Genomic DNA, 57,671 nt, shown 5'->3' with positions numbered 1-57,671 from the left:
GCCGGCCGATGGCGCCGGTGCTCTTGAGCTGGATGCCCTGCGGATGGCTGAGCGGAATGCCGGATTCGATCTGCTCGGCGCCTGCGCCCTCGATCAGCTCGTTGAGGAAACGGCTGACCTGGCGCGCGTTGCGGCTGACTTCGGACATGCCCTTCTTGGCATTGTCCAGTTCCTCGATCACCTGCATCGGCAGGAACACGTCGTGTTCCTCGAACTTGAACAGCGCGGTCGGATCGTGCATCAGCACGTTGGTATCCAGCACGTAGATGCGCTTGCCTCGGGTCATCATGGATTCCTGAAAGAGGAGCAGGGACGCGCCATCGCTGCCTGCGGGGCAGGGCGATGCGGGGTGCGGGAAACGGCGGTGATCACTGCTGGGCGGCGGCCTGCAGCGCGTCGAGCACGGCCTGGGCGTGGCCGGGAACCTTGACCTTGCGCCAGCTGCGGACCAGCTGGCCGGTCGGCGAGAGCAGGAAGGTGCTGCGCTCGATGCCCAGCACCTGGCGGCCGTACATGTTCTTTTCCTTGATCACGTCGAAGGCGCGGCACAGCGCCTCGTCGGCATCGCTGACCAGGGCGAAGCGAAAGCCCTGCTTGGCGCAGAAGTTGTCGTGCGACTTCACCGAGTCGCGCGACACGCCGAGCACGGTGGCGCCGGCCTGTTCGAACTGCGGCAGCAGTGCGTTGAACTCGACGCCTTCGGTGGTGCAGCCGGGCGTGCTGTCCTTCGGGTAGAAATACAGCACCAGCCAGCGGCCGGCGTAATCGCCGAGCGTGGCGCTGGCGCCGCCGGACAGCGCCAGCGGCAAGGCCAGCGTGCTGCGGTCCAGGGTGTCGCCGTCCTTCATGGGGTGTCCTCCGCGTGCATCGCCATCATCTGCGTTCGATTGCGTCGGTGTCCAGCGCGGCGCACTCAGAACTTCATCGGGTCCATGATCGCGTCCAGGTTGAGGTGGTCGCAGAATTCGAGGAAGTCGTCGCGCAGGGCGGCGATGTGCATGTTCGCCGGCACCCCGATCGTCACCTGCGCCGAGAACATCTCCGCGCCGGTCTGCATGGCGCGGTAGCGCGTGCTCTGCAGGTTCTCGATGGTGATGCCCTGGCGGTCGAAGAAGTCGGCCAACTGGAACAGGATGCCGGGTTTGTCGGCGGCGATGACTTCGACGATGTACGGCAGCAGATTGGACTGCGCCTGCTTGGCGCCGGTGCGGTACCACACCAGCTTCATGCCTTCCTCGCGGTCGAGGCGGGTGAGCATGGCTTCGAGCTTGGCCACCGAATCCCACGAGCCGGTCGCCAGCGCGGTCACCGACACGTCGCGGCCGACCGTGGCCAGGCGCGCATCGACGAGATTGCAGCCGCTGTCGGCGATGCGACGCGTCACCGGCAACAAGGGCGACTCCGGATGCGTCGTGTAGGCGTTGATCAGGAGGTGGTTTTCGGTCGGCGCGGGCCGGGGCGTGGTGTCGGTCAAAGGGGCTTCCGGCATTGCGTAAGGCTGAACGGCATCCGGGCGGTCGCCCGGCATGGTGTGCAGCATACTTGCCCGCGCTTTCGGGCCGCAAGTAACATGCGGGGCGACCCTGCCCCGCGTGCGGGGCCGACACGTCCGCGCAGCCTGCGCGGCCCTCTTCTCCCAGCGAGCACCCGGCATCTTGTCCCTCTCCGGCATCATCACCGCCCTGGCCACGCCCTTCCAGGGCAATGGCGACCTCGACCTCGACGCCTGGCAGCGGCTGCTCAAACGCCAGCTCGACGGCGGCGTGCAGGGGCTGGTGGTGGCGGGATCGACCGGCGAGGCGGCCACGCTGCTGGACGAGGAGTACGACCGGATCCTGCGCGAGGCGGTGCAGACGATCGGCGGGCGCGTACCGGTGCTGGCCGGGACCGGCCTGTCCGGCACCGCCAAGACCGTGGCGCTGACCCAGCGCGCCGCCGCCGGTGGCGCGCAGTACGCGCTGGTGGTGACGCCGCCGTACGTGCGCCCGACCCAGGCGGGGCTGATCGCGCATTACACCGCGGTCGCCGAACAGGGCGGCCTGCCGGTGGTGTTGTACAACGTGCCCGGCCGCACCGGCTGCGACCTGCTGCCGGAGACCGTGGCGCAACTGGCGCAGCATCCGAACATCGTCGGCATCAAGGAAGCCGTGAGCGACCCGCAGCGCATCGCCGCGCTGGCGGCCCTGCGCAGCGACCACTTCGCGGTGTTCAGCGGCGACGACGGCAGCGCTGCGCAGGCGATGCTGGCCGGCTTCGACGGGCTGATCTCGGTGGCCTCCAATGCCTTGCCGCGCGCCTACCGGCGGCTGTGCGACCTGGCACGCGCGCGCCAGGCCGAACCCGCGCAGGCCTGGGACGCGCGGCTGCAGCCGTTCCATGCGTTCTGCGGCATCGAATCCAACCCGATCCCGGTCAAGGCGCTGTTGCAGCGCGCCGGGATCGGCCATGGCCTGCGGCTGCCGCTGCTGCCGTTGTCCGCGGCGCACCACGCCACGGCCGACCGACTTGCCGCCGACGCTGCCGCGTTGGAAGACCTATCCAGCCGCGAAACGCTCGCGGCCTGACTCCAGGAGATTGATTGATGCGTGCTTCCGTTCCCTACGTCCGCGTGCTGTCGGCCGCCGTGCTGGCGACCACCCTGGTCGCGGCCACCAGCGGTTGCAGCTGGTTCCACAAGGGCAAGCCGCGCGGCGACTACGCGCTGGCGCCCGACATGCGTCCGCTGGAAGTGCCGCCGGATCTGACCTCGCCCGATACCTCGGCGGCGATGAAGGTGCCGGCGCTGGCCTCGGCGCAGCGTCCTGCGGCCCCGGCCGGCCAGGCCCCGGCGGCGTCGAACAGCGGCTTCGTGGTGCCGGGGACGCGCGACCAGGTGTTCGGCCAGGTCGGCGACGCGCTGGGCGGCATCGAAGGCGTCACCATCGCCAGCCGCGCGCAGCTGCTGGGCTCCTACGACGTGGCCTACGAAGGCAGCAACTTCCTGGTGCGCGTGGTGGCGGTGGATGCCGGCGTCTACGTCTCGGCGGTGGATCCGCGCGGCCTGCCGGCCACCGGCGAGGCGCCGGTCAAGCTGATCGCGGCGCTGAAGGCCAAGCTGGGTCACTGAGCCGGAGGCGGGTCCGGCGTGTGCGCCGGGCTGCCATGCGGTTAGCATGCGAAACGGGCGCCTTGTGCGCCCGTTTTGTTTTCCGTAGGAGCCAACTGCCACGCGGCCGAGATACATGACGCCCGCTAGGTATCCAACCTCAAGGCGTCGGGACTGAAGTCCCTCCCACAGTGCACCCAGCCAACGTGTCGCAAGTCCCGTGCGGGGCCGTTTCGCCGTGTGTGAGCTGCGCCTGCAGCAGCTGCTGCGGAAACCAGTCTTCTTGCGTGCCCTCGACGAACAACAGGCGACGTACGTGATCACGAGTAGTGTGCTCATTGGCAGCCATTGCAATGACGCAGGCGTGCGCTGCTGTCGCAGTCGCTTTTGATGTGGCTTTGGCTTTTGACTTACCGGGTTCCCTTCCGCAGCGGCGGCCGTCGCGGGGAAACACCCGGAGGGCGGCGTACATGGATGTACGCCGTCCGCGGCAGGGGCAGGATGCCCCTTCCGCGGATCCCCGTGATGGACGCGGACCGGAGCGCGTTAGCGCGGAGGGCGCGAGGCAGGGTGTGCTTTCTTTTGGTTACTTTTCTTTGCACAAGCAAAGAAAAGTGACTCGCCGCAAGGCGAAAGCTCTCGCTGTCGCTTGAGATTTGTAAATCAAACGCGAAGAACCTAGAAGTCAACTGTCCTACAGTTGCGAGCGCGGGATTCACGCAGCACGATGAGTGCAGTTACTTCTGCAGCAGCGGCAGCTTGTTCGGCTTGCCGTCCCACTCGGCGGCGTCGGGCAGCGGTTCCTGGCGCGTGGTGAGCACCGGCCAGGCCTTGGCCAGTTCCGCGTTGAGTGCGACGAAGCCTTCCTGGCCGGCCGGCACGTCGTCTTCGGGGTAGATGGCGTTGGCCGGGCATTCCGGCTCGCACAGGGTGCAGTCGATGCACTCGTCCGGATCGATCACCAGGAAGTTCGGGCCGGCGTGGAAGCAATCCACGGGGCACACTTCCACGCAGTCGGTGTATTTGCACTTGATGCAGTTTTCGGTGACGACGAAAGGCATGGCGGGATCCGGCGATTAACCCGGTAATTCTAATGCAAAGCGGCCGCCGCCGCCGTGTGTGCGGGGCAGCGGGGCAGGAGACGGGCGGCGCGCGCGGCTCAGCCGGCCAGGCCGCCGTGCTGCTGTGCCAGCCGATACAGGCCGCGCGCGGCCAGATCCTCGGGGTGGGTGCGCACGCGGCTGCCGAGCGCGGCCAGCGCATGTGCGTAGCGCGCCAGCAGGCCGCTGCCGCCGACCAGGTGCACCACCGGCGGCAAGACGGGGTGCGCGCGCAGTTCGTGGCCGATCAGCAGGCCGGACAGATACGACGGTGCCGCGGCGCCGCTCAGGCGTTCGAACAGGCCCAGGCTGCGCACGCCGAACAGATGGTGCAGCACCCCGCCGGGCTCGCCGCTGCGCTGCACGCCGGCGTCGAACGCGGCCGCGTCTAAGACGCCGTCGTCGGCGTCCATCAGCCGCGCCAGCAGGCTGTGCGTCCGCAGCAGCGCGTACAGTTCGCCTGTCATCATCGTCGCCAGCGAGGCGATGCGCCCGTCCTGCAGGGTCACCCACTTGCTGTGGGTGCCGGGCAGGCAGACGTGGTGGATCTCGGCCGTCGGCGGTTCCTGCGCGAGCAACGCGAGCAGGCCGATCAGCTGCGTCTCCTCGCCGCGCATCACGTCCGGCACGGCGTCGGCGTCGCTGGCCACGCCAGGTACGAACCACAGCGTGCGGCCGGGCAGCGCCGGATCCTGCAGCGGCCGCATCGCCGCGGCCAGGGCGGCGGCGTCGGCCGGGCAGGGCGCGTACGGCAGTTCGATCCAGCCGTTGCGGCTGCCGATCATTCCGCACAGGACGACGTCGCCGTCCCAGCCGTCTATCAGGGTGGCCAAGGTCGCGGCGAAGCGGCCCTGGCAGGCGGCGATGCCCTGGTCGCTGCGGCGCTGGTCGAGAATGCCGCCGTCGGCGTCGAGCCGATAGCCGCGCAGGCTGCTGGTTCCCCAATCGACGACGATCATGCGCTGGCGATGCGTCCTTCGGGCAGGCCGGCGATGCCGACCGCGGCCACGTACACGCCGCCGGCCTGCGGCGTGCGTGCCAGTTCGTCCTCGCTGTGATCCTGCCGCGAGGTGCTCAGGTACAGCGTGCCGCCATCGGCGCCGCCCAGGGCGGGGCAGGTGGGGTGCTTGACCGGCAGGGCGACACGGCGCTCGACGCTGCCGTCGGGGCGGTAGCGCACCACCTGCCAGGCGCGCCATTGCGCGTTCCACAGGTGGCCTTCGGCGTCGATGATGGCGCCGTCCGGCTCGGCGCCGGCATGGTCCAGTTCGGCGAACACGCGGCTGTTGGCGGTGTGCGCGCTGTCCGGGTCGTAGTCGCAGCACAGGATGCGCGGCTGCACCGAGTCGCAGTAGTACAGGGTGCGGCCTTCGGCGCTGAAGCAGATCGCGTTGGGAATGGCCACGCCCGGCAGCGGCAGGCGGCGCAGGCCGTGGCGCGCCGACCATTGGTAGAAGCTGCCGACCGGCGCCTGGTCCTCGCGCTCGCTCATGGTGCCGAACACGAAGTTGCCGTGGCGGTCGGCGCGGCCGTCGTTGCTGCGGGTGTCGTCGCGCTCCGGTTCCACGTCCGCCAGGTGCTGCAGCGGCAGCGCGCTGTCTGCCTCGGCGGCGGCATCCGGATCGGCCGCGTACACGCCCTTGGCTAGCGCCAGCAGCAGGCGGCCGTCGTCGAACAGGCCCAGGCAGCCGGGACGATCGGGCAGGTCCCAGTGTCGGCTGACATTGCTGGCCGGATCGTGGCGCCACAGGCGGCGGCCGCTGATGTCGACCCAGAACAGCACGCCGCGGCGCTCGCACCACAGCATGCCTTCGCCATGCGCGCAGCGGCTGTCCACCGCCAGCGTGGCGGTGTGGCGGGGCGGAAGAGAGGTGTTCATCGGCTCACCACTCGGCGATGCTGCCGTCGGCGTGACGCCAGATGGGGTTGTGCCAGTCGGGTGGGTTGGCGTTGGCATGGCGCAGGCGCTCCTCGTCGATCTCCACGCCGAGGCCCGGTTTGGGCAATGCGGCGATGCTGCCGCCATTGTCGCAGGCGAAGTCGTCCTTGTTGAGCACGTAGTCGAGCAGGTCGGCGCCTTCGTTGTAGTGGATGCCGATGCTCTGTTCCTGCAGCACCGCGTTGTGCGAGACGAAATCCACCTGCAGGCAGGCGGCCAGCGCCACCGGGCCGAGCGGGCAGTGCGGCGCCAGGCCGACCTCGTAGGCCTCGGCCATGCTGGCGATCTTCAGGCATTCGGTGATGCCGCCGGCATGCGAGAGGTCCGGCTGCAGCAGCGACAGGCCGCCGGCCTGCAGTACCGGCTTGAAGTCGAAGCGCGAGAACATGCGCTCGCCTGCCGCCAGCGGGATGGGCGTGGATGCGGCCAGCCGCGGGTAGTACTCGGCCTGCTCGGGCAGCACCGGTTCCTCGACGAACAGCGGCTTGAACGGCTCCAGTTCGCGCAGCAGCACGCGCGCCATCGGTGCGGCGACGCGGCCGTGGAAGTCGATGCCGAAGTCGATGGCGGTGCCGAACGCCTCGCGGATCTGCGCCACCTTGGCCACCGCGGCATCCACCGCGCGCGGGCCGTCGATCAGCTTCATTTCCTCGGTGCCGTTGAACTTGAAGGTGTCGAAGCCGAGGTCGCGGTAGCCCTGGATCTGCGCGATGGTCGCCGCCGGGCGGTCGCCGCCGACCCAGCGGTAGGTCTTCATGCGGTCGCGCACGCGCCCGCCGAGCAGTTCGTACACCGGCACGCCCAGCGCCTTGCCCTTGATGTCCCACAGCGCCTGGTCAATGCCGGCGATGGCGCTCATCAGGATCGGGCCGCCGCGGTAGAAGCCGCCGCGGTAGAGCATCTGCCAGATGTCGTTGATCCGCGCCGGGTCCTTGCCGATCAGGCTGTCGCCGAGTTCGCGCACCGCGGCCTCGACGCTGCGCGCACGGCCTTCGATGACCGGCTCGCCCCAGCCGGTGATGCCCTCGTCGGTCTCGATCTTCAGGAACAGCCAGCGCGGCGCGGCGTGGTAGGTGGTGAGGCGGACGATCTTCATGCGCGGTCCAGATAGGCGTGGCGGAAGGCGGCGGCGTGCGCCTGGGTCTGTGCGAGCGACTGGCCGGGGCGGTACAGCTCGCCGCCGATGCCGGCGCCGATCGCGCCCGCGCCGAGGTAGTCGTGCAGGGTCTCGGTGTTGACGCCGCCGACCACGAACAGCGGCACCTGCGCCGGCAGCACCGCGCGCAGGGCGCGCACGTGGCCGGGGCCGTAGGTGGCGGCGGGGAACAGCTTGAGCATCTGCGCGCCGGCATCCAGCGCGTCGAACGCCTCGGTGGCGGTGGCGAAGCCGGCCACCACCTGCAGGCCGCGCGCCACCGCGTGGCGGATCACCGGTGGGCGCGTGTTGGGGGTGACGATGAAGCGCGCGCCCAGATCGGCCAGGGCGTCGACGTCGCCGATCTGCAGCACGGTGCCGCCGCCGATCCAGCAGCGCTGTCCGAACGCCTGCGCGGCCGGGCCGATGCTGTCGGCCCAGCGCGGCGAGTTGAGCGGGATCTCGATCGCATCGTAGCCGGCATCGGCCAGCGCCCCGACGTGCGCCAGCGCGTCCTCGGGGGTGAGACCGCGCAGGATCGCGATCAGCGGGAGTCGGAACGGGGAAGCGGCGGACATCGGGATACCTGGCGGAAACGACGGTGACGGAAGCGCCGGGCCAGTGCGGCGCAGCGGCGGGACCGGACGGCGGGGCCGCTGCAGTCCGCGCCATGCGTCGGCGCGCTGGCTCCACCCGACAGCCTCCGCTGCCGGCGGGCCGGTGCCCGACGACGACGGCGCCAGCGGGGGCGCGATGGGCCGTAGCCTGCGCGCGTGAGCTATGCTCTGCAAATGAAATTTTAGGCATATTCTATTCCGCCGCTGAATACGCGGCTCCGCTCCCCCAGGACGCCTGCCCACGATGAATGCCTCTGCCAATCCCTGGTTCAATGCCGCGCGCCTGAAGACCCGGCATCTGTTGCTGCTGCTGCAGTTGCACGAGCACCGTTCGGTGCTGCGCGCGGCCGAGGCGGCCAGCATGACCCAGCCGGCGGCGTCCAAGCTGCTGGCGGAAATGGAGGACCTACTGGGGGTGAAGCTGTTCGAGCGCCACGCGCGCGGGGTTGAGCCGACCTGGTACGGGCAGGTGTTGATCCGCCGCGCGCGTGCGGCGATGTCGGAGATCGGCCGCGCCCAGGAAGAAATCGCCGCACTGTGCGAAGGGCGCATGGGCCAGGTCTCGATCGGCACCGTGGTCAATCCGGGCACCAACCTGGTGCCGCAGGCCATCGCCGAGGTCAAGCGCGAGTTCCCCGGCATCCTGGTGCGGGTGGAGATGGACTACAGCCGGCCGCTGGTGGCCAAGCTGCTCGATGGTCAGCTCGACATCGTGATCGGCCGCATCCTCGGCCCCTACGGCGCCGAGGCGCTGGAATTCGAGCCGCTGGCCGACGAGCCGCACTCGGTTATCGCGCGCGCCGGCCACCCGTTGTCCACCCGCGCCGACCTGCGCCATGCCGACCTGGCCCGCTACGGCTGGGTGCTGCCGCCGGCCGACAGCGTGCTGCGCGCGCGCCTGGACGCGATGTTCCTGGAGCATGCGGTGCCGGCGCCGCAGAACGTCATCGAGACCTCGTCGCTGCCGGTGATGACCAGCCTGCTGCGCGGCAGCGACCTGCTGGCCGCGCTGCCGGCCGAGGCGGTGGCGCCGTATGTACAGGCCAAGCTGCTGACGGTGTTGCCGATCACGCTGGGCGTGCGCATGGAATCGTTCGGCATCGTGCGCCGTCGCGACTATCTGTTGCCGCCTGGCGCCGAACGCGTGTTGCTGGCTCTGCGCAATGCCGCCAAGCGGCTGTATCCCGAACGGGCGGCAAGCGTTTGAAGGCCGCCGCGGGCGCTGCGATATCACAAGCGGACGATTTCGTAGACATGCCGTGGTGCGCATCCCGCTAGTCTGGAATCGCATAGATTGACGGGAATTTTTCATTTGTTTCACGCCAAGTGCATTCCTAGTCTCGGCCGATCGCGGTAGCGACCGGCCTGCCACTCTGCGCAGCGGCGCCATCCGATACGGCAGCGGCTGAGACCGACGCCGTCACAACTCGCAGGACGGCGCCCTGGTGCGACCGTCGCCCGTGTCTGTGTGCATGTCTCCTGGGAGGGAAACAGCATGGCATCGCAGCATTCTTGTGGTCCGGCTCTGCCGACCGCAGCGTCACGTCGTCCCCGTGTTTTGCCGCATTCGCTCATCGCGCTGAGCATCGGCCTGCTGCTCAGCGCACAGGCATTGGCGCAGGAGGCGGACTCTGCGCGCGCGCAGCCTGCCGCGCGCAAGAAGGGCGACCCGGTGACCCAGCTCGATGCGGTCGAGGTCAAGGGCGTGCGCGGCAGCCTGATCAAGTCGCAGTCGATCAAGCACGATGCCGAGCAGATCGTCGATTCGGTCAGCGCCGAGGACATCGGTGCATTGCCGGACCGCAGCGTCACCGAGACCCTGCAGCGGGTCAGCGGCGTGACCATCGATCACTTCATGGCGCGCAACGACCCGGACCACTTCTCGGCCGAAGGCAGTGGGGTGATGATCCGTGGAATGACCCAGGTGCGCGGCGAACTCAACGGTCGCGACAGCTTCAGCGCCGCCAGCGGACGCGGGCTCAGCTTCGAGGACGTGCCGGCCGAACTGATGGCCGGCGTGGACGTGTACAAGAACCCCTCGGCGGAGATCATCGAAGGCGGCCTCGGCGGCACGGTCAACCTGCGCACGCGCATGCCGTTCGACCAGCCGGGCCGCGTGATCGGCTTCACCGCCGACGTCAACTACGGCGACCTGAGCAAGACCTACAAGCCGTCGGGCTCGTTCCTGTTCAGCGATCGCTGGAACACCGGCCTGGGCGAAATGGGCTTCATGCTCGATGTGGCGCACTCGGAATTGGCCACGCGCAGCGACGGCATCCAGGTGGAACCGTTCGTGCGCCGCACCGATCCCGCGTTGCTGGCTGGCACCAGCTTCGACAAGGTCTACGTGCCCGGAGGTGTCAACTGGCGGCAGCTGGAGTTCGAACGCAAGCGCAAGGGCGTGGCGGCCGCCTTCCAGTGGCGGCCCAGCGACGCCACCGACCTCTACGTGCAATACCTGCGCTCGTCTTACGACATGAACTGGCAGGAGCGCGCGGCGTTCTTCAACGACGACACCAACGCCATCGCGCCGGCACCCGGTACCACCTTCACCTACGACGACGCAGGCCGTTTCGTCAGCGGGTCGCCGGCGTCCAGTTCCTGGCGCGGCAACGTCACCGGCAACGACGGCGTGCGCTTCTACACCGACAACCGCTACGCCCGGCAGAGCACCACCACCTCCGATCTGTCCGGCGGCTTCACCCATCGTTTGACCGACCGGCTGACCGTGCGCGGCGACATGCAACTGGTGCAGTCGCAGAGCGACACCCTGGATTTCACCCTGTTCAGTTCGATCTATCTGCCGGGCCTGACCTTCGACCTCAGCGGCACGTATCCCGCAGTGACCCTGGCCGACCCGAGCTACACCGCCGACCCCTCCAACTACTTCTGGAGCGCGGCGATGGATCACCTTGCCAAGAACCGCGGCCGCGAACTGGCCACGCGCTTCGACCTGGAGTACAGCTACGACGACAACCCGTGGCTGCGCACCTTCCGTGCCGGCATCCGCGCCACCGACCGCACCCAGACCAACAAGAATTCCGGCTACAACTGGGGCGTGATCAGCGACAACTGGGCGACCATCCCCGGCACCGCCACCGGCCTGGCCGACCTGGCCAGCTACATGACCGCGTCCTCGTCGCTGTATTCCTTTTCGAACCTGCTGCGCGGCAAGGTGCGCGTGCCCAACAACCTGTACTTCCCGCGCAACAGCGCGGTCAAGGACTACACCGGCACGTCGGCGCTGATCGAGCAGATCGTCGCGCTGCGCGGGTATGGCTGGGCGCCGGACCAGTACCAGTTGCAGGACACCAACCGCCAGTTCGAACGCACCAAGGCCGCGTACATGGTGATGTACTTCGGCAACGACACCGCGCTGGGCGTGCCGGTGGACGGCAACATCGGCGTGCGCGTGGTGCAGACCAGGACCGAGGCCTCGGGCTACGGCCAGTATCCGGACCTGTCCGCCACCTCGGCCTCGGACGCGCTCAAGGCCCAGTATTACGGACAGTACTTCCCGAACGACGCGCGCGGCAGCTACACCGACGTGCTGCCGAGCCTGAACCTGCGCTTCAAGTTCTCCGATGCGCTGCAACTGCGCCTTGCCGCGTCCAAGGCGATGGCGCGGCCGGACTACACCCAGTTGCAGCCGTATCTGCTGCTGACGGCCACCGTCAACGACGACGGCTCGCTGAAGGACTGGACCGGCTCCGCCGGCAACCCCAACCTCAAGCCGATGAAGGCCGACCAGTACGACGCCGCGCTGGAGTGGTACTTCGACAGCAGCGACATGATGTACGTGACGCTGTTCTACAAGAGCGTCAAGGACTACTTCTCCAACCAGACCGTCACCGAGAACTATGGCGGCCAGGATTTCCTGGTGACGCGTCCGTACAACATGGACAAGGGCCGCATCCGCGGCTTCGAGTACGGCTACACGCAGTTCTTCGATTCGCTGCCGGGCTGGATGAGCGGCTTCGGCGTCAATGCCAACTTCACCTTCGTCGACAGCAGCGGCGGCGTGAACACGGCCACCGATCCCTACACCAAGACCACCGTGACCGGCGTGGCGCTGCCGCTGGAAGGCCTGTCGCGGCGCAGCTACAACCTCGCCGGCATCTACGAGAAGGGTCCGCTGTCGGTGCGCCTGGCTTACAACTGGCGTTCGCGCTATCTGCTGACCGCCAGCGACGTGTCGACCAAGCTGCCGACCTGGTCGGACGACTACGGCCAGCTCGACGGCTCGGTGTTCTACCGGTTCACGCCGCACCTGCAGTTGGGCGTGCAGGCCAACAACATCACCAATTCGCTCACCAAGGTGTTGATGGGGCCGACGTCCTACGACGGCGGCGAAGTCGACAATCATCTGTACACGCGCAGCTGGTTCGTCAACGATCGTCGCTACTCGCTGGTGCTGCGCGCCAACTGGTAGGCGCGCAGCCGTCTCCGGCGCGCGGTCCGCCTGCGGCGAGGTGGGTGGCTGCCGCCGGCTTTCCTCCCGACGCAGGAACTGCTCATGACAAGACCGCTGCATCCCACCGTTCGCCTGGCGCTGCTGGCGCTGGCGTTCGCGTCATGGCCGGCCGCGGCGGAACTGCAACTGCCGTTGCTGTTCGCCGACGGCGCCGTCCTGCAGCGCGATGCACCGATTCCGGTCTGGGGTTGGGCCACGCCTGGCGCACGCATCCAGGCGCGCCTGGACGGTGCCAGCGCCAGTGCGGTCGCGGGCCGCGATGGCCGCTGGCGACTGCAGTTGCCGGCGCATGCGGCCGGTGGCCCGTACGTGCTGGACGTGCAGGGCGACGGCAGCCAGCGCCGCATCGGCGATGTGCTGATCGGCGACGTGTGGCTGGCCAGCGGCCAGTCCAACATGGAGTGGCCGCTGGCGCAGGCGCGCGACGGCGCGCGCGAAGTGGCGGCAGCGACGGATCCGCAACTGCGTAACTTCAAGGTGCCCAAGGCCTGGTCGGCGCAGCCGCAGCCGCGGCTGCCCGGCGGCAGTTGGGTCGCGGCGACGCCCGCCACCGCCGGCGCGTTCTCGGCGGTGGCGTATTTCTTCGCGCGCGAGCTGCGCCAGCGCACCGGCGTGCCGATCGGCATCGTCGACAGCACCTGGGGCGGCAGTGCGATCGAGGCCTGGATGGACGCCGCCTCGCCGGGCGTGGACGCGGCGCAGGTACGTACGCGCATCGCGCAGATGCAGGCCAAGGACGCACAGGACCTCGGCGAGACCCGGCGGCGCCTGGCGCGCTGGCCACAGCCGACCACCGCGGATGCGGATGCCGGCTGGGCCGCTGCCGATCTGGACGACCGCGACTGGGACCGCCAGCCGCTGCCGGGGCTGTGGGAACAGCATGGCTACGTCGGCATGGACGGCGTCGCCTGGTATCGCAGCACTTTCACCCTCAGTGCAGCTGAAGCCAAGGCCGGCGCCGTCGTGGGCATCGGCCCGGCGGACGATGCCGACACCACCTACGTCAATGGCGTGGAGGTCGGCCATACCGAAGGGCGCTACACCGAGCCGCGCCGCTACCGCGTGCCGCCGGCAGCGCTGCGCGCCGGCGTCAACCACATCGCGATCCGCATCCTGGATACCGGCGGCTTCGGCGGCATTCCCGGCGATGCGGCGGCGTTCTTCGTGCAATCCGGTGGCGGCCAGCCGCGCTCGCTGGCCGGCGACTGGCAGTTCCGCCCGGCCAAGGTCACGCTGGCCGCCAACGACGACAAGAACCAGGTGCCGACGCTGCTGTACAACGCGATGATCCACCCCTTGCAGCCGTTCCCGGTCAAGGGCGTGATCTGGTACCAGGGCGAGAGCAACGCCTACCCGTATGGCGCGCTGCACTACCGCGAGCAGTTCGCGTCGCTGATCGGGCGCTGGCGGCAGGAGCGCGGACAGCCGCAGCTGCCGTTCCTGTGGGTGCAACTGGCCAACTGGAAGGCCGGCAACGACCAGGGCGACCTGAGTCCGTGGGCGCAACTGCGCGAATCGCAGACCAGGACGCTGGCGCTGCCGGCCACCGGGCAGGCGGTGACCATCGACATCGGCACGCCGGACAACATCCATCCCCCCAACAAGCAGGACGTGGGGCATCGCCTGGCGCTGGTCGCGCGCCACGTGGCCTACGGCGAAACCCTGGTCTACAGCGCGCCGGTGTTCGCGCGCGCCACGTTCGCCGATGGCCAGGCGCGGGTGATGTTCGACCTGATGGGCAGCACCCTGGCGGTGCGCGGCGGCGGTAGCGTGGTGCACGGCTTCGCCCTGGCCGGTGCCGATCGGCGCTTCCATCCGGCGCAGGCACGCATCGAGGGCGACCAGGTGGTGGTCCGCAGCGATGCGGTGCCGCAGCCGCAGGCGCTGCGCTACGCCTGGAGCGAAAACCCCGAGGACGTCAACCTGGTCAACCGCGAGCAGTTGCCGGTGGGCCCGTTCCGCAGCGACGACTGGTGAGGCTGGGCGCCGGCCACGTGCGGAGAATCGGATCGCCGTCGCGCGCGTTGCGCACCGCATGGCGGCTGCCTGTCCTGCTGTCGCTGCTGCTGAGCGGCTGCCAGGCCGCGCCGGATGCGCCGTCGGTTGGTGCGCACACGCCCGCTGCCGCGACATCGGCGCCGGCCCAGGCACCGATCCCGCGCCTGGTCAGCACCGACGGCCGTCACGCGCTGTTGGTCGATGGCGCACCGTTCCTGATCCTCGGCGCGCAGGTCAACAACTCCAGCAACTATCCGGCGGCGCTGGCGCGGGTGTGGCCGGCGATCCGCGCGCTGGGGCCGAACACGGTGCAGGTGCCGGTCGCCTGGGAGCAGGTGGAACCGGAAGAGGGCCGCTTCGATTTCTCCTTCGTCGACACGCTGCTGGCGCAGGCGCGCACGCAGCGGGTGCGGCTGGTGTTGCTGTGGTTCGGCACCTGGAAGAACAACGGCCCCAACTACGCGCCGCACTGGGTCAAGACCGACGATGCGCGCTTTCCGCGCGTGGTCACGCGCGACGGGCGACGCCTGGGTTCGCTGTCGCCGCTGGCGCCGGCTACGCTGCAGGCCGACCGCACCGCCTTCGTTGCCTTCATGCGGCATCTGCGCCAGGCCGATCCGCAGCGCACGGTGATCATGGTGCAGGCCGAGAACGAGCCGGGCACCTACGGCAGTGCGCGCGATTTCTCGCCGATAGCGCAGCGCGTGTTCGACGGCCCGGTGCCGCAGGCATTGCTGCAGCGGCTCGGCAAGTCGCCGGGCACCTGGGCGCAGGTGTTCGGCGCCGAGGCCGACGAGATCTTCCATGCCTGGCACATCGCGCACTTCATCGACCGCGTCGCCGAGGCCGGCAAGGCCGCGTATCCCTTGCCGATCTACGTCAATGCGGCGTTGCGCGGCCCGTTCAATCCGGGCCAGCCCGGGCAGTACGCCAGCGGCGGCCCCACCGACAATGTGCTGGACGTGTGGAAGGCGGCGGCCCCGCACATCGACCTGCTGGCGCCGGACATCTACATGCCCGAGTACCCGCTGTACACCACGGTGCTGCAGCGCTACGCACGCCCCGACAACGCGCTGTTCGTCGCCGAGACCGGCAACCGCCCCGAGTACGCGCGCTACCTGTATCCGGCGCTGGGCCACGACGGCATCGGCTGGTCGACCTTCGGCATCGACTACAGCGGCTACTCCAACGATCCGCTCGGTGCCAAGCGCGTGGATGCGCAGGCGCTGGCGCCGTTCGCGCTGGGCTATCGCGCGGTGGGCATGGGCATGCGCGGGTTCGCCCGCGCCGCGGCCGCCGGCAAGCTGCACGGCACCGCCGAGGCGCCGGGCCAGGCGGTGCAGGAACTGCCGCTCAACGCGCGCTGGAGCGCCACCGTCACCTACGGCGTGCCGCAGTTCTGGTTCCAGGGCGAGCCGCCCGGCAATCCCGCGCCGATCGGTGCGGCGCTGATCGCCGAACTCGGCCCAGACACCTTCCTGATCACCGCCCAGCACGCGCGGGTGACCCTGCATCCGGCCAGCGCGGCGACCGCGGACATGCTCTACGACCGTGTGGAGGAGGGTGAGTACGAGGGCGAGCAATGGCGCTTCCGACGCAACTGGAACGGCGACCAGACCGATTACGGGCTCAACTTCTCCGACGTGCCGCAATTGCTGCGCGTCACCCTGGCGACTTATTGACCATGCGGCGGCGCCAGACGCGCCGTGCCGTATGACTTTCCAAGGGAGTGAACATGCACCACGCCAACCGTTGCCTGCCGCCTTCGTTGCCATGCCTGTTGGCGCTGGCGTTGCTCGCGGTCGCCGCGTCCGCCGCCGCGCAGCAGGTGACCCGCGATGCCGAGGGCGTCACCGTGCATCCCAGCGCCAGGGGCGCGGCGCCGGTACGCCTGCAGGTGATCGACCGCGGCATCGTCCGGGTCAGCGCCGATCCCACCGGCGCGTTCCAGCGCACGCCCAGCCTGATGCGGGTGCCGGTGCAGGGCGACACCGGCTTTACGCTGGAGCAACACGGCGACACGGTGCAGCTCAAGACCGCGCGGATGACCGCGCAGGTGTCCACCGTCGATGGCCATGTCGGCTTCACCGATGCGCAGGGCACGCCGCTGCTGGCGGAAGTGGCGGGCGGGCGCAGCTTCGCGCCGTTGCAGGTCGAGGGCCGCCACTACCTGAGCGTGCGCCAGCGCTTCGTCTCGCCGCCCGACGAGGCCTTCTACGGGTTCGGCCAGCACCAGCAGGGCTGGATGAACCAGAAGGGCCACGACATCGAACTGCTGCAGAGCAATCTCGACATGGCGGTGCCGTACCTGGTGTCCAGCCGCAACTACGGCATTCTCTGGGACAACAACGCGATCACCCGCTTCGGCGATCCGCGCGGGCTGCAGACGCTGCCGGCGACGCTGCGCCTGTACGACGCGCACGGCAAGCGCGGTGCGCTGACCGCGCACTACGCGATCGACGGCAAGCCGGTGCTGGAGCGTCGCGAAGCCGACATCGACTATCAGTACATCAAGGACCTGGTGAAATTCCCCGCCGCGGCCAAGCCCGGCGACAAGCGCCGCATGCAGGTGCGCTGGGAAGGCCAGATCGAGGCCGAACGCGGCGGCACGCATACCTTCTCGCTGTATGCCAGTGAGTACGCCAGGCTATGGGTCGACGGCAAGCTGCTGGTCGACCGCTGGCGGCAGAACTGGAATCCCTGGCACCACGAGTTCGCGTTGCAGCTGCAGCCTGGCCAGCGGCATACGCTGAAGGTCGAGTGGGATCTGATCGACCCGAGCTACATCGCGCTGCTGCATCGCGACCCGCTGCCGGCGGCCGAAGCCGGCGACCTGTCGCTGTGGTCGGAAGCCGGGCAGATGATCGACTACTACGTCGTCGCCGGCGACAACGCCGACCAGGTCATCGCCGGCTACCGCACGCTGACCGGCAAGGCCGTGTTGCTGCCGAAGTGGGCCTACGGCTTCTGGCAGAGCCGCGAGCGCTACAAAACCCAGGACGAGCTGCTCGGCGTGCTGGCCGAGTACCGCCGGCGGCAGTTGCCGATCGACAACATCGTGCTCGACTGGTCGTACTGGCCGGAGAACGCCTGGGGCTCGCACGACTTCGACCGCGCGCGCTTCCCCGACCCGGACGGCATGGTCAAGGCGGTGCACGCCAGCCACGCGCAACTGATGATCTCGGTCTGGCCGAAGTTCTACCCGAGCACCGCCCACTACAAGGAACTGGACGCGGCCGGGCACATCTACCGGCGCAACGTCGAGGTGGGCGAACTGGACTGGATCGGCAAGGGCTACACCAACGCGTTCTACGACCCGTACGCGGCCGATGCGCAGGCGATCTACTGGCGGCAGATCGACGAGACGCTCAACCGCAAGGGCATCGATGCCTGGTGGCTGGATGCCGACGAGCCCGACGTGCATTCCAACCTGGACATCGCCGAGCGCAAGGCGCGCACCACGCCGACCGCGCTGGGGCCGTCCACCGAGTTCTTCAATGCCTATCCGTTGCCGCACACCCACGGCGTCTACGCCGGCGATCGCGCCGCCGATGGCAAGCGCGTGTTCATCCTCTCGCGCAAGGGCTACGCCGGTATCCAGCGCAACGCCGTGGCGGTGTGGAGCGGCGACATCGCCTCGCGCTGGGAGGACATGCGCGAGCAGATCTCCGCCGGCGTCAACCTGTCGATGTCGGGCCTGCCGAACTGGACCTTCGACATCGGCGGCTTCGCCGTGGAGAAGCGCTACGAACGCCAGGACCCGGCGCACCTGCCCGAGTGGCGCGAACTCAACACGCGCTGGTTCCAGTTCGGCGCCTTCGTGCCGCTGTTCCGCTCGCACGGCCAGTTTCCGTACCGCGAGATCTGGAACATCGCGCCGGAAGGCACGCCGTACTACGCCAGCATGGCCTACTACAGCCGTCTGCGCTACGCGCTGCTGCCCTACATCTACACGCTCGCCGGCGACACCTATCACCACGATGGGGTGATGATGCGCGGCCTGCCGATGGACTTCCCGCACGACCCCAAAGTCGCCGACATCGACGACGAGTACCTGTTCGGCCCGGCGTTCCTGGTGGCGCCGGTGACCCGCTTCGGCGCGACCTCGCGCAAGGTCTACCTGCCGGCGGGCACCGACTGGATCGACTTCAACAGCGGCGCGCGCCATGCCGGCGGCCAGACCATCGACGCCGCCGCGCCGCTGCAGCGCATGCCGCTGTTCGTGCGTGCCGGCGCCATCGTGCCGATGACCCAAGTGCAGCAGTACGTCGACCAGATCCCGGACGCACCGCTGACCGTGGTGGTCTATACCGGCGCCGACGGCCGCTTCTCGCTGTACGAGGACGACGGCACCGGCTACGGCTACGAGAAGGGCGAGTTCAGCCGTATCCCGCTGCAGTGGGACCAGGCCAGGGGAGTACTGCGCATCGGCGCGCGCGAGGGCCACTGGCCGGGCATGCAGGACCGGCGCAGCATCCATGTGCGCTTCGTCGATGGTCCACGCGACGATGCCGGCGCACTCGAACCCGCGGCCGACGCCAGCGTGGAGTACCGCGGCCAACCCCTGGAGGTGCCGCGCAAGGGAACCGGCCATGCCGTCGCGGCGCGGGCCGGATGAGCCTGGGATGGCGCGCGAGATGGTGCCAGCGTTGGTTGCCCCATGCTGGCGGTCGTGGCGTGCCGACTGGGTCGCGATGCAGCGAAATAGGCGCGCTACGCCCGTACCCTCATCCGCCCCTTCGGGGCACCTTCCCCCAATCGGAGAAGGGATGCGTGTTCACACGCGTGGGCGTGATCGTGACGGTGACAACGAAGCAGCCGCGGTGCGCTTAAGCCCCTCTCCCCCCGGGAGAGGGGTTGGGGTGAGGGTACGGAGCGCAGCGCTTCATCTGCTCCCTGGGGTACTTCCCCCGAAGCGGGCCATGGTCCATTGGGAGAAGGGATGCATCGAATGCACAACGGTGCAACATGCGCACGCCTTGCGCGCAGGTTTGATGCAGCGCATCAAGATGGTGCCGTGTGTAGACACATCCTGCGCAGAGGCGAGACCGCGCCAGTCGCCATCGTGTCGCGCATGCGACGGGCCGTCACTGCATGCAATGACATCCGTTGGCTCGATCCCTGTCCTGCTTCTGCATGCGTTGACCATGAATTGGCTGCAGGGCGGCAGGATCCATTGCGTGCGTACGCCATCGCCCGGGTCGCGCTGGCAGCGCGCAGCACTCAGCGTCATCATGCTTCGCTGCGTGATGCGTGCGGTGCGCACTACACTCGGCGACACGGCGAGTGGTCCCCGCACGCCGGCCTTTCTTCTGGAGCGATGATGGAACTGGGTGTGTGCACGATGTGGCGGGTAGGGCAATGAGTCTGTACATCGGCCTGGACGTAGGCACGCAGAGCGTCAAGCTGCTCGCCTACGATGCCGACAGCCGGCAGGTGGTGGCCACCCACGGCCACGCGCTGGACCTGATCAGCCGCGACGACGGCACCCGCGAGCAGCAGGCGCAGTGGTGGATCGATGGCATCGTCGCCTGCTTCGCCGCACTGAGCGCCGAACAGCGGGCGCAGGTGCGGGCCATCGCGGTGTCCGGGCAGCAGCACGGCTTCGTGCCGCTGGACGCGCAAGGCCAGGTCACCGCACCAGTGAAGCTGTGGTGCGATACCAGTACCCAGCGCGAGTGCGAGGAGATCATGGACGCGGTCGGCGGCGCGCAGCGCTGCGTGGAATTGGCCGGCAATCCGATCCTGGCCGGCTACACCGCCTCCAAGCTGCCGTGGACGCGCAAGCATCGTCCCGATGCCTATGCGGCGATGACGACGGTGCTGCTGCCGCACGACTACGTCAACTTCTGGCTCACCGGCGAGCGCTACGCCGAAGTCGGCGACGCGTCCGGCAGCGGCTGGCTGGACGTGCGCACCCGGCAATGGTCGACGCCGCTGCTGCAGGCGATCGATCCGCAGCGCGACCTGGCCGCGGCGCTGCCGCCGCTGGTGCCGACCGAAAGCAGCTTCCCCTTGTCCGCCGCCGCGGCGCAGACGCTGGGCTTGCCGCGCGAGGTCCGCGTGGCCACCGGCGGCGGCGACAACATGATGGCGGCGATCGGCACCGGCAACGTGGTGCCGGGACGCCTGAGCATGAGCCTTGGCACCTCCGGCACGCTGTTCGCCTACGCCGAGCGCCCGGTGGTGGACCCGGACGCACGCTGGGCCGCGTTCTGCTCCTCCAGCGGCGGCTGGTTGCCGCTGATCTGCACCATGAACTGCACGGTCGCCACCGAGACCATCGCGCGTCTGTTCGGCATCAAGACCGGGCAGGGCGAGGCCTTGCTCGCGGCCACGGCGCCCGGCGCCGACGGACTGGTGCTGCTGCCGTTCTTCAACGGCGAACGCACCCCGAACCTGCCGGCGGCGCGCGGTTGCCTGACCGGCATGGACCTGCACAACACCACGCCGGCGCATTTCTATCGCGCGGCGATGGAGGGCGCCAGCTACAGCCTGCGCAACGGCTTCGATGCCTTCGTCGATGCCGGGCTGCAGTTCGATGCGATCTCCCTCACCGGCGGCGGCAGCAACAGCGCCGGCTGGCGCCAGCTCATCGCCGACTTGTTCGGGCTGCCGGTGCACGTGCCGGCGCAACCCGAGGGCGCGGCGTTCGGTGCCGCGCTGCAGGCGCTGTGGGCCGACGGCTGGGCGCAGGGCGACCGCGCCAGCCTGGCCGAGGTGGTGCTACAGCACCAGCAGGACGATGCGACGCGCTCCGCGCAGCCGGATGCGCAGCGCGGCGCGCAGTACCAGGCGCACTACCAGAGCTTCCAGCGGCATCTGCAGGCCATCGGCCCGCTGTACGCCGCGTGATTCCCTTTCCCCCCGCAACGCACCAGGACTTCGTGATGAGCACTTCCGTCTACACCGGCGCCAAGGAGTTTTTCCCGGGCATCGGCCGCATCCCGTTCGAAGGCAAGGCCTCGGACAATCCGTTGGCGTTCAAGGTCTACGACGCCGGCAAGCGCATCGGCGACAAGACCATGGCCGAGCACCTGCGCTTCGCCGTGGCCTACTGGCACAGCTTCTGCGGCAACGGCGCCGATCCGTTCGGCCCCGGCACCCGCGCCTATCCCTGGGACGCCGGCCGCGATGCGCTGGGCCGCGCCGAGGCCAAGGCCGATGCCGCGTTCGAGTTCTTCACCAAGCTCGGCGTGCCGTACTACTGCTTCCACGACGTCGATCTGGCGCCGGACGCGGAGGACATCGGCCAGTACGAAAAGAACCTCAAGCACATGGTCGGCATCGCCAGGCAGCGCCAGGCCGACACCGGGGTCAAGCTGCTGTGGGGCACCGCCAACCTGTTCTCGCACCCGCGCTACATGAACGGTGCGGCGACCAACCCGGACTTCGACGTGGTCGCGCGCGCGGCGGTGCAGGTCAAGGCCGCGCTGGAAGCGACGGTGGAACTGGGCGGCGAGAACTACGTGTTCTGGGGCGGCCGCGAAGGCTACGCCTGCCTGCACAACACGCAGATGCGACGCGAGCAGGAGCATCTGGCGCGGTTCCTGACCCTGGCCCGCGACTATGGGCGCAGCATCGGCTTCAAGGGCAATTTCCTGATCGAGCCCAAGCCGATGGAGCCGATGAAGCACCAGTACGACTTCGACAGCGCCACCGTAGTCGGCTTCCTGCGCCAGCATGGGCTGGACCAGGATTTCAAGCTCAACATCGAGGCCAACCACGCCACCCTGTCCGGGCACAGCTTCGAACACGACCTGCAGGTGGCCAGCGACGCCGGCCTGCTCGGCAGCATCGACGCCAACCGCGGCAATCCGCAGAACGGCTGGGACACCGACCAGTTCCCGGTCGACCTGTACGACACCGTGGGCGCGATGCTGGTGGTGCTGCGGCAGGGCGGGCTGGCCCCGGGCGGACTCAACTTCGACGCCAAGGTGCGCCGCGAGTCGTCCGATCCGCAGGACCTGTTCATCGCCCACATCGGCGGCATGGACGCGTTCGCGCGCGGTCTCGAAGTCGCCCACGCGCTGCTTACCGCCTCGCCGCTGGAGCAGTGGCGCCGCGAGCGCTACGCCAGCTTCGACAGCGGCGCCGGCGCGGCCTTCGCCGCCGGCACGAGCACGCTCGCCGACCTCGTCACGCATGCCGCGCAGGCCGGCGAGCCGACCCAGCGCAGCGGCCGCCAGGAAGCCTACGAGAACCTGATCAACCAGTACCTGCTGCGCTGAACCGGTGTGCGGCGGCGGCCCGGTGCCGCCGCCGCGCATGCTCCTTCCCGCGCGCCGGCCGTCTCCCTCTTGCACGCCACCAGGTGAACCCATGTCCAGTGTTCCGATCGATCGCCACGCCGATGCCGGCGAGAACACCCGCCTCATCATCCTGATCAGCTGCGTCGCCACCATCGGCGGCTTCCTGTTCGGCTTCGACAGCGGCGTCATCAACGGTACCGTCGATGGCCTCAAGCAGACCTTCCAGTCCAGTTCCGCCGGCACTGGCTTCGAGGTCGCCTCGATGCTGCTGGGCTGCGCGATCGGCGCGTTCCTGGCCGGCTCGCTCGCCGACCGCTGGGGCCGGCGCACGGTGCTGATCGTCTCGGCGGCGCTGTTCCTGCTGTCGGCGCTGGGCGCCGGCGCGGCGCACAACTCGGCGGTGTTCGTGCTGGCGCGGATGATGGGCGGGTTCGCGGTGGGTGCGGCCAGCGTGATGTCGCCGGCCTACATCGCCGAGGTCGCCTCGGCGCGCTACCGCGGGCGCCTGGCCACGGTGCAGCAGATTGCGATCATCGGCGGGCTGTTCTGCGCCTTCCTCAGCAATTATCTGCTGGCCAAGGCGGCCGGCGCGTCCACCGAGGCGCTGTGGCTGGGGCAGCCGGCCTGGCGCTGGATGTTCTGGATGCAGGCGCTGCCGTCCACGGCGTTCCTGCTGCTGTTGCTGGCGATTCCGGAGAGCCCGCGCTTCCTGGTGGCGCGGGGCCGCCGCGAGCAGGCGCTGGCGGTGCTGACCCGGCTGTACGGCGCCAACACGGCGCAGACCAAGCTGACCGAAATCTCCGCCTCGCTGTCGGCCGACCAGCACACGCCGCGGCTGTCGGACCTGGTCAGCAAGGTCACCGGCAAGATCCGCCCGATCGTGTGGATCGGCATCGGCCTGGCCACCTTCCAGCAACTGGTCGGCATCAACGTGGTGTTCTACTACGGCGCGGTGCTGTGGCAGGCGGTGGGTTTCTCCGAGAGCGATGCGTTGTTGATCAACGTGCTGTCCGGTGCGTTGAGCATCGGTGCCTGCCTGATCACCGTGGTGTTGATCGACCGGGTCGGGCGCAAGCCGCTGTTGTGGATCGGCTCGGCCGGCATGGCGGTGTCGCTGGCGCTGGTCACCATCGCCTTCGCCAGCGCCTCGCTGGATGCGGCCGGCAAGCTGGCGCTGTCGCCGGGCATGGGCCGGCTGGCGTTGATCGCCGCCAACGTCTACGTGGTCTTCTTCAACATGTCCTGGGGCCCGGTGATGTGGGTGATGCTGGGCGAGATGTTCCCCAACCAGATCCGCGGCTCCGGCCTGGCGGTGGCCGGTGCGGCGCAGTGGATGTCCAACTTCGCCATCACCGTGACCTTCCCGGTCCTGCTCGGCAGCATCGGCCTGGCCGGCGCCTACGGCATCTACACCGTCGCCGCGTTCCTGTCGGTGTTCTTCGTGCTGCGCTATGTGTACGAGACCAAGGGCAAGGAATTGGAGCAGATGCAGGGCTGATGCCGATACGCACGCGCACGCGGCGCGCGTGCCATCGCTGGATCGGTGTGTCTGCAGCGAGCGGCCGAAGGCATTGCCGGATCGGCGAAGGCGCTGCGCGCGCCGTACCCTCACCCCAACCCCTCTCCCGGTGGGAGAGGGGCTTTGGCCTCTCCCTTCTCCCACCGGGACCATGCCCCCTTTTCGGGGGAAGGTGCCCCGCAGGGGCGGATGAGGGTCTGGGCGAATCCTTGTGAGCAGATCCGCGCAGCCCATAGGGATTCATTGATTCCTGAGGTGTGCGAAGGGCGGTCCCATCGGTGTGCGCTTGTTGTGTTACTTTATAACAATTGTCACTCCGCCTTGCTTGCCGTCCCTCGCTCCCTCGCCGCTCCCGTCGATCCGATGAACCTGCAGATCCCCTCGCCATTGCCCGATGTCGCCGCCGACGAACCTTCGCAGATCGCCGCTCCCCTGAACTGGGTGGGCATGGACGGCATCGCGCTGCCGATCTGTCTGGACATGGGCGAGGGCACGCCTGCGGCACCCGTGCCGGCGCAGGCCGCGCTCGCCGTCGACCTGCCGTCGGCGCAGGTCAAGGGCATTCATATGTCGCGGCTGTACCGCCTGCTCGACGAGTGCGCGCAGCAGCCGCTGTCGCCGTCGCGGCTGTCGCAGTTGCTGCGGGCGATGGTGCATAGCCACGCCGACTGCGCCTCGACTGCGGCGCGGGTGTCGCTGCGCCTGGAACTGCTGCGTCGCAGCCCGGCGCTGCGCAGCCCGGGGCTGGCCGGATGGCGGGCGTATCCGCTGCGGATCGACGCCGAGCTGCGTGGCGGCGTGGTCCGGCTCGGACTCGGCGTGGATCTGCTGTATTCCTCGACTTGCCCGTGTTCGGCGGCGCTGGCGCGGCAACTGCTCAGCGAGGCCTTCGTGCAGCAGCACCCGGAACAGGCCTCGCTATCGCGGGAGGCGGTGGCGGACTGGCTGCTCCGGCACGGCAGTCACGCCACCCCGCATAGCCAGCGCAGCGTGGCCTCGGTGCGGGTCGGCGTGTCGGCGCGGGCGGTGCGCTTCGACGCGGAGGGCGTGATCGCGCTGGCCGAGCAGGCCCTGGCCACGCCGGTGCAGGCGGCGGTGCGGCGCGCCGACGAACAGGCGTTCGCGCGCCGCAATGGCGAGAACCTGATGTACGTGGAAGATGCCGCGCGGCGCCTGCAGCAGGCGTTGGGTGCGCGCTACGCCGAGGTGCAGGTACAGGTGCGGCATCTGGAGAGCCTGCATGCGCACGATGCGGTGGCGGAGACCGCATCGGCGCCGGTGGCGGTCATGGCCGGGGAGGCCGCCCCTGACTTGGCGCAGGCCTGACCGCGACCTGCGGGTGGTCGGTACGTGCGCACTGATGCCGACCGGGTCGCGCACGTCGCCCGGGCTGCCCCGGCGTTCCAGGTAGGCTTGGCTCGGCGTGCTGGCGTCTGCAGCCGTCTGGCCGAGGGCGATCGACGCCCGTGCAACCAGGAGGGAGAAGCGTCGGGCCGTGGCCGGCGCCGAAACGCAAAAAACCCCGCCAAGGCGGGGTTTTTGCTGTGTCGCGCTGCAGGCGAGGCGAGGATGGCGCTCCCTAGGGGACTCGAACCCCTGTTTTAGCCTTGAGAGGGCCACGTCCTAACCACTAGACGAAGGGAGCGTTTGGTCGCGTCGATTGCAGCGCGCTAGTATATGGGTCTCGCCGCCCTTCGGCAATCCCGCAACCCGATACGGAAGCGCCATCATCAATCCGCCAGTTCCATCGCCATTCACCCTGCGCGCGATCCCGCGCGACCAGCACCCCATCTCGCGCAAGGACATCAGCCCCAACGCCCTGCGCGTGCTGTACCGGCTGCGCGAGGCCGGCTTCGGCGCCTACCTGGTCGGCGGCGCGGTCCGCGATCTGCTGGTCCAGGTCCAGCCCAAGGACTTCGACGTCGCCACCGACGCCACCCCCGAGCAGGTCAAGCAGCTGTTCCGCAACTGCCGCCTGATCGGCCGCCGCTTCCGCCTGGCGCACGTGGTCTACGGCCGCGAGATCATCGAGGTCGCCACCTTCCGCGCCAATGTCGACGACGGCAGCGGCGACCGCGAGGTGGACAACGGCCGCCTGGTCCGCGACAACGTCTACGGCAGCATCGAGGACGATGCGGTGCGCCGCGACTTCACCTGCAACGCCTTGTACTACGCCATCGAGGACTTCTCGGTGCGCGACTATGTCGGCGGCTTCGAGGATGTGCAGGCGCGGCTGATGAAGCTGATCGGCGACCCCGAGCAGCGCTACCGCGAAGACCCGGTGCGCATGCTGCGTGCGGTGCGCCTGGCGGCCAAGCTCGATTTCGAGATCGAGGCCGGCACCGCCGAGCCGATCCCGCGGCTGGCCGGGCTGCTGGCCGAGGCCGCGCCGGCGCGGCTGTTCGAGGAAGTGCTCAAGCTGTTCCTGTCCGGCCATGGCGTGGCCAGCTTCGAGGGCCTGGAGCGGCACGGTCTGCTCGCCGCGCTGTTCCCGGAGAGCGCGGCGGCGCTGCGCTCCAACCGCAGCGGCGCGCTGCGGCGGATGCTGATCGAGGGCCTGCGCAACACCGACAACCGCGTCGCCAACGACGAGCCGGTGTCGCCGGCGTTCCTGTTCGCGCTGCTGCTGTGGCCGGCCTACTGCCGCGCACTGATGACCCTGCAGAAACAGGGCATGCAGATGGAGGAGGCGCAACGCCGCGCCGCCGACCGGGTGACCTTGCACCAACTGAGCACCGTGGCGCTGCCGCGGCGTTTCTCGCTGCCGATGCAGGAGATCTGGCTGCTGCAGTCGCGCTTCACCTCGCGCCAGCGCAAGCGGGTAGTGCGCACGCTGTCGCATCCGCGCTTCCGCGCTGCGTTCGATTTCCTGATCGTGCGCCAGTCCGCGTCGGACGAGCATGCGGCCGACATCGCGTACTGGCGCGAACTGCAGCAGCAGCCCGGCTACGCGCCGCCGCCGCGCGGCTTCGATCCGGAGGTGGACTACGCCGGCGACGAGCTGGCGTTCGCGCCGCCGGCCGACAGCGAAGAGACCCCCAAGCGCCGCCGGCGCCGGCGCCGCCGCCCGGACGCCGCCACGCCCGTCGAGTGAGCGCCGCGACACCGGCGCCGGTCCAGGCCTGCATCGGCCTGGGCGGCAACCTTGGCGACGCCGCGGCGACCCTGCGCGCGGCCCTGGCCGCGCTCGACACCCTGCCGCAAACCCGCCTGCTGCGTGCCTCGCAGCTGTACCGCAGCCCGGCCTGGGGCCGCGAGGACCAGCCGGACTTCATCAACGCCGCGGCGCTGGTGAGCACCACGCTGCCGGCGCTGGACCTGCTGCAGGCGCTGCTGGACCTGGAACACCGCCACGGCCGCCAGCGCCTGCCCGGCGAGCGTTGGGGCCCGCGCACCCTGGACCTGGACCTGCTGCTGTATGCCGAGGCGGTGAGCGATCTGCCGGGGTTGCAGGTGCCGCACCCGTTCCTGCACCAGCGTGCGTTCGTGCTGCTGCCGCTGGCCGAGATCGCCGCCGACGCGGTCATTCCGGGCCATGGAACGGTGCGTGACGTACGCGACCGCATCGAAACCGGCGGGATCGTGCCAATCGGTAGATAATGCTCGGCTCATTACCGCAGCACATGAGCTTATGAGCAGTCACGCCGACAGCAAGCCCTGGACCGTTCCCGCCCTGGCCGAGGCCAAGCGCCGCCAGCAGAAGCTGGTGATGCTGACCGCCTACGATGCAGGCTTCGCGCGAACCTTCGACGCCAACGGCGTGGACCTGATCCTGATCGGCGATTCGCTGGGGATGGTGGTGCAGGGCCACGACTCGACCCTGCCGGTGAGCGTGGACGACATCGTCTACCACACCGCCGCGGTGGCGCGGGTGCTGCAGCGCGCGCTGCTGGTGGCCGACCTGCCGTTCCAGTCCGATGCCACCCCCGAGCGCGCCTTGGACGCGTCGACCCGGCTGCTGCAGGCTGGCGCTGAGATGGTCAAGCTCGAGGGCGCCGGCCACAAGCTGGAGGTGATCCGCTTCCTCAGCGAACGCGACATCCCGGTGTGCTCGCATCTGGGCCTGACCCCGCAGTCGGTGCTGACCTTCGGCGGCTACAAGATCCAGGGCCGCGAAGAGGCTGACGCGGCCAAACTGCTCGCCGACGCCAAGGCGGTCGCCGCGGCCGGCGCCGCGCTGCTGGTACTGGAATGCGTGCCGTCGCCGCTGGCCGCGCGCATCACCGCCGAGATCGACATCCCCACCATCGGCATCGGCGCCGGTCCGGACTGCGACGGCCAGGTGCTGGTGATGCACGACTTCCTCGGCCTGGACAGCGGCCACCGCCGCCCGCGCTTCGTCAAGGATTTCCTGGCCGAAGGCGGTTCCATCGCCGGTGCCGCCCGCGCCTACGCCGACGCGGTCCGCGCCGGCACCTTCCCCGACGCCGAACACGCCTACGCCAAATGATCGAGACCGTCACCGACCTGGCGCGACTGCGCGCCATCGTTTCCGGCTGGAAGCGGCAGGGCCTGCGCGTGGCCTTCGTGCCGACCATGGGCAACCTGCACGCCGGGCATTTCTCGCTGGTGATGCTGGCGCGGCAATACGCCGACCGCGTGGTCTCCAGCGTCTTCGTCAACCCGACCCAGTTCGGCCCGAACGAGGACTTCACCCGCTACCCGCGCACGCCCGAGGCCGACACCAGCGGCCTGGAAGGCGCCGGTTGCGACGTGCTGTGGCTGCCGACGGTGGAGAGCATGTATCCGCTGGGCGTGGAGCTGGCGCTGCGCATGCACACTCCGGGCGTCAGCGAGGTGCTGGAAGGCGACTGCCGGCCTGGCCATTTCGACGGCGTCTGCACCGTGGTCGCGCGCCTGTTCAACCAGGTGCAGCCGGACCTGGCCGCGTTCGGCAAGAAGGACTACCAGCAACTGGCGGTGATCCGGCAGATGGTGGCCGACCTGGCGTTCCCGATCGAGATCCTGGGCGGCGGCATCGTGCGCGAGGCTGACGGCCTGGCGATGAGCTCGCGCAACCAGTACCTGTCGGCGGAGGAGCGGCCGCGCGCGGCGCAGATCCACCGCACCCTGCGGGCGATGCGCGACGGTCACCTGGCCGGGCGCCCGCGCGCGGAGGTGGAGGCGGACGCGACCGCGCAGCTGCAGGCGGCCGGCTTCGAGGTCGACTACAGCGTGCTGCGCACGCCCGACTTGAGCGAGCCGCAGGACGGCACCGGTCCGCGCGTGGCGCTGATCGCCGCGCGCCTGGGCCGCACCCGCCTGATCGACAACCTGGAATTCTGAGCGCGGCAGGCCGCGGCACCGTCGTCGTAGCAGCGGCTTCAGCCGCGACCGGGCTTTCCCGCGATCGCCGGTCGCGGCTGAAGCCGCTCCTGCGACGGTTTGAGGCCGCCCCTCACCACCGCCACCTAACCCTCGGCTGCTAAACTGCGCGTCTTTCCTGACCGCAGTCCCGTGCCATGCAACTGAGCCTGTTGAAGACCAAGATCCACCGCGCCACCGTCACCCATTCCGAGCTGAACTACGAAGGCTCGATCGCCATCGACGGGCTGCTGCTGGACGCGACCGGCATCCGCGAATTCGAGCAGGTGCACATCTGGGACGTCACCAACGGCGCGCGCTTCAGCACCTACGCGATCCGTGCCGACGAGGGCAGCGGCATCATCTCGCTCAATGGCGGCGCCGCGCGCCACGTGCAGGTCGGCGACCTGATCATCATTGCCGCCTTCGCCGGCATGAGCGAAGAGGAAGCCGCGCGTTTCCAGCCGACCCTGGTCTACGTGGACGGCGCCAACAAGATCACCCACACCAACACCACCATCCCAAAGCAGGCCGCATGACACAGTCCACCGGTTTCGACGCACTGCATTCCCACGCCCAGCGCCTGCGCGGGGCGCGCCTTCCCGACCTGCTGGCGGCCGAACCCGGCCGTGCCGAGACGTTGGCGTTGCAGGTCGGACCGCTGTACTTCAATTTCGCGCGGCAGAAATACGACCGCGCCGCGCTCGACGCGCTGCTGGCGCTGGCTGCCGACCACGACCTGGCCGGCGCCTTCCAGCGCTTGTTCCGCGGCGAGACGGTCAACGTCACTGAAGGCCGCGCCGCGCTGCACACCGCGCTGCGCGGCAACCTCACCGACGCACCGGTGGCCAGCCAGGCCCACGCCAGCGCGCGCGAGGTGCAGCAGCGCATGCGCGCGCTGATCGACGCCCTGGCGCAGACCGAGGTCACCGACATCGTCAGCGTCGGCATCGGCGGCTCCGATCTCGGCCCGCGCCTGGTCGCCGACGCGCTGCGTCCGGTCACCGGCGCGCGCTTCCGCGTGCACTTCGTCTCCAACGTGGACGGCGCAGCGATGCAGCGCACCCTGGCCACGCTGGACCCGGCGCGTACCGCCGGCGTGCTGATCTCCAAGACCTTCGGCACCCAGGAAACCCTGCTCAACGGCCAGATCCTGCGCGACTGGCTGGGCGGCAGCGAGCGCCTGTACGCGGTCAGCGCCAACCCCGAGCGCGCCGCCAAGGCCTTCGACATCGCCGCCGGCCGCGTGCTGCCGATGTGGGACTGGGTGGGTGGCCGCTATTCGCTGTGGTCGGCGGTGGGCTTCCCGATCGCGCTGGCGATCGGCGCCGACGCCTTCGAGCAGCTGCTGGAAGGCGCCGCGCAGTTCGACGACCACGCCCTGAACGCGCCGCTGGAGCGCAACGTGGCCGTGCTGCATGGCCTGACCACGCTGTGGAACCGCAACCTGCTCGGCTACGCGACGCAGGCGGTGATGACCTACGACCAGCGCCTGGCGCTGCTGCCGGCCTACCTGCAGCAGCTGGTGATGGAGAGCCTGGGCAAGCGCGTGCGCCTGGACGGCAGCCCGGTCGAGGCCGACACCGTGCCGGTGTGGTGGGGCGGCGCCGGCACCGACGTGCAGCACAGCTTCTTCCAGGCGCTGCACCAGGGCACCAGCATCGTGCCGGCCGACTTCATCGGCTGCATCCGCAACGACGACCCGTACACCGTCAACCACCAGGCGCTGCTGGCCAACCTGCTGGCGCAGACCGAAGCGCTGGCGAACGGGCAGGGCAGTGACGATCCGGCCCGCGACTACCCGGGCGGCCGCCCGAGCACGCTGATCCTGCTCGACGCGCTGACCCCGCAGGCGCTGGGCGCGCTGATCGCGATGTACGAGCACAGCGTGTACGTGCAGTCGGTGGTCTGGGGCATCAACGCCTTCGACCAGTTCGGCGTGGAACTGGGCAAGCAGCTGGCGAGCCAGCTGCTGCCGGCGCTGCAGGGCCAGTCCACCGAGATCGCCGACCCGGTGACGCGCGCTGTGCTGGGGCGGTTGCAGGGCTGAGCGAACCAGCATCTGATCGCGCGAGCCTGGCTGGCTCGCGCGATCGGTCAGTGATGCTGGACGCTGCGCTCAGACGTCGTCCAGGCGCAATCCGACCGGGTCGCCAGTCAGATAGCCCACCGCGGCACCGTAGCGGTCCTTGTAGTTGGCTCGGACCAGTGGATCCAACTGCGCCTTGACCTTGTCGTGCAACGGGCTTTCCCAGTCGCCGGGATGCTGGAAGTTGCTCATCACGTAGGTCCAGCCGTGGATCTCGTCGACCGCGTGCAGGCCGGTGGATTCGGCCCCGGCCGGCACCGACAGCAGGCGCGACAGCTTGCCGGTGTCGACGTTGTAGGCCCATAGGAAGTTGTTCACGTGCATGGCGCTGTCCTCGCCGATGAACAGCGTGCGCAGGCGTTGCGAGAACTTGATGTTGTCCGGATTGGCGATGCGCTCCGGGTCGGCCAGATTGCCCAGCGCGTCGGCCGCTGGCAGGTCGCGGCCGGTCAGCGCGGGCGGCGCGCTCATCGACACCGGCACCCACTCGCTGCGGATCGGATGGCCGAGATGGTCGCGCTGGCCGCCGCGCAATGGCAGCGCATAGATCGCGCCGGCGGTCGGGCCTTCCACGCGGATGTCGCCGGAGCCATCGAGCATGCTGCCCTGGATGTAGGACATCGCCGAGTAGGCGATGCGGTCGCGCGTGTCGACCGTGGTGCCTTCCATCTTGGTGAAGCCCAGGCTGCCGCCGACCAGCGCGGCGTAGCGGTGGGTTTCCAGGAAGGCGGCGGCCTGTTCCATGCCCGGGCGCAGCCGCACCCAGTTGAAGCCGCCGCTGTAGGGAATGCGGGTGTAGCTGGGGTCGCCCGGATCGCGCGTGGCCACGTCCATGATGTCGCCGATGCGCAGCACGTCTGCCATCGCTTCGATCTCGTCGCTGCTGGCGTGGCCCAGGCGGATCCAGTCCAGGGTGGCCGCGCCGGGGCCGCTGGCCGAGCGCTGCCGCCACTTCGCCACGTACAGAGTGCCGCTGGACAGGTCGCACTCGCGGTCGGCGACAAACAGGAACAGGCCGCCGTTGCTGGCGTCGTCGCCCATCAGCACGGTGCGCCGGTCCGGCATCACCTGCACCAGTTCGTGCGAGATGCGGCCCAGGCAGTAGTGCTTGCGGATGCTGCCGCTGCCGTCGGCGTGCACGGTCACTTCCGGCAGGTGCCCGTAGTGATACGGATTGGCGCGCGTGGGATCGCCGTAGAGGTGTTCGCTGAAGCGCTGGAACTGGGTGTTGCCGGCGATGCTGGCGGCATCGGGTTCGTATTCCTCGCTGGACAGGTGCGTGTTCCAGGGCGAGAGGCTGGCGCCGCAGGTGGTCCACAGGCCGTGCACCGCCGAGGTGTCGACGTTGTGGTACTTGACCAGACGCAGGTGGCCGCTGCGCGGGTCCTGGTCCAGGGTCAGCACCGCGATCGGCGCCGGCAGCTGGCGATAGGTGCCGTTGCCGGCCAGATCGCGCGTGGTGTACTCGAACTGCACCACCGCGAACACCGTATTGCCGCGTACGCCGGGCACGTGCGCGTGCGGCAGGGTCAGCAGCGACGAGCCGTCGGGACAATCCGAGAAGAACGGCCGTTCGCTGCAGGGGACCGAGCGGTCCAGGATCGGCCGGTTGTGGATGTCGTAGTAGCCGCCGGCCAGCACGCTGCCGCCGGCGCCGTCGGGGACTTGGTCGCCGGTCAGGAAGAACGGGCGGTAGGCCAGGGCGTACCGCTGGCGGCTGCCATCGTGCAGGATCACATCGACGTGCGAGCGCACGCTGGTGGTGGCCATCGCCGCCGGCTCGGCCAGCGAAGGCGCCGCCATGCCGTCGAAGCTGACCGCGCGCACGCGCGGCCGTGGCGGGCGGCCTGGCCGCGGCGGAGGCGGCAGACGCGCGGCCGCGGGGTCGCTCGCCAACGCGGCAGCGGAAAGGCTGCCAAGCGGCAGCAGGGAGGTGCCGGCCAGCAGACGCAGGGCGCGGCGGCGACCGGAATCGGGGAGATGCGACATCGGGGGACTCTCCAGAACGGACGGGATACCGGTCACTCCCCCTCGTGCCGGCGCGGTCCAACCTAGGCGCGCTTGGTGACATTCGTTTGAAACCTGCGAGCGGTCGCGGCCGGCAGCCACTGCGCCAAATGCGGTGCCGCCCTTGCGCAGTGCGCATGTCGGACGATATTGCGGCGCAGCAAACGCGGCGGCTGCCGATGCCGCGGGGGAGCGCGGTCGACGACCCGGACGCAGCCCCGTACAAGCAAACCCGGTATTCCATCGCTATAGCGTCAGTCGATATCCGTGCGGCATCGAGGCATACCTCGCGCCGCGGTTGACAGGCTTGGGGCGATTCGGGAAGCGTAGGCGCCGGCCGCACCTCGGCGTGTGCGGTCCGGCCGCGACATGGCATGCGTTCGCCGTTCCTGGGAGGGAGTCTCTTGCACACACAGACCGCTGGCGCGCGCGCGCCGCTTCGCACGGCGCTGGCCGCTGCCGCTGCGCTTGGCCTGCTGGCGTTGGCCGCCGCCGTTCCCGGTCGCTCCGTGCCGGTCGCACCGGCGGCCGCGCCGCCGCCGCCGATCCACCCGGACCGGTGGCCGTCGCCGGCCTGGCCGCTGAAGGAGGATCCGGCGCTGGAAGCGCGCATCACCAAGCTGATGGCGCAGATGTCGGTGGAGCAGAAGGTCGGGCAGACCGTGCAGGGCGACATCGGCAGCATGACCCCGGAGGACGCGCGCAAGTACCACATCGGCTCGGTGCTGGCTGGCGGCAATTCCGATCCCGGCGGCAAGTACGACGCCAGCCCGGCGCAGTGGCTGGCGCTGGCCGATGCCTATTACACGGCGTCGATGCAGACCGACGGTGCCGGCCCGGCGATTCCGATCATCTTCGGCATCGACGCGGTGCACGGGCAGAGCAACATCGTCGGCGCCACCCTGTTCCCGCACAACATCGGCCTGGGCGCCACCCGCGACCCGGAGCTGATGCGCAAGATCGGCGAGATCACCGCCGCCGAGACGCGTACCACCGGCATGGAGTGGACCTTCGCCCCGACCGTGGCGGTGCCGCAGGACGACCGCTGGGGCCGCACTTACGAAGGCTATTCGGAGTCGCCCGAGGTGGTGGCCAGCTTCGCCGGCAAGGTGGTCGAGGGGCTGCAGGGCGTGCCCGGCACGCCGGGTTTCCTGGACGGGTCGCACGTGATCTCCTCGGTCAAGCACTTCCTCGGCGATGGTGGCACCACCGACGGCAAGGACCAGGGCGATACCCGTATCAGCGAGCAGCAGCTGCGCGACATCCACGGCGCCGGCTATCCGCCGGCGATCGCGGCGGGGGCGCAAACGGTGATGGCCTCGTTCAACAGCGTCAACGGGGTCAAGATGCACGGCAACACGGTCATGCTGACCGACGTGCTGAAGGGGCAGATGCATTTCGGCGGCTTCGTGGTTGGCGACTGGAACGGCCATGGCCAGGTGCCCGGCTGCCGCAACGACAATTGCCCGGCCGCGTTCAACGCCGGTGTGGACATGCTGATGGCCCCGGACAGCTGGAAGGGCGTGTACGAGAACGCGCTGAAGGCGGTGAAGTCGGGGCAGATCCCGATGGCGCGGCTGGACGATGCGGTGCGGCGCATCCTGCGGGTGAAGCTGCGCCTGGGCCTGTTCGAGGCCGGCAAGCCGTCGCAGCGTCCGCTCGGCGGCAAGTTCGAGCTGCTCGGCGCGCCCGAACACCGCGCGGTGGCGCGACAGGCGGTGCGCGAATCGCTGGTGCTGCTGAAGAACCAGGGCCAGCTGTTGCCGCTGAAGCCGCAGCTCAAGCTGCTGGTGGCAGGCGACGGCGCCAACGACATGGGCAAGCAGGCCGGCGGCTGGACCCTCAACTGGCAGGGCACCGGCACCAAGCGCGCCGACTACCCCAACGGCACCACCATCTGGGAGGGTCTGCAGCAGCAGGTTGGCGCCGCCGGCGGCAGTGCCGAGCTGGCGGTGGACGGCAAGTTCGCGACCAAGCCGGACGTGGCGGTGGTGGTGTTCGGCGAGCATCCCTACGCCGAGTTCCAGGGCGACATCGCCACGCTGCTGTACAAGCCCGGCGACGACAGCGACCTGGAACTCATCAAGTCGCTCAAAGCCCAGGGCATCCCGGTGGTGGCGGTATTCCTGAGCGGGCGGCCGCTGTGGGTGAACCGCGAGATCAACGCCGCCGACGCCTTCGTCGCGGCCTGGTTGCCGGGTTCGGAAGGCGCCGGCATCGCCGACGTGCTGCTGCGCAAGCCGGACGGCAGCGTGCAGTACGACTTCCACGGCAAGCTGAGCTTCTCCTGGCCGCGCACCGCGGTGCAGTTCGCCAACAACGTCGGGCAGAAGAACTACAGCCCGCAGTTCGCTTTCGGCTACGGCCTCACCTACGAGGACAAGGGCGATCTGAGCCGCTTGTCCGAGGTGTCGGGCGTGTCCGGCGCGCAGGCGGTGGGCGGGGTGTACCTGGACCGCGGCAAGCCGGCGGCGGGCATCAACCTGATCCTGTTCGGCGGCACGCAGGCCAATCTGCCGGCGGCGACCTTCCCGGCGGCACTGGCCGACGGATCGCTGAAGGTCACCGCGATCGACCACAAGGCGCAGGAGGATGCGCGCCGCTTCGTCTGGTCCGGCAGCGGCACGTCCGGCTTGGCGCTGGTGTTGCCCAAGCCGCTGGACGTCTCGCGCGAGAGCAATGGCGACGTGCAACTGATCCTGACGTTGAAGGTGGATGCGGCGCCCAGCGCCGCCGCGCGCATCGGCGTGGCCTGCGGCCACGACTGCGGCGCGCGGCTGGACCTCGGCAAGGCGCTGACCGCGCTGCCCAAGGGCGAGTGGCGCACGCTGGGCGTGCCGTTGAAGTGCTTCGCGGTGGTCGGCGCCGACCTGACCCGGCTCGAGCGCCTGCCCTTGATCGAGAGCGACGGCGCGCTGGATCTGTCGCTGTCGCGGATCGCGCTGGGCAGCAGCAACGACGCGCAGAGCGTGGTCGACTGCCCGCTGCATTGAGCGGCGACGAACGGTTTTCTTGAACGAGCGGCGCCGCCCACGCGGGCGGCGTCATGGACAACGGTGCGACAGGGCTGCGGCCCGTAGGAGAAGGCAGTGGGGTTGGCGACGTTGGATGTGGCGATCGTGGTGGTCTACCTGGCGGGCATCTTCCTGCTCGCGCAATGGGTCTCGCGGGAGAAGGCCGGGCACCGCAAGAGTGCCGAGGACTACTTCCTGGCCAGCAAGACCCTGCCGTGGTGGGCGATCGGCGCCTCGCTGATCGCGGCGAACATCTCCGCCGAGCAGATCATCGGCATGGCCGGTTCCGGTTACGCGATCGGTCTGGCGATCGCCTCCTATGAGTGGATGGCGGCGCTGACCCTGCTGATCGTCGGCAAGTTCTTCCTGCCGATCTTCCTGCGCAACGGCATCTACACCATGCCGCAGTTCCTGGAGCAGCGCTACGGCAAGTGGATCCGCACGCTGATGGCGGTGTTCTGGCTGCTGCTGTACGTGTTCGTCAACCTGACCTCGATCCTGTGGCTGGGCTCGATCGCGGTGAGCCAGGTCACCGGCATGGACCAGACCCTGGCGCTGGCGCTGATCGGCGTGTTCGCGCTGGTGTACCAGCTGTACGGCGGGCTGAAGGCGGTGGCGCTGACCGACATCGTCCAGGTCACCCTGCTGGTGCTGGGCGGCCTGCTGGTCGCCGGTCTGACCCTGTCGCGGATCGGCGACGGCGCCGGCGTGCTCGCCGGCTTCCGGCATCTGTGGAACGCGCACCCCGAGCACTTCCACATGATCCTGTCCAGGGACAACCCGTTTTACAAGGACCTGCCGGGCCTGAGCGTGCTGCTCGGCGGCCTGTGGGTGATGAACATCAGCTACTGGGGCTTCAACCAGTACATCATCCAGCGCGCGCTGGCGGCCAAGAACATCGGCGAGGCGCAGAAGGGCATGGTGTTCGCCGCGTTCCTGAAGCTGCTGATGCCGGTGGTGGTGGTGGTGCCGGGCATCGCCGCGGTGGTGCTGGCGCCGGACCTGGCCAAGCCCGACCAGGCCTATCCGACCATGATGCAACTGCTGCCCAGCGGCATCCTCGGCCTGGTGTTCGCCGCGCTGGTGGCGGCGATCGTGGCCTCGCTGGCCTCCAAGATCAATTCGGTGGCGACCATCTTCACCCTGGACTTCTACGCCAAGTTCCGCCCGCAGGCCGACCAGCCGCAGCTGGTGCGGGTCGGCCGCGTGGCCGCGGTGACCTCGGTGCTGATCGGCATCCTCACCGCGCGGCCGCTGCTGGGCAATTTCGACCAGGGCTTCCAGTTCATCCAGGAATTCACCGGCTTCTTCACCCCGGGCGTGGTGGTGATCTTCATGCTCGGCCTGTTCTGGAAGCGCGCCAACGAGGCCGGCGCGCTGACCGCGGCGATCGGCTCGGTGCTGCTGTCGTTCGCGCTCAAGAAACTGTGGCCGGAACTGCCGTTCATGGACCGCATCGGCCTGGTGTTCGTGCTGTCGCTGGTGGCGGCGGTGGTGGTGTCGCTGCTCACCCCGCTGGCGCCTGCGCGCGACCTGATCCGCACCGACGATGTGCGCTACGGCACCACGCTGGGCTTCAAGCTCGGCGCCGCCGTGGTAATCGCGATCCTGGTGGCGCTGTACGCCGTGTTCTGGTGAGCCACGGGCCGGCCGTGGCGTGGTGCGCTCAGACGTCGCCGCCCTGCCACGGCTCGGCCAGCCAGGCGTCGAGCGCCTCGGCCGGCATCGGCCGCGCGATCCAGTAGCCCTGGCCTTCGTCGCAGCCCCAGTCGCGCAGCATCCGGTACACGGTTGCGCTCTCGATGCCCTCGGCCACCACCTGCTGGCCGAAGTCGTGGCCGAGATGGATCATCGACGGCACCAGCATGCCGTCGCTGCGGCTGCCGGGCAGGGCGCGGATGAACGACTGGTCGATCTTCAGTGCGCTGGCCGGAATGTTCTTGAGATAGCCGAGGTTGCTGTAGCCGGTGCCGAAGTCGTCGATGGCGATCTTCACCCCGAGCGCGCTGATCTGCTGCAGTTGTTCGGCCACCCGCTGCGGATCGCGGATCATCGCGCTCTCGGTGAATTCGATCTCCAGTGCGCCGGGCGCCAGCGCATGCTGCTGCAGCAGCGCCTGCAGCCGGGCGATGAAGTCGGCCTGTTCCAGGTCCACCGCCGACACGTTCAGCGACACGCTGAAGGTATAGCCGCGCTGCTGCCACAGCGCCGCCTGGGCGATGCCGGTGCGCAGCACCCAGGCGGTGATGCGGCTCATCAGTGCGGTCTTTTCCGCCAGCGGGATGAAGTCGTTCGGCGCCACCGTCCCGAGCAAGGGATGCTGCCAGCGCAGCAGCGCTTCCACGCCCACGCATTCGCCGCTGCGCAGGCTCACCCGTGGCTGGTAGTGCAAGCTCAGCTGGCCGCGCGCCTCCAGTGCTTCGGGCAAGGCGGCCAGGATCCGGAAGGCATTGCGCTGGTTGGCGTCGTGGTTGCGCTCGTACAGGCTCCAGCGCTGCCCACGCTGGCGCGCCATGTCCACCGCAGTGGTCAGCGAGCGCACCGTGTGATTGGCGCTCAGCGCCCCGTCCAGACGCACCGCGCCCAGCGAGGGGCTGGCCGCATGCGGGATGCCCTGGTGGTCGATCGCCGCGGCGAAGGCGTCGCAGAGGTGCTCGCACCAGTACTCCAGATGCGCCGTGTCGCTGCCTTCCATGATGAACACGAAGGTGGTGGTGTCGATGCGGTACAGCGGCAGGTTGCCCAGCGCCTTGCGCAGGCGGTCGCGGGTGGCCAGCAGGTAGCCCTCGGCGTACTCCCAGCCCAGCGCCTTGACCATGTCGCGGAAATAGTCGATGCCGCACACGTCGATCGCCACCGCGGTGTCGTGGTGGTCGGCGGTCTGCAGCGACAGCCACATGGTCAGGTCGTCGTTGAAGCGGCTGCGGTTGGGCAGGCCGGTCAGCGCATCGACGAAGCCGCTGTTGCGCAGGGTGTCGATGCGCACCATCAGCAGGTCGCGCAGGTCCTGCAGGGTGCGGCGCGCCACCTCGTCGAACTCGTGGCGCGGCTCGCTGTCGATCACGCACAGCGTACCCAGGCTGGCGCCATCGGCCATCAGCAGCGGCGCGCCGGCGTAGAAGCGGATGAACGGCGGGCCGGTGACCAGCGGGTTGTCGCGGAAACGCGGATCCTGGCGGGCATCGGGCACCACCATCAGTTCCGGGCTGTGGATCGCATAGGCGCAGAACGCCTGGCTGCGCGGCGTCTGCGGAACCTCCAGGCCGACCCGGGACTTGAACCACTGGCGCTGTTCGTCGATCAGCGAGACCAGCGCGATCGGCACCCGCAGGTAGCGGGACGCCAACTGCGTGACCAGATCGAAGACCTGGTCGGCCGGCGTGTCCAGCAGACACAGCTGGCGCAGGGCGCTGAGCCGTTGCGGCTCGTCCAGCAAGGCGGGTGGGGGAGACTTCAGCATGCCGGGTTATCGGCCCGGTACCAGGGGACTTGAGCGCCAGCCGGACGGGCGGTTCAGGCCACCGCGCCGCGCCGCCCGCCTTAGCGCGGCGGGTCGCGCTGCGGGCTGGGCCGCTTGGCCAGCTTGCGCTGCAGCGAGCGGCGGTGCATGCCGAGCAGGCGCGCGGCCGCGGAGACGTTGCCGCCGGTCTCGTGCATGGCCTGCTGGATGTGCTCCCACTGCAGGCGGCTGAGCGGGGTCATCGCGTCCGGCACGTCGCTGCCGTCCTCGTCGTCCTCCTCCTCGGCCTCCAGGCCGATCGCACGCAGGATCATCGGCACCGTGGCCGGCTTGGGCAGGTAGTCGTCGGCGCCGAGCTTGATCGCCTCCACCGCGGTGGCGATGCTGGCGTAGCCGGTGACCAGCAGGATGCGCATGTCGGTGCGGATCGCGCGCAGCGGCTGGATCAGCGCCAGGCCGGATTCGTCGCCGAGCTTGAGGTCGATCAGCGCGTAGTCCGGCGGCGCCTCGGCGGCCAGCGCCAGTGCGGCGGCGGCGCTGTCGGCGGTGCGCGTCTCCAGGCCGCGGCGGGCGAGGGTGCGCTGCAGGGTGCGCAGGTACAGCGGATCGTCGTCGACCAGCAGGCCCAGCGGGGTGTCGGTGTTCATGCGGAGGTCTCCAGGGCGAGCAGCGGCAGGCGGAAGCCGACCCGGGCGCCGTGGTCCGGCGCCGGCTCGGTCCACAACTCGCCGCCCAGGCGTTCGATGGTCGCATGCGACAGCGCCAGGCCCACGCCCATGCTCTCGGGCTTGCCGCTGCGGAACAAGGTGGCCGGCAGGCCGACTTGGTTGGCGTCGAAGCCGCCGCCGTAGTCGCGCACCTCGCCGACCAGTTCGCTGCCGGTGACCCGCACATTCAGGTCCACCTGCGGGTGGCCGGCGCGTTCGCCGGCGTCGGCGGCGTTGTTCAGCAACACCTGCAGCAGATGGCCGATGGCGCTTTCCATCCGCAACTGCAGCGGCGCGTCGTCGTTGCGGCGCAGGCGCACGGTCGGCCGCACCAGTTGCCACTGGTGCAGTACCTGCGCCAGCGACACCGTCTGCCCGCCGGCGCGCTGCGCCGGTGCGGCCAGCGCCAGCACCCGTTCGCGGCACTGCACCAGCAGTTCGCGCAGGGTGTCCAGGTCCTCGCGCAGCTCCGGCTGGGTACTCTGTTCGGCGATGTCGTCGGTGAGCAGGGTCATCGTCGCCAGCGGCGTGTTCAGCTCGTGCGCCACCGACGCGGCATGGGTGGCCAGGGCGACGATGCCCTCGTTGCGGGTGAAGCGCTCGCGCAGCAGCGCCAGCTCGCGCTCGCGCTCGCGCATTGCCATCGCCAGGCGGGTGGAGAACACCAGCACCACCACCGTGGACAGCAGGAAGTTGGCGGCCATGCCCCAACGCTGCAGGTCCAGCGCCTGGTAGGGGCCGTGCGGCAACGGCAGGCCGAACAGCGCGCTGACCGCATAGCCGGCCACGCAGGCCAGCGCCACCGCCAGCGCCCAGCGCAGCGGCAGGGCCAGCACCGCCAGCGCGATCAGCACCAGGAACAGCGAGCCGAAGGCGTTGCTGATGCCGCCGCTCCAGCCGACCATCCAGGTCAGCACGGTCACGTCGACCAGGATGTGGCCGAAGGCGGTGGCCGGCGCGGCCGAGTCGGCATGGCGCAGGCGCAGCTGCGCGTACAGGTTGAACAGCGCCAGCACCGCCACGCCGGCCCACAACGGCGCCTGCGGCAGTGGCAACTGCAGCGGCCAGGTCGCCACCAGGATCGTCGCGGCCTGGCCGGCGGTGGCCAGCCAGCGCAGGCTGCACAGGGTGCGCAGGAAGGAGGCATCGGTCGAATCCATGCTGCGCATCGTATGCGCTGGACCCAGGGGCTGCCTGCGACAAACCGTCGCAGCGGTGCCGCCTGGCTGAATCGGCGGTGCCGGCGCGTGCGGCAGGAGCGGCCGCGCAGGCTAAAATGGGCGCATGTACGATGCCGTCAGCCGCCCCCCCCCCCCCGCCGATGCCGCGCCCTGGGCGCGCCGTCTCACCCAGCCGGTCCGCATCGGCGGCGTCACCATGGGCGGCGGCAAGCCGGTGGTGGTGCAGTCGATGACCAATACCGACACCGCCGACGTCGCCTCCTCGGTCAAGCAGGTGGCCGAACTGTGGCGCGCCGGCTCGGAACTGGTGCGCCTGACCGTCAACAATCCCGAGTCGGCCGCGGCGATCCCGCGCATCGTCGACAAGCTGCGGATGATGGGCATCGAGGTGCCGCTGATCGGCGACTTCCACTACAACGGCCACCAGTTGCTGGCCGCCGAGCCGGCCTGCGCCGAGGCGCTGGCCAAGTACCGGATCAATCCCGGCAACGTCGGCTTCGGCAAGAAGAAGGACACCCAGTTCGCGCAGCTGATCGAGTTCGCGCTGAAATACGACAAGCCGGTGCGCATCGGCGCCAACTGGGGTTCGCTGGACCAGGCCCTGGCGGCGCAGCTGATGGACGAGAACTCGCGGCGCGAGGTGCCGTGGGATGCCGGCCGGGTGCTGCGCGAGGCGTTGATCCGCTCGGCGCTGGATTCGGCCGAGCGCGCGGTGGAGCTGGGCCTGGGCCGGAACCGCATCGTGCTCAGCTGCAAGGTCAGCGGCGTGCAGGAGCTGATCGCGGTGTACCGCGACCTGGCGCAGCGTTCTGATTTCGCCCTGCACCTGGGCCTGACCGAGGCCGGCATCGGCAGCAAGGGCATCGTCGCCTCCAGCGCGGCGCTGGCGGTGCTGCTGCAGGAAGGCATCGGCGACACCATCCGCATCTCGCTGACCCCGGAGCCGGGGCAGTCGCGCACGCAGGAAGTGATCGTCGCCCAGGAACTGCTGCAGACCACCGGCCAGCGCGCCTTCACTCCGCTGGTCACCGCCTGCCCGGGCTGCGGCCGCACCACCTCCGAGTTCTTCCAGGAGCTGGCCAAGGTGGTGCAGAACCACGTCCGCGCGAAGATGCCGGAGTGGAAGGTGACCCATCCCGGCGCCGAGAGCATGACCCTGGCGGTGATGGGCTGCGTGGTCAACGGGCCGGGCGAGTCGCGCCACGCCAACATCGGCATCTCGCTGCCGGGCACCGGCGAAGCGCCGGCCGCGCCGGTGTTCATCGATGGCGAGAAGAAGGTGACCCTGCGTGGCGAGAACATCGCCCATGAGTTCGTGGCGCTGATCGACGATTACGTCGAACGCACCTATGTCCGCCGCACCGGGTGAGTCCGCCGCCGAGGCAGCCGGCCTGCGCCGCTGGCTGCGGCTCAATGCCTGGCGCGTGGTGCTGCTGTTCGCCGGCGTCCTGCTGCCCTTGGGTGTGTTCGTCGCCCTCGCCGACGAAGTGCATGCGCTGGAAGACCTCTATTTCGACGAGCCGCTGCTGTGGAGCATGCGCGGCCTGACCAGCCCGGGTTGGGACCGCTTCTTCACCGTGGTCACCGAAGCCGGCTATCAGTACGGCGTGATCCCGCTGGACACGCTGATCGTGCTGGTGCTGCTGGGCCTGCGCCGCTGGCGCGAGGCGCTGTTCGCCGCGTTGTCCTTCATTGGCTCGGCGCTGCTGAACATGGGCGCCAAGCAGTTCTTCCAGCGCGACCGGCCCAGCCTGTGGGAGTCGATCGCGCCGGAACACCACACCTTCAGTTTCCCCAGCGGCCACGCGATGGGCTCGATGACGCTGGCGGCGGTGCTGATCGCGCTGAGCTGGCGCACCCGCTGGCGCTGGCCGGTGCTGTGGCTGGCCGGCAGCTTCACCCTGCTGGTCGGCGTGTCGCGGGTGTACCTGGGCGTGCATTACCCCTCGGACATCCTCGGCGGCTGGAGCGCGGCGCTGGTGTGGGTGGTGGGGCTGTACCTGCTGCTGTTCCGCGGCGAGCGCCGGCCGCGCTGGCGCGCGCGGCGCGCGTTGGCATAATTTCCAGTAAGCGGCCAATCCACACTGCTGGCGCTCGCTGTGCCGTCGCCTCCAAAACCTGCGAAGGATGAACACATGACCAGATCCGAGCGAGCGTGTCAGATTTGGGCAGTGCTGGCGTGGGCGGCACGCCATCGCCAGTCTTTAACCTACTCCCAGTTGGCCGCACTCACGGGCGCACATCGCGCGGGTCTCGGTCAGCTACTTGAGCCTATTCAGTCGTATTGCTTGCTAAATCAGCTGCCCCCGCTCACAGCGATAGTCGTACAGCAGGAGTCGGGTTTGCCGGGAAGCGGCTTTATTGGGGCCACTGCAGAAGAGTTGGGTAGGGCGCAAATGGCGGTTTTCGGATGTGACTGGCTCGCGCATGGCAATCCTCAGCCTGAAAGGTTCGAGGCTGCTGTTCGCGAACGTCCATCCAATGGAGAGAATTGATTTCTTCCGCCTCATGGTGCGGGCAGCGCTTTATGTAAGTGCAAAGCGGCCCACTCACTATTTGTAAAACGGGAAAAGTATTTCCCGTGCTGATGTTGCTCGAGCGTTCGCTGCAGTCTCCGCTACCAGCTCGAACTGGCGCCGCCGCCGCCGGAGCTGCCGCCGCCGGAGGAGGAGTCGCTGCTGGAACTGGAGGACGAGGAGGATGAGGACGATGCCGCGGACTCGGCCGCGGCGCGTTCCTTGGCGGCTTGAGCGGCATGGTAGCTGGCGGTGTAGGCGAACACGCCGGGCGCGGTCTCGGCGATATGGCCCTTGCGGATCAGCGCATTGCGCCGCCGTGCGAGCGCCTGCAGGAAGCGGCTGTAGCGCTGCGGCGAGCGGTAGCGCTGCGCGGCGATGGCCAGGGTCAGTACCGGGATCAGCAGTTCCAGCGCCAGGAAGATCACGTACATGGTCATCGACCTGGCCGACAGCAGGAACACGAAGATGCCGGGATTGGCGCTCAGGAACAGGCGGATGAACCACGCCCAGAAACCGCCGCGCGCGGTGTCCTGAACCAGTTCCTCGGGCTTGTCCGACAGGCGAGGGTGCCGCCGCAGCAGGCGCCTGCGCAGGATGCCGGTCCAGGCACTGCGCAGCGGCAGCAGCAGCCACACCAGCACCAGCAGGCCCGCCCAGGCGATGGCGCCGCGCCGCCAGTCCATGCCGTCGTCGGCCGCTTGCGCCAGTTCGGTCACGGCTTCGGGATCCTGCGCGGCGGCGCGGCCCATGAAGTCGAACGCGGCGACGATCGCGTCGGCGGTATCGCCCTGGCGCAGGCGCGGCGCCAGGTAATCGTCCAGCGCGTGCCGGGCGACCACGTCGGGCAGCGCACCCTCCAGGCCGTAGCCGACTTCGAAGCGCGAACGCCGGTCCTGCATCGCCAGCACCAGCAGCAGGCCGTTGTCGCTGCCTTGCCGGCCGAGCCGCCAGGTACGGAAGGCGCGCTCGGCCAGAGCCTCGATCGGTTCGTCCTGCAGCGACGGCACGATGTAGACCGCGCCCCAGATGTGCTGGCGTTCGCGCAGGCGCTGCAGTGCCGCGTTGATCCGCTGGGTGTCGTCCGCACTGAGCGTGCCGGCGGGGTCGACCACGTTCGGCGTGTAGGGCGGAATGGCGACGGCGCAGCGGCCGAGTACCGGCCACAGCAGCAACGCCAGCACCAACAGGGCGCTCAGCCGGAACGGCGCCCAGCCGCGCGGAACGCTGGCGGCGCGGCGCGGGCCGATGGCGGCGGCATGTGCGGCCTGGCTGCGCATCGCTAGGCCAGGCTGTACAGGGCGGCGGCACGCGCGTGCAGCGCGGTGGTGTCGAACAGCGGCACCGCCGCGTCGGCAGGGCCGACCAGCAATCCGATCTCGGTGCAGCCCAGGATCACCGCCTCCGCGCCTTGCGCCTGCAGCCCTGCGATCACCTCGCGGTAGCGCAGCCGCGACGGCGCCTGCACCACGCCCTGGCACAGTTCCTCGTAGATGATGCGGTGCACGTCCTCGCGCGCCGGCGCATCCGGGATCAGCACCTCGAAGCCGCGCCGTTGCAGCCGTTCGCGGTAGAACGCCTGCTCCATGGTGAAGCGCGTGCCGAGCAGGCCGACGCGGACGATGCCGGCGGCCTGCAACGCATCGGCGGTGGCATCGGCGATGTGCAGCAGCGGCAACGGGACCGCGGCGGCGATCGCGTCGGCGACGCAGTGCATGGTGTTGGTGCACAGCACCAGGAAATCGGCGCCGCCGGCCTGCAGCGCGCGCGCCGAGGCCGCCAGCGCGGCACCGGCCGCGTCCCAGTCCCCGTCGCGCTGGTACTGCGCGATCTCGTGGAAGTCCACGCTGTGCAGCAGCAGCTTGGCCGAATGCAGTCCGCCCCGTTGTGCGCGCACCGTCTCGTTGATGTGCCGGTAATAGGGCAGGGTGGATTCCCAGCTCATGCCGCCGATCATGCCGATCGTCTTCATCGTGCGTCGCTTGCCGCCGTGTCGAGTGCGCGAGGATGGTAGCGGCATCGGTCGCGTGCGGCGACCGCGCGCTGTGCCTGTGTCGGCGATTGCCGGGAAGCGGGAGCACAGGGCGGCGTCATGCGTGCCCCTAGGCGTCGAGCGTCGGCGGCGTGCCGGCACCGACGCGCGCTGCGCGCCGTGCCAGTACGGCCTCGCGATGGGCGATGTAGGCGTTGGCGCCGAGGATCACCAGCGCGCCCAGCACGGTGCCGCCGTCCGGGGTCTCGTCGAACAGCCACCAGCCGAACAGCGCCACCAGCGGCAGCTGGGTGAAGCTGATCGGGGTCAGTGCGGAGACTTCGCCGAGGCGCAGCGCGTGCGTCCACAGCAACTGGCCGAGGGTGCCGAACAGGCCGGTGGCCAGCAGCCACAGCCAGTCGATGCCGTGCGGCCAGCGCCACACGAACAGCGCCGGCAGCAGCGACATCGGCACCCAGAACGCGTAGGTGTAGAACACCACCGTGTTGGCGGCGTCGACCCGCGCCAGTTGCTTGATCTGGATCGCGACCAGGGCGCTCATCACCGCGGCCAGTACCGCCACCAGGGTGCCGGGGCTGAACGCGGCGGCGCCGGGGCGCACGATCAGCAGCACCCCGACGAAGCCGCACAGCACCGCCAGCCAGCGCCGCAGGCGCACCGTCTCGCCCAGCCACAGGGCGGCGGCCAGGGTCGCGAACAGCGGGGTGGAGTAGGACAGCGCGATCGCCTGCGACAGCGGCAGATGCCCGATCGCCCAGAACCCGGCCAGCATCGACACCAGGCCGATCGCGGTGCGCAGCAGGTAACGCGGCAGTTGCGCGGTGCGCGGCCATGGCCGGCCCGGGCGCAGCAGCATCGGCAACAGGAACAGCAGGCCGAACAGGTTGCGGAAGAAGGCGATCTGCAGCGTGGACAGCTGCGCCGAGGCCAACCGGATCGCGACGACCATCAGCCCGAAGGCCATCGTACTGGCCAGCATCAGCAGCGCCGCGCGCAGCGGCGTGGGTGCGGCTACCACTGTGCGCCGACGATGCGCGGCTCCGGCTCCAGGATGACGCCGAAGCGCTCGCTTACCGAGGCGGTGATGCGCCGCGCCAGTTCCAGCAGCTCGGCACCGCTGGCCTGGCCGTGGTTGACCAGCACCAGCGCGTGCGCGGCGGACACGCCGGCATCGCCGTCGCGGTAGCCTTTCCAGCCGCAGGCCTCGATCAGCCACGCCGCCGACAGCTTGCGCTGGCTGTCGTCGTCGCCGGGAAACACCGGCAGTGCCGGGTGTTCGTGTTGCAGCGCCAATGCCTGTTCCAGCGGCAGCAGCGGGTTCTTGAAGAAGCTGCCGGCGTTGCCGAGCACGTCCGGGTCGGGCAGCTTGCGCCGGCGGATGTTGATCACCGCCTGGGCCACGTCGGGCGCGCCGGGCGTGGCGATGCCCATCGCCTGCAGTTCCTCGCCGATGCCGGCGTAGTCCAGGCGCAGCGCATGCAGCCGCGGCAGGTTGAACTCCACCGCGACGATCAGGTAGCGGTCAGGCTGGCGCTTGAACAGACTGTCGCGGTAGCCGAACTCGCAGGCGGCCGCGTCCAGCCGCACGAAGCGCGCATCGGCGCGGTCGTAGGCCTCGACCACGTGCACGAACTCGCCCATCTGCGCGCCGTAGGCGCCGATGTTCTGGATCGGCGCGGCGCCAACCGTGCCGGGGATCAGCGCCAGGTTCTCCAGGCCGGACAGGCCCTGCGCCAGCGACCACATCACCAGCTCGTGCCAGCCCACGCCGGCGCCGGCGCGGACGATGGCGTAGTCGGCGCGGTGCTCCAGAGTGTCGATGCTGCGGTTGGCGAAGCACAGCACCACGCCCGGCGCATCGCCGGCGAACAGCATGTTGCTGCCGCTGCCCAGCGGCAGCAGCGCGGCGCCGGCCAGCTCCGGCGCCAGCAGCGCCTCGGGCAGCGCCTCGGGCGCGAAGATCTGCAGCAGCCACGGCGCCTGCGCGGCGACGTGGAAGGTGTTGAGCGCCTGCAGCGGCGCCTGCGCGGTGAGCGACCAGGCCGTCGTGCTCATGGGACGACCACGTCCCCGCGGCTGGGCGCTTCGCGGCGCCGGCGCATCGCCTCCACGCACTCGCCGATCAGCTCCGGCCCGCGGAACACCAGGCCGCTATAGCACTGCACCAGGGCGGCCCCGGCGGCCATCTTCGCCACCGCATCGGCACCGGAGAGGATGCCGCCGACGCCGATCAGCGGGATGCTCTCGGGCAGGCGCGCGCGCAGCCGGCGCAGCACCAGGGTGGACTGGCCCAGCAGCGGCGCGCCGGACAGGCCGCCGCTTTCGCCGCCCAGCGGTTCGTGTTCCAGGCCGGGGCGGGCGACGGTGGTGTTGGTGGCGATCACCCCGTCCACCTGCAGGTCCGACAGCACCCGCGCCGCCGCGTCGATGTCGCTGTCGCTCAGGTCCGGCGCCACCTTGACCAGCATCGGCACGCGCTTGCCGTGGCGCGCCGCCAGCGCTTCCTGCGCCTCGCGCAGGCGCGCGATCAGCTGCCGCAGCGCCTGTTCCTCCTGCAGCTCGCGCAGGCCGGCAGTGTTGGGCGAGGAGATGTTGACGGTGACGTAGTCGGACAGCGCATAGACCTTTTCCAGGCAATGCAGGTAGTCGGACGCGGCGTCATCGTTCGGGGTGTCCTTGTTCTTGCCGATGTTGATGCCGAGCAGGCCGCGCCGGCGCCGCGCGCGCTCGACGTTGCGCACCAGCGCATCCACGCCCAGGTTGTTGAAGCCCATGCGGTTGATCACCGCCTGCTGCCGCGGCAGGCGGAACATGCGCGGCTGCGGATTGCCGGCCTGCGCGCGCGGGGTGACCGTGCCGATCTCGACGAAGCCGAAGCCCAGCGCCAGCAACGCGTCGATGTGCTCGCCGTTCTTGTCCAGGCCCGCGGCCAGTCCGACCGGGTTGGGGAAGTCCAGGCCGAAGGCGCGCGTGGGCATCGGCGCGATGGCCCGCGCCAGCAGCGGATTGGTGCCGGTGCGGTAGGCCAGCTCGATCGCACGCAGGCCCAGGGCATGCGCGCGCTCGGCGTCGAAGGCGAACAGGAACGGTCGGGCGAGGGAGTACATGGCGTGGCTCAGTTCAGCGTCCCGGCGAAGGCGCGGGTGCGGTAATGGAACGCGACGACGCCGTCGCGCTGGTGCCGGTCGAACAGCGTGCGCAACGCCTCCAGCATCGGCGCGTGCTGCGGGTGGCCGGGCAGCGGCGCATAGGAGGACGACAGCAGGCGTCCGCGCAGCGCCTCGAAGTCCATGCGCTGCGCGTTGGGGAACTGCGCGGTGCCGCGCAGGCCGGCGCCGAACCAGCGCTGCATGGTGGCATCGTCGTGGTAGCGCTCGGCCACCGCGCTGTAGTCGGTGCCGTACTCCAGCAGCAACTGCTCGTAGCCTTGCAGGAACGGCGTGGCGTCGAGCAGGCGCGAGTTCCAGTACACCAGCGCCAGGCCGCCCGGACGCAGCACGCGTGCCCATTCGCGGCGCACCGCCTCCAGGTCGAACCAGTGGAAGGCCTGCGCGGCGCTGACCAGGTCCACGCTGGCATCGGCCAGGGTGGTGGCCTCGGCGCTGCCGTCGATGGCGCGGAAGCCCGGCAGGTCCTGCAGCAGCGCCACTGCGGCCTCGCGCATCGCCGCGTTCGGCTCCACGGCCAGGGTCGGATGCCCGGCCTGCAGGAACAGGCGCGTGGAGATGCCGGTGCCGGCGCCGATGTCGGCGACCAGCGCATCGCGCGCCACGCCCAGCTCGCCGTGCACCCAGTCCAGCAGCGCCGCCGGATAGCTGGGGCGGTAGCGCACGTAATCGGCGACGCGGTCGCTGAAGCGTTCCCGCGGCGCGGCGGCGTCCCGGCTCACGACTGGGTGCTGGCGAACCAGGCCAGCCCGCCGAAGAACAGCACGAAGGCCAGTACCGCCAGCACGGCCAGCACCACCGCGGCCCAGCCCAGGATCAGCCCGCCCACCGCCAGGCCATCGCCCTGGAAGCGCTGCGGCTGGCGGCGGATCTCCGCCCGGGCCAGATGCCCGGTGATGATCGCGCCGAGGCTGCCCAGTACCGGCATCAGGGTCCAGCCGAGGATCCCGGCGACCAGGCTGACCACCGCCAGGGAATTGGTCTCGCGCACCTGACTCATCGCTGTCGCTCCTTGCAGAAGGAAAGGGGCGGCGGCCGCAGGGTGCTGGCCGCCGCGCTCGCCGCGTTACAGATCGAACTTGATGCCCTGCGCCAGCGGCAGCGAGTCGGAGTAGTTGATCGTGTTGGTCTGCCGGCGCATGTACACCTTCCACGCGTCCGAGCCGGATTCGCGGCCGCCGCCGGTGTCCTTCTCGCCGCCGAAGGCGCCGCCGATCTCGGCGCCGGAGGTGCCGATGTTGACGTTGGCGATGCCGCAGTCGCTGCCGGCCGCGGACAGGAACTTCTCCGCCGCCTTCAGGTTCTGGGTGAAGATCGACGAGGACAGGCCCTGCGGCACGCCGTTCTGCATGTCGATGGCCTCGTCCAGGGTGCTGTACTTCATCACGTACAGGATCGGCGCGAAGGTTTCGTGCTGGACCACTTCATCGCTGTTCTTCAGGCCGGTGACGATGGCCGGCAGCACGAAGTTGCCCGGGCGGTCCAGCGCGGTGCCGCCGGTCTCGATGGTGCCGCCGGCGGCCTTGGCCTTGGCGATAGAGTCCAGGAACTGCTCGACCGCGCCGCGGCTGTTCAGCGGGCCCATCAGGTTGGCCGGGTCGGTGGGGTCGCCGATCTTGCCTTCGACCTGCTTGTAGGCCTTGACCAGGGTGGCCAGCACGGTGTCGTAGATCGATTCGTGCACGATCAGCCGGCGCGTGGTGGTGCAGCGCTGGCCGGCGGTGCCGACGGCGCCGAACACGATGCCGGGCACCGCCAGCTTCAGGTCGGCGCTCTCGTCGAGGATGATCGCGTTGTTGCCGCCCAGCTCCAGCAGGCAGCGGCCCAGCCGGCGCGCGCACTTCTCGGCGACGACGCGGCCGACCTGGGTGGAGCCGGTGAAGCTGATCAGCGGGATGCGGGTGTCCTCGACCAGGCGCTCGGACAGGGCCACGCCGGCGTCGTTGATCAGGAAGAAGATGTCAGGGAAACCGGCGTCGCGTAGCGCCTCGTTGCAGATCTTCATCGACGCGATCGCGGTCAGCGGGGTCTTGTTGGACGGCTTCCAGATGCAGATGTCGCCGCAGATCGCCGCCAGGAACGCGTTCCAGCTCCACACCGCGACCGGGAAGTTGAACGCGCTGATGATGCCGACCAGGCCCAGCGGCTGGTACTGCTCGTACATGCGGTGGCCGGGGCGCTCCGAATGCAGGGTGTAGCCGTACAGCATGCGGCTCTGGCCGACCGCGAAATCGGCGATGTCGATCATCTCCTGCACTTCGCCGTCGCCTTCCGGCTTGCTCTTGCCCATTTCCAGCGCGACCAGCGAGCCCAGTGCGTCCTTGTGCTTGCGCAGCGCTTCGCCGCACAGCCGCACCGCTTCGCCGCGGCGCGGCGCCGGGGTGGTGCGCCAGACCTTGAACGCGGCCTGGGCGCGGGCGATCACCGTTTCGTAGTCCTGCTCGGTGGTGGCCTGGACGTCGGCGATGATGTCGTTGCTCGACGGGTTGAGCGGCTGCAGCACGCCGGCGCCGGTGGCGCTGGACCACTCGCCATTGCCGAGATAGGTGCCGGAGTTGGTGGCGGCGAGGCCGAGCGCCTTGAGCAGGTCAGCGGACATGGAATCTCCTGGGTTCGTTGCGACAGGGAAGGCGACCGCAGGCGGGGGACGCGGGACGCGCAGCCGGCAATTTTAGCAGACCGGACGCATCCGGCCGCCGCCGCTGGCGGGGGCGGCCGGCGAGCGCAAAAAACGCGTGGGCATGCCGTAGAATCCCCGCCAGGCCAATGGCCCCGTAGCTCAGCTGGATAGAGCGGTCCCCTCCTAAGGGACAGGTCGTGCGTTCGAATCGCGCCGGGGTCACCATTTCGTGCATGCCGTCCGCCGCGGCCGCGGCGCCGCCAGCGGCCATCGCGTTGCCTGCCCATGCATCCTGCGCAGCGGCCGCGATGGTGAATCGCGCGGTGTCCGATCTGTCTGCAATAACGTCCTCTACACCTTGTACCGACGCGGCCTGAGCATCGTCCTGCGTAGGCTGCGTCCGTCGGCCACTGCGCTTGGCGGCGATTCGCGCCGCGTACTCTACTTTTGCAGTGCCGATGGACGACGAGGACGGAGTCGCCTCCGCCACGTCCGCCACAAGCGTCCCGCCCGCAACTCCGTGCGGCGGGACGATCGCCGCCGCGCATCGGCGGTCCTGATCGCCTCGGGCCTGGCGTGATCGTCGGCTTGCCGGCACGCCCGCAGCGATTCCCACCCCTATGCGAAGCAGGAGTCACAGATGAAAACAGCAATGAAGATGGTCCTGGTCGGTTCGATGCTGGCTGCGCTTGCGGCCTGCAAGCGCGACGGCGACCAACCGGCCACCGATCCGAATGTGGCCAACCCGCCCGCAGCGGCCGACGGCAGCCCGGCAGGCGGCAGCACCGCCCCGGCCGGCACCACCAGCGGCGATGCCAGCGGCACCGCGACCGGCACCGAGACCGGGCAGGGCACGATGCAGGGCCAGGACGCGTCGCAGGGCGTACCGCCGACCACGACGTCTCCGACCAGCCCGACTACCCCCCAGGATCCTGCCAACCCGGATCCGCAGCAGCCGCCGCCGACCGATCAGAAGCAGCAGTAAGGGTTGCGCAAAACGCGCGGCGCCGGCGGCGTCGCGCGTTCGCTGCGTGCCGACGCTCAGGCCCGCGTGGACGGCGTTGCGTGTCGCCCGGCGCCCCCTGCTTGGTGGCCTTAACGTGGTGTTTCCTGGCTTGGCGCGATAGTCACTTTTGCAACCGTTTGCCAGGGCCGCAGCGCCGATGCTGCGGTCGCACACGCGGCGCTTGACAGCGCCCCGGCGCATGATGTCCTCTTGCGTCCATGCCTCTGGTGTTCGCCCCTATCGCCATCTCGCTTCCGCGCTCGCTTCGGCACGCGGCGGGCGCTGCTGCGGGCATTACCACCGGTATTACCACCCTCACCATTCGCCCGGTGCGGCCCGTCGTCTTCGTCTGATCGTCGAACACCACGGCCCCGCACCCGGATCAGGATGCGGGGGAATCCCTCAGCCTGATGCGAGCGGGGCCTCCACTCCGAGGTCTTCCATGTCGCCCCCCGCCGTCGCTCCTGCTGTCGCCGCTTCGCCCGATTCCGCCGTCGATCCCGCGCTCGCCGCCGCCACTGTCGTGCACAAGTTCGGCGGCACCTCGGTGGCCGATGCCGAACGCTACCGTCATGTCGCGCAACTGCTGTTGGCGCGCCCGGAACGTCTCCAGGTCACCGTCGTCTCGGCGATGAAGGGCGTCACCGATGCGTTGATCGGCCTGGCCGAACTGGCTGCGCGCGGCCACGGCGACTGGCGCGAGCGCTGGCACGAAACCCGTGCCCGCCATCGCGCCGCCGCCGTGGCCTTGCTTGGCGAACATGCCGGTGCCACGGTCGAATGGCTGGACGCGCGCTTCGAGCACCTGGCCGAGATCCTCGCCGCGCTGGCGGTGATCGGCGAACTGCCGCGGGAAGTGCTGGACCGCGTGCAGGGGTTGGGCGAGGTGTACTCGGCGCAGTTGCTGGGCGACCACCTGCGTGCGCTGGGCGAGGAGTGCGCGGTGCTGGATGCGCGCGAGGTCTTGGTGGTCGACCGCGGCGAGCTGGGCGTGGACGTGGACTGGTCCGCCAGCGCGCAGCGCCTGGCGCAATGGCGCGCGGAGCACCCGCAGCCGCGCATCGTGGTCACCGGCTTCGTCGCCCGCGACCGCGCCGGCCGCATCACCACCCTCGGCCGCAACGGCAGCGACTACTCCGGCGCGATCTTCGCCGCGCTGTTCGACGCCGCCGAGCTGCACATCTGGACCGACGTCGACGGCGTACTTTCGGCGGACCCGCGGGTCGTGCCCGAAGCGGTGCAACTGGAAACGCTCAGCTACGACGAAGCCTGCGAACTGGCCTATTTCGGCGCCAAGGTGGTGCACCCGCAAACCATGTCGCCGGCGATCGAGCGCGGCCTGCCGATCATCATCCGCAACACCTTCCAGCCCGAGCACCCGGGCACCCGCATCACCGCCAGCAGCGCCACCAGCGGCCCGATCAAGGGGCTGACGCTGAGCCCGGACCTGGCCGTGCTCAACCTCGAAGGCACCGGCCTGATCGGCGTGCCCGGCACCGCCGAGCGCGTGTTCGCCGCGCTGCGCAACGCGCGGGTGTCGGTGGTGATGATCTCGCAGGGGTCGTCCGAACATTCCATCTGCTGCGTGGTGCGGCAGAACGAGGCCGAGCGCGCGCGCGACGCGGTGCTCTCCGCGTTCGCCCACGAACTGGTGGTGGGTCAGGTGCAGCGCGTGCAGTTGACCACCGGCATCAGCGTGCTGGCCGCGGTCGGCGACGGCATGACCGGGCAGCCCGGCGTGGCCGCGCGCCTGTTCGAGTCCTTGGGCCGCGCCCAGGTCAACATCCTGGCGATCGCGCAGGGCTCGTCCGAGCGCAACATCTCGGTGGCCATCGACAGCGCGCACGCGACCAAGGCGCTGCGCGCCGCGCATGCCGGCTTCTGGCTGTCGCCGCAGACCTTCTCGGTCGGCGTGATCGGGCCGGGCAACGTCGGTGCGGCGCTGCTGGACCAGTTGCGCGCCGCGCAGCCGCAACTGCTGGCCAAGGCCAACCTCGACCTGCGCCTGCGCGCGGTCGCCTCGCGCAGCACGATGCGCCTGGAGCCGCGCGCCTTCGCCGGCGACTGGCGGAAGGCGCTGGCCGCCGGCCAGCAGCCGACCGACCTGGACGCGTTCACCGCGCACCTGCTGTCGGCGCATCTGCCGCATGCGGTGATCATCGACTGCAGCGGCAGCGCCGACGTCGCCGACCGCTACGCCGGCTGGCTGGCCGCCGGCATCCACGTGGTGACCCCGAACAAACAGGCCGGCGCCGGGCCGCTGCCGCGCTTCCACGCCATCCGCGCCGCGGCCGCCGCCAGCGGCGCGCGCTTCCGCTACGAGGCCACGGTCGGTGCCGGCCTGCCGGTGATCACCACCTTGCGCGACCTGGTCGATACCGGCGACGCGGTCACCGCGATCGAAGGCATCTTCTCCGGCACCTTGGCCTGGCTGTTCAACAAGTACGACGGCAGCGTGCCGTTCGCGCAATTGGTGGCCGAGGCGCGCGGCATGGGCTACACCGAGCCGGACCCGCGCGACGACCTGTCCGGCACCGACGTGGCGCGCAAGCTGGTGATCCTGGCGCGCGAGGCCGGGCACGAGCTGAGCCTGGAGGACGTGGCGGTGGAAAGCCTGGTGCCGGAAGCGCTGCGCCAGGCCAGCGTGGACGATTTCATGGCGCGCCTGCACGAGGTCGATGCGGTGTTCGCGCAGCGCCTGCAGGCGGCCAGGGCGCGCGGCTGCGTGCTGCGTTACGTGGCGCGGTTGGCGCCGGGCCATGCACCCAGCGTGGGCCTGGTGGAACTGCCGGCCGACCATGCCTTCGCCAACCTGCGCCTGACCGACAACGTGGTGCAGTTCACCACCCGCCGCTACTGCAACAATCCGCTGGTGGTACAGGGGCCGGGCGCCGGCCCGGAAGTGACCGCCGCCGGTGTGTTCGCCGACCTGCTGCGGGTCGCGGCGGGCGAGGGCGCGCGCCTGTGAGCCGGATGCAGACGCTGGCAACGAGCGCCGTCGGCCCGGCCGCGCTGCCGACGCAGGCAAGCGCGTTCGCGCCGGCCTCGGTGGCCAACGTGGCGGTGGGATTCGACCTGCTGGGCTATGCGGTGGAAGGTGTCGGCGACACGGTGACGGTGCGCCGCATCGACGCGCCGGAGGTGCGCATTGCCGCGATCCGTGGCACCACCGTGACCTTGCCATTGGAGGCCGCACGCAACACCGCCGGTGCCGCGTTGATGTCGCTGCGCGAGGCGTTGGCGCTGCCGTTCGGCTTCGAACTGGAGATCGACAAGGGCATCCCGCTCAGCTCCGGCATGGGCGGCTCGGCCGCCTCGTGCGTGGCCGCGCTGGTGGCGGCCAATGCCTTGCTTGCCGCGCCGCTGTCGCGCGATGCACTGTATCGCTACGCGCTGGACGGCGAGGCGGTGGCCAGCGGCAGCCGCCACGGCGACAACCTCGGCCCGATGCTGCTGGGCGGCCTGGTGCTGTCGACCCTGGAGCAGCTGGTGCCGGTCCCGGTGCCGAGCGGCTGGCACAGCCTGCTGGTGCACCCGGACGCGACGCTGGAGACGCGCCACGCGCGCGCAGCGCTGGCCGGCGAGTACCGGCTCGGCGAGTTCGTGGCGCAGAGCGCGAACCTGGCGTTGGTGCTGGCGGGTTGCCATGCCGGCGACGAGGCGCTGGTGCGCGCCGGCCTGCGCGACGTGCTGATCGAGCCGCGCCGCGCGCCGCTGATCGTCGGCTTCGACGCGGCCAAGGCGGCGGCGCTGGCGGCGGGGGCGATGGGTGCGGGCATTTCCGGCGCTGGTCCGAGTGTGTTCGCCTGGTTCGCCAGCCGTGCCGAGGCGGAGGCCGCGGCGCCGGCGGTGCAGGCGGCCTTTGCGGACGCTGGTTTTGGTAGCCAGCACTGGGTGTCGCCGTTGCAGTGTCCGGGTGCGACGTTGCTGTAGCCACTTATCAGAGCGGTGCGTTGTCGGCGCCGCTGTTGCTAGTGTCGTTGCTGTTGCTGTTGCTGTTGCCGATTTCGAATTTGCTTTTGTTGTCGCTGTCGCTGTTGCTCTGGTCGTTGCTTTGCTTCTGCTTTGTTGTTGCTGTTGCTGTTGCTGTTGCCGTACCGGGTTCCCTTCCGAAGCGGCGGCCATCGCGGGGAAATACCCGAAGGGCGGCGTACATGGATGTACGCCGTCCGCGGCAGGGGCAGGATGCCCCTTCCGCGGATCCCCGCGATGGACGCGGACCCGGAGCGCGCAGCGCGGAGGGCGCGAGGCAGGGCGCGCTTTCTTTTGGTTACCTTTTCTTTGCGCGAGCAAAGAAAAGTAACTCGCCCGTAAGGGCGAAAGCCTTTGCTGTTGCTGATGCTTTTGCTGTTAAAGCTCTAAAGCTTGAAGCAACAGCAACAGCTTTCGCCTGTCGGCGAGTCACTTTTCTTTGCTTGTGCAAAGAAAAGTAACCAAAAGAAAGCACACCCCGCAGCGCGCCCTCCGCGCTGACGCGCTCCGGGTCCG

The 57,671-nt window shown here is 69.6% G+C and carries 46 protein-coding genes and 2 tRNA genes (1 of these 48 running past the window's edge); 25 read left to right on the top strand and 23 right to left on the bottom strand.

The features are described 5' to 3' along the window. The 3 genes from CEK69_RS10920 to CEK69_RS10910 all read right to left on the bottom strand — a co-directional run. A protein-coding gene (locus CEK69_RS10920; protein WP_026144466.1) for a PhoH family protein crosses the window boundary here: on the bottom strand, nt 1–286 show its beginning. Its footprint begins 1,115 nt before the window's first position; 286 of the gene's 1,401 nt are visible here — the first part of the coding sequence; its start codon is at nt 284–286; its stop codon lies off the left edge, out of view. Nucleotides 287–368: 82 nt separating this feature from the next. Continuing rightward, nucleotides 369–848, bottom strand: a complete 480-nt coding sequence (locus tag CEK69_RS10915; protein WP_152245538.1) for a peroxiredoxin — start codon at nt 846–848, stop codon at nt 369–371. A gap of 65 nt (nt 849–913) precedes the next feature. Beyond that, entirely contained in the window at nt 914–1,489 is a 576-nt protein-coding gene (locus CEK69_RS10910) for a glycine cleavage system protein R (protein WP_087943489.1), read from the bottom strand. Nucleotides 1,490–1,655: 166 nt separating this feature from the next. Here CEK69_RS10910 and dapA point away from each other — a divergent pair, with 166 nt between their 5' ends. Next, the gene (gene dapA / locus CEK69_RS10905; RefSeq protein WP_152245536.1) at nt 1,656–2,564 is read left to right on the top strand and encodes a 4-hydroxy-tetrahydrodipicolinate synthase; all 909 of its coding nucleotides are present in this window, start codon (nt 1,656–1,658) and stop codon (nt 2,562–2,564) included. A 17-nt stretch (nt 2,565–2,581) separates the two neighbouring features. Then, nucleotides 2,582–3,106, top strand: coding sequence for a hypothetical protein (locus tag CEK69_RS10900; protein ID WP_010343910.1), 525 nt, complete (start codon nt 2,582–2,584; stop codon nt 3,104–3,106). A 716-nt stretch (nt 3,107–3,822) separates the two neighbouring features. Here CEK69_RS10900 and fdxA read toward each other — a convergent pair. The 5 genes from fdxA to CEK69_RS10875 form a co-directional block, all read right to left on the bottom strand. Continuing rightward, nucleotides 3,823–4,146 carry a ferredoxin FdxA gene (gene fdxA / locus CEK69_RS10895; RefSeq protein ID WP_017909525.1) on the bottom strand — a complete coding sequence of 108 codons (324 nt, stop codon included), beginning with the start codon at nt 4,144–4,146 and terminating at the stop codon, nt 3,823–3,825. 98 nt (nt 4,147–4,244) lie between these two features. Then, a complete protein-coding gene (locus CEK69_RS10890) occupies nt 4,245–5,144 on the bottom strand; it encodes a 2-dehydro-3-deoxygalactonokinase (RefSeq protein WP_152245534.1) in 900 nt (299 codons plus the stop codon). Beyond that, complete coding sequence (locus CEK69_RS10885) at nt 5,141–6,064, bottom strand: SMP-30/gluconolactonase/LRE family protein (protein ID WP_152245532.1); 924 nt, start codon at nt 6,062–6,064, stop codon at nt 5,141–5,143. The genes CEK69_RS10890 and CEK69_RS10885 overlap by 4 nt, the downstream gene beginning before the upstream one ends. Nucleotides 6,065–6,068: 4 nt before the next feature. Further along, entirely contained in the window at nt 6,069–7,220 is a 1,152-nt protein-coding gene (gene dgoD, locus CEK69_RS10880; protein WP_017913163.1) for a galactonate dehydratase, read from the bottom strand. Then, complete coding sequence (locus CEK69_RS10875) at nt 7,217–7,837, bottom strand: 2-dehydro-3-deoxy-6-phosphogalactonate aldolase (RefSeq protein WP_041500105.1); 621 nt, start codon at nt 7,835–7,837, stop codon at nt 7,217–7,219. Before CEK69_RS10875 ends, dgoD begins: the two co-directional genes overlap by 4 nt. A 283-nt stretch (nt 7,838–8,120) precedes the next feature. Here CEK69_RS10875 and CEK69_RS10870 point away from each other — a divergent pair, with 283 nt between their 5' ends. The 9 genes from CEK69_RS10870 to folE2 all read left to right on the top strand — a co-directional run bounded on the left by CEK69_RS10870 (nt 8,121) and on the right by folE2 (nt 25,445). Then, nucleotides 8,121–9,083 carry a LysR substrate-binding domain-containing protein gene (locus CEK69_RS10870; RefSeq protein ID WP_017913161.1) on the top strand — a complete coding sequence of 321 codons (963 nt, stop codon included), beginning with the start codon at nt 8,121–8,123 and terminating at the stop codon, nt 9,081–9,083. Between the two features lie 351 nt (nt 9,084–9,434). Continuing rightward, entirely contained in the window at nt 9,435–12,308 is a 2,874-nt protein-coding gene (locus CEK69_RS10865; protein ID WP_319019920.1) for a TonB-dependent receptor, read from the top strand. 84 nt (nt 12,309–12,392) lie between these two features. Further along, on the top strand, nt 12,393–14,327 hold the full coding sequence (locus CEK69_RS10860; RefSeq protein WP_152245530.1) for a sialate O-acetylesterase: 1,935 nt from the start codon (nt 12,393–12,395) through the stop codon (nt 14,325–14,327). A 47-nt stretch (nt 14,328–14,374) separates the two neighbouring features. Next, nucleotides 14,375–16,030: a DUF5597 domain-containing protein gene (locus tag CEK69_RS10855; protein ID WP_193313966.1), complete on the top strand. Its 1,656-nt coding sequence runs from the start codon at nt 14,375–14,377 to the stop codon at nt 16,028–16,030. A 53-nt stretch (nt 16,031–16,083) separates the two neighbouring features. Beyond that, nucleotides 16,084–18,966, top strand: coding sequence for a TIM-barrel domain-containing protein (locus CEK69_RS10850; RefSeq protein ID WP_152245528.1), 2,883 nt, complete (start codon nt 16,084–16,086; stop codon nt 18,964–18,966). A gap of 743 nt (nt 18,967–19,709) precedes the next feature. Continuing rightward, complete coding sequence (xylB, locus tag CEK69_RS10845) at nt 19,710–21,203, top strand: xylulokinase (RefSeq protein ID WP_152245526.1); 1,494 nt, start codon at nt 19,710–19,712, stop codon at nt 21,201–21,203. A gap of 35 nt (nt 21,204–21,238) precedes the next feature. Beyond that, nucleotides 21,239–22,579: a xylose isomerase gene (gene xylA, locus CEK69_RS10840; RefSeq protein ID WP_152245524.1), complete on the top strand. Its 1,341-nt coding sequence runs from the start codon at nt 21,239–21,241 to the stop codon at nt 22,577–22,579. Nucleotides 22,580–22,670: 91 nt separating this feature from the next. Continuing rightward, nucleotides 22,671–24,098, top strand: a complete 1,428-nt coding sequence (locus CEK69_RS10835) for a sugar porter family MFS transporter (RefSeq protein WP_152245522.1) — start codon at nt 22,671–22,673, stop codon at nt 24,096–24,098. 396 nt (nt 24,099–24,494) lie between these two features. Then, entirely contained in the window at nt 24,495–25,445 is a 951-nt protein-coding gene (gene folE2 / locus CEK69_RS10830) for a GTP cyclohydrolase FolE2 (protein WP_193313968.1), read from the top strand. A 244-nt stretch (nt 25,446–25,689) separates the two neighbouring features. On the opposite strand, the gene CEK69_RS10825 is transcribed toward folE2, so the two are convergent. Further along, nucleotides 25,690–25,764: transfer RNA gene (locus CEK69_RS10825), tRNA-Glu, on the bottom strand. 30 nt (nt 25,765–25,794) lie between these two features. Between CEK69_RS10825 and pcnB the strand changes: the two genes are divergently transcribed. The 6 genes from pcnB to pgi all read left to right on the top strand — a co-directional run bounded on the left by pcnB (nt 25,795) and on the right by pgi (nt 31,473). Then, nucleotides 25,795–27,213 carry a polynucleotide adenylyltransferase PcnB gene (pcnB, locus tag CEK69_RS10820; RefSeq protein WP_026143854.1) on the top strand — a complete coding sequence of 473 codons (1,419 nt, stop codon included), beginning with the start codon at nt 25,795–25,797 and terminating at the stop codon, nt 27,211–27,213. Next, a complete protein-coding gene (gene folK / locus CEK69_RS10815; protein WP_152245518.1) occupies nt 27,210–27,719 on the top strand; it encodes a 2-amino-4-hydroxy-6-hydroxymethyldihydropteridine diphosphokinase in 510 nt (169 codons plus the stop codon). Before pcnB ends, folK begins: the two co-directional genes overlap by 4 nt. 31 nt (nt 27,720–27,750) lie before the next feature. Then, complete coding sequence (gene panB / locus CEK69_RS10810; protein WP_152245516.1) at nt 27,751–28,569, top strand: 3-methyl-2-oxobutanoate hydroxymethyltransferase; 819 nt, start codon at nt 27,751–27,753, stop codon at nt 28,567–28,569. Further along, entirely contained in the window at nt 28,566–29,405 is an 840-nt protein-coding gene (gene panC / locus CEK69_RS10805) for a pantoate--beta-alanine ligase (RefSeq protein ID WP_152245514.1), read from the top strand. The genes panB and panC overlap by 4 nt, the downstream gene beginning before the upstream one ends. Before the next feature lie 176 nt (nt 29,406–29,581). After that, nucleotides 29,582–29,962 (top strand): aspartate 1-decarboxylase, encoded by a 381-nt coding sequence (panD, locus tag CEK69_RS10800; RefSeq protein ID WP_017909999.1) that lies wholly within the window; start codon nt 29,582–29,584, stop codon nt 29,960–29,962. Continuing rightward, nucleotides 29,959–31,473 carry a glucose-6-phosphate isomerase gene (pgi, locus tag CEK69_RS10795; protein ID WP_152245512.1) on the top strand — a complete coding sequence of 505 codons (1,515 nt, stop codon included), beginning with the start codon at nt 29,959–29,961 and terminating at the stop codon, nt 31,471–31,473. Before panD ends, pgi begins: the two co-directional genes overlap by 4 nt. 69 nt (nt 31,474–31,542) lie before the next feature. Here the strand turns inward: pgi and CEK69_RS10790 are convergent, their stop codons facing one another. After that, a complete protein-coding gene (locus CEK69_RS10790) occupies nt 31,543–33,501 on the bottom strand; it encodes an alkaline phosphatase PhoX (protein WP_152245510.1) in 1,959 nt (652 codons plus the stop codon). Nucleotides 33,502–33,923: 422 nt separating this feature from the next. Between CEK69_RS10790 and CEK69_RS10785 the strand changes: the two genes are divergently transcribed. Further along, nucleotides 33,924–36,512, top strand: a complete 2,589-nt coding sequence (locus tag CEK69_RS10785) for an exo 1,3/1,4-beta-D-glucan glucohydrolase (RefSeq protein WP_152245508.1) — start codon at nt 33,924–33,926, stop codon at nt 36,510–36,512. Nucleotides 36,513–36,608: 96 nt separating this feature from the next. Continuing rightward, nucleotides 36,609–38,171, top strand: coding sequence for a sodium/sugar symporter (locus CEK69_RS10780; RefSeq protein WP_152245506.1), 1,563 nt, complete (start codon nt 36,609–36,611; stop codon nt 38,169–38,171). Nucleotides 38,172–38,199: 28 nt separating this feature from the next. Here CEK69_RS10780 and CEK69_RS10775 read toward each other — a convergent pair whose 3' ends face one another. The 3 genes from CEK69_RS10775 to CEK69_RS10765 form a co-directional block, all read right to left on the bottom strand. Beyond that, nucleotides 38,200–39,993 carry a sensor domain-containing phosphodiesterase gene (locus CEK69_RS10775; protein ID WP_193313964.1) on the bottom strand — a complete coding sequence of 598 codons (1,794 nt, stop codon included), beginning with the start codon at nt 39,991–39,993 and terminating at the stop codon, nt 38,200–38,202. Nucleotides 39,994–40,073: 80 nt separating this feature from the next. Then, nucleotides 40,074–40,640, bottom strand: a complete 567-nt coding sequence (locus tag CEK69_RS10770; RefSeq protein ID WP_152245504.1) for a response regulator transcription factor — start codon at nt 40,638–40,640, stop codon at nt 40,074–40,076. Further along, on the bottom strand, nt 40,637–41,860 hold the full coding sequence (locus CEK69_RS10765) for an ATP-binding protein (protein ID WP_193313963.1): 1,224 nt from the start codon (nt 41,858–41,860) through the stop codon (nt 40,637–40,639). The genes CEK69_RS10770 and CEK69_RS10765 overlap by 4 nt, the downstream gene beginning before the upstream one ends. 124 nt (nt 41,861–41,984) lie before the next feature. Here CEK69_RS10765 and ispG point away from each other — a divergent pair, with 124 nt between their 5' ends. Together ispG and CEK69_RS10755 are read left to right on the top strand one after the other, a co-directional pair. Continuing rightward, nucleotides 41,985–43,250, top strand: a complete 1,266-nt coding sequence (gene ispG / locus CEK69_RS10760) for a flavodoxin-dependent (E)-4-hydroxy-3-methylbut-2-enyl-diphosphate synthase (protein ID WP_152245500.1) — start codon at nt 41,985–41,987, stop codon at nt 43,248–43,250. Next, nucleotides 43,231–43,941 carry a phosphatase PAP2 family protein gene (locus CEK69_RS10755; RefSeq protein WP_017915921.1) on the top strand — a complete coding sequence of 237 codons (711 nt, stop codon included), beginning with the start codon at nt 43,231–43,233 and terminating at the stop codon, nt 43,939–43,941. Before ispG ends, CEK69_RS10755 begins: the two co-directional genes overlap by 20 nt. A gap of 557 nt (nt 43,942–44,498) precedes the next feature. On the opposite strand, the gene CEK69_RS10750 is transcribed toward CEK69_RS10755, so the two are convergent. From CEK69_RS10750 to CEK69_RS10715, 8 genes are all read right to left on the bottom strand, one after another. After that, nucleotides 44,499–45,677, bottom strand: a complete 1,179-nt coding sequence (locus CEK69_RS10750; protein WP_152245498.1) for a TPM domain-containing protein — start codon at nt 45,675–45,677, stop codon at nt 44,499–44,501. Between the two features lie 2 nt (nt 45,678–45,679). Continuing rightward, nucleotides 45,680–46,369, bottom strand: coding sequence for an aspartate/glutamate racemase family protein (locus CEK69_RS10745; protein WP_152181156.1), 690 nt, complete (start codon nt 46,367–46,369; stop codon nt 45,680–45,682). 130 nt (nt 46,370–46,499) lie between these two features. After that, nucleotides 46,500–47,408 (bottom strand): DMT family transporter, encoded by a 909-nt coding sequence (locus CEK69_RS10740; protein ID WP_255424817.1) that lies wholly within the window; start codon nt 47,406–47,408, stop codon nt 46,500–46,502. Continuing rightward, nucleotides 47,402–48,445, bottom strand: coding sequence for a UDP-N-acetylmuramate dehydrogenase (murB, locus tag CEK69_RS10735; protein WP_017913400.1), 1,044 nt, complete (start codon nt 48,443–48,445; stop codon nt 47,402–47,404). Before murB ends, CEK69_RS10740 begins: the two co-directional genes overlap by 7 nt. Beyond that, on the bottom strand, nt 48,442–49,497 hold the full coding sequence (locus CEK69_RS10730; protein ID WP_017913401.1) for a quinone-dependent dihydroorotate dehydrogenase: 1,056 nt from the start codon (nt 49,495–49,497) through the stop codon (nt 48,442–48,444). Before CEK69_RS10730 ends, murB begins: the two co-directional genes overlap by 4 nt. An 8-nt stretch (nt 49,498–49,505) precedes the next feature. After that, complete coding sequence (locus tag CEK69_RS10725; RefSeq protein WP_017913402.1) at nt 49,506–50,279, bottom strand: class I SAM-dependent methyltransferase; 774 nt, start codon at nt 50,277–50,279, stop codon at nt 49,506–49,508. Then, complete coding sequence (locus CEK69_RS10720; protein ID WP_017913403.1) at nt 50,276–50,557, bottom strand: DUF4190 domain-containing protein; 282 nt, start codon at nt 50,555–50,557, stop codon at nt 50,276–50,278. The genes CEK69_RS10725 and CEK69_RS10720 overlap by 4 nt, the downstream gene beginning before the upstream one ends. Before the next feature lie 66 nt (nt 50,558–50,623). Further along, on the bottom strand, nt 50,624–52,156 hold the full coding sequence (locus CEK69_RS10715; protein ID WP_017913404.1) for an aldehyde dehydrogenase family protein: 1,533 nt from the start codon (nt 52,154–52,156) through the stop codon (nt 50,624–50,626). Nucleotides 52,157–52,325: 169 nt separating this feature from the next. Between CEK69_RS10715 and CEK69_RS10710 the strand changes: the two genes are divergently transcribed. The 4 genes from CEK69_RS10710 (at nt 52,326) to CEK69_RS10695 (ending at nt 57,116) form a co-directional block, all read left to right on the top strand. Continuing rightward, nucleotides 52,326–52,402 (top strand) — tRNA-Arg (locus CEK69_RS10710). Between the two features lie 415 nt (nt 52,403–52,817). Continuing rightward, the gene (locus tag CEK69_RS10705; RefSeq protein ID WP_226975121.1) at nt 52,818–53,162 is read left to right on the top strand and encodes a hypothetical protein; all 345 of its coding nucleotides are present in this window, start codon (nt 52,818–52,820) and stop codon (nt 53,160–53,162) included. Nucleotides 53,163–53,706: 544 nt separating this feature from the next. Continuing rightward, entirely contained in the window at nt 53,707–56,151 is a 2,445-nt protein-coding gene (gene thrA / locus CEK69_RS10700) for a bifunctional aspartate kinase/homoserine dehydrogenase I (RefSeq protein WP_152245562.1), read from the top strand. Between the two features lie 5 nt (nt 56,152–56,156). After that, nucleotides 56,157–57,116, top strand: a complete 960-nt coding sequence (locus CEK69_RS10695) for a homoserine kinase (RefSeq protein ID WP_152245564.1) — start codon at nt 56,157–56,159, stop codon at nt 57,114–57,116. A 7-nt stretch (nt 57,117–57,123) separates the two neighbouring features. On the opposite strand, the gene CEK69_RS21055 is transcribed toward CEK69_RS10695, so the two are convergent. Together CEK69_RS21055 and CEK69_RS21050 are read right to left on the bottom strand one after the other, a co-directional pair. After that, complete coding sequence (locus CEK69_RS21055) at nt 57,124–57,339, bottom strand: hypothetical protein (protein WP_193313962.1); 216 nt, start codon at nt 57,337–57,339, stop codon at nt 57,124–57,126. Between the two features lie 114 nt (nt 57,340–57,453). Then, nucleotides 57,454–57,671, bottom strand: a 218-nt coding sequence (locus CEK69_RS21050) for a hypothetical protein (RefSeq protein ID WP_193313961.1), incomplete at its 5' end; no start/stop codon positions are given.

Origin of the sequence: Xanthomonas sp. LMG 12462, assembly GCF_009192885.1 — a bacterium.
In the GTDB taxonomy this organism is placed as follows: domain Bacteria; phylum Pseudomonadota; class Gammaproteobacteria; order Xanthomonadales; family Xanthomonadaceae; genus Xanthomonas_A; species Xanthomonas_A sontii.
Note: the sequence above shows the minus strand (reverse complement) of the source record. Positions and strands in the feature narration are given on the sequence as shown.

Excerpts from the sequence above, each read along its gene's own strand:
- dgoD (WP_017913163.1), bottom strand. The coding sequence starts at position 7,220 with ATGAAGATCGTCCGCCTCACCACCTACCACGCCGCGCCGCGCTGGCTG.
- CEK69_RS21055 (WP_193313962.1), bottom strand. The coding sequence starts at position 57,339 with ATGTACGCCGCCCTTCGGGTATTTCCCCGCGATGGCCGCCGCTTCGGA.
- CEK69_RS10885 (WP_152245532.1), bottom strand. The coding sequence starts at position 6,064 with ATGAACACCTCTCTTCCGCCCCGCCACACCGCCACGCTGGCGGTGGAC.
- CEK69_RS10775 (WP_193313964.1), bottom strand. The coding sequence starts at position 39,993 with ATGCTGAAGTCTCCCCCACCCGCCTTGCTGGACGAGCCGCAACGGCTC.
- CEK69_RS10770 (WP_152245504.1), bottom strand. The coding sequence starts at position 40,640 with ATGAACACCGACACCCCGCTGGGCCTGCTGGTCGACGACGATCCGCTG.
- murB (WP_017913400.1), bottom strand. The coding sequence starts at position 48,445 with ATGAGCACGACGGCCTGGTCGCTCACCGCGCAGGCGCCGCTGCAGGCG.
- CEK69_RS10835 (WP_152245522.1), top strand. The coding sequence starts at position 22,671 with ATGTCCAGTGTTCCGATCGATCGCCACGCCGATGCCGGCGAGAACACC.
- panD (WP_017909999.1), top strand. The coding sequence starts at position 29,582 with ATGCAACTGAGCCTGTTGAAGACCAAGATCCACCGCGCCACCGTCACC.
- panC (WP_152245514.1), top strand. The coding sequence starts at position 28,566 with ATGATCGAGACCGTCACCGACCTGGCGCGACTGCGCGCCATCGTTTCC.
- xylB (WP_152245526.1), top strand. The coding sequence starts at position 19,710 with ATGAGTCTGTACATCGGCCTGGACGTAGGCACGCAGAGCGTCAAGCTG.
- CEK69_RS10745 (WP_152181156.1), bottom strand. The coding sequence starts at position 46,369 with ATGAAGACGATCGGCATGATCGGCGGCATGAGCTGGGAATCCACCCTG.
- CEK69_RS10870 (WP_017913161.1), top strand. The coding sequence starts at position 8,121 with ATGAATGCCTCTGCCAATCCCTGGTTCAATGCCGCGCGCCTGAAGACC.
- CEK69_RS10850 (WP_152245528.1), top strand. The coding sequence starts at position 16,084 with ATGCACCACGCCAACCGTTGCCTGCCGCCTTCGTTGCCATGCCTGTTG.
- CEK69_RS10875 (WP_041500105.1), bottom strand. The coding sequence starts at position 7,837 with ATGTCCGCCGCTTCCCCGTTCCGACTCCCGCTGATCGCGATCCTGCGC.
- CEK69_RS10730 (WP_017913401.1), bottom strand. The coding sequence starts at position 49,497 with ATGTACTCCCTCGCCCGACCGTTCCTGTTCGCCTTCGACGCCGAGCGC.
- CEK69_RS10860 (WP_152245530.1), top strand. The coding sequence starts at position 12,393 with ATGACAAGACCGCTGCATCCCACCGTTCGCCTGGCGCTGCTGGCGCTG.
- fdxA (WP_017909525.1), bottom strand. The coding sequence starts at position 4,146 with ATGCCTTTCGTCGTCACCGAAAACTGCATCAAGTGCAAATACACCGAC.
- ispG (WP_152245500.1), top strand. The coding sequence starts at position 41,985 with ATGTACGATGCCGTCAGCCGCCCCCCCCCCCCCGCCGATGCCGCGCCC.
- xylA (WP_152245524.1), top strand. The coding sequence starts at position 21,239 with ATGAGCACTTCCGTCTACACCGGCGCCAAGGAGTTTTTCCCGGGCATC.
- CEK69_RS10755 (WP_017915921.1), top strand. The coding sequence starts at position 43,231 with ATGTCCGCCGCACCGGGTGAGTCCGCCGCCGAGGCAGCCGGCCTGCGC.
- pgi (WP_152245512.1), top strand. The coding sequence starts at position 29,959 with ATGACACAGTCCACCGGTTTCGACGCACTGCATTCCCACGCCCAGCGC.
- panB (WP_152245516.1), top strand. The coding sequence starts at position 27,751 with ATGAGCAGTCACGCCGACAGCAAGCCCTGGACCGTTCCCGCCCTGGCC.
- CEK69_RS10695 (WP_152245564.1), top strand. The coding sequence starts at position 56,157 with ATGCAGACGCTGGCAACGAGCGCCGTCGGCCCGGCCGCGCTGCCGACG.
- CEK69_RS10765 (WP_193313963.1), bottom strand. The coding sequence starts at position 41,860 with ATGGATTCGACCGATGCCTCCTTCCTGCGCACCCTGTGCAGCCTGCGC.
- CEK69_RS10915 (WP_152245538.1), bottom strand. The coding sequence starts at position 848 with ATGAAGGACGGCGACACCCTGGACCGCAGCACGCTGGCCTTGCCGCTG.
- CEK69_RS10790 (WP_152245510.1), bottom strand. The coding sequence starts at position 33,501 with ATGTCGCATCTCCCCGATTCCGGTCGCCGCCGCGCCCTGCGTCTGCTG.
- CEK69_RS10900 (WP_010343910.1), top strand. The coding sequence starts at position 2,582 with ATGCGTGCTTCCGTTCCCTACGTCCGCGTGCTGTCGGCCGCCGTGCTG.
- CEK69_RS10720 (WP_017913403.1), bottom strand. The coding sequence starts at position 50,557 with ATGAGTCAGGTGCGCGAGACCAATTCCCTGGCGGTGGTCAGCCTGGTC.
- CEK69_RS10705 (WP_226975121.1), top strand. The coding sequence starts at position 52,818 with ATGAAAACAGCAATGAAGATGGTCCTGGTCGGTTCGATGCTGGCTGCG.
- CEK69_RS10910 (WP_087943489.1), bottom strand. The coding sequence starts at position 1,489 with ATGCCGGAAGCCCCTTTGACCGACACCACGCCCCGGCCCGCGCCGACC.
- CEK69_RS10715 (WP_017913404.1), bottom strand. The coding sequence starts at position 52,156 with ATGTCCGCTGACCTGCTCAAGGCGCTCGGCCTCGCCGCCACCAACTCC.
- CEK69_RS10890 (WP_152245534.1), bottom strand. The coding sequence starts at position 5,144 with ATGATCGTCGTCGATTGGGGAACCAGCAGCCTGCGCGGCTATCGGCTC.
- CEK69_RS10750 (WP_152245498.1), bottom strand. The coding sequence starts at position 45,677 with ATGCGCAGCCAGGCCGCACATGCCGCCGCCATCGGCCCGCGCCGCGCC.